Source organism: Cellulophaga fucicola (assembly GCF_900119145.1).
GTDB classification, from domain to species: Bacteria; Bacteroidota; Bacteroidia; order Flavobacteriales; family Flavobacteriaceae; genus Cellulophaga; species Cellulophaga fucicola.
Genome location: NZ_FPIY01000002.1, coordinates 1 through 57,671 on the forward strand (window position 1 = coordinate 1; position 57,671 = coordinate 57,671).

A 57,671-nucleotide genomic window follows, 5' to 3' on the forward strand; every position below is an offset into this window, starting at 1 on the left:
ACACCCTCGGCAATTTAGGACTGCAAACTTAGCTCTTTTAACTAAAGCAAAACAAGCTTTTTTTAACTTATTTCTTAACCTTTATTTTAAACCAATTTTACAACCTTTTCAATGAACTTTGCTAACTTATTAACTCTATGTTTTTCCCTTAGCGGGTGCAAATATACAGAGCTTATCTGATATAACAACTCTTTTTTAAATCTTTTTTGAAGTTATTTTAAAAACATCCTTTACAACCCTATTTATCAACCTCTTAAGTAGACCTCTTTTTCTGCTTCTTTTAAGCAAATAACAGAACATAACTATTAGCTCACTATTTATAGCCCGTTCTTTGTCTTTAACAAGGCGATTACCTAACTATATAAGGGGTAGAATACGCAGTGAAATTATTATCCTATATATAAGGAGCACTACTTGTTACAAAACAAACAACCTAATTACTCTATAGTATGAAAATATCTACATTATTATTGTTAAGGTGATGACAAGATATTATCTTTGTATTCTATATATTAATAATAGGTATGATTAAAATTACTTTACCAGACGGTACTTTAAAAGAATTTTCCGAGGGGAGCACTCCTATGGACGTTGCTAAAAGCATTAGCGAAGGATTTGCTAGAAATGTTATTTCTGCTAAATTTAATGATACCACGGTAGAAACCGTTACCCCGCTAACCGAAGATGGCTCTTTAGTTTTATACACTTGGAATGATACTGAAGGCAAACAGGCTTTTTGGCACTCTTCTTCGCACATAGTTGCACAGGCAATTGAACAACTATATCCTGGGGTTAAGTTAACTATTGGTCCTTCTATAGAGAATGGTTTTTATTATGATATTGATTTAGGTGACAGATCTATATCTGACAAGGACTTCCCTACTATAGAAAAGAAGGCTATTGAAATTGCAAGAGGTAAGCACGATTTTAAAATGCGAGCTGTTACTAAAGCTGAAGCTTTATCTCTATACAAGGAACAAGGTAATGAATACAAGGTTGAGTTAATTGAAAACCTAGAGGATGGTACTATTACTTTTTGCGACCATGATACGTTTACGGATTTATGTAGAGGCGGGCACATACCAAATACCGGTATTGTAAAAGCTATAAAAATACTAAGTGTTGCTGGTGCATACTGGAGAGGTGACGAAAACAAAACACAACTAACACGTTTGTACGGTATCTCTTTTCCTAAACAAAAGGAATTAACAGAGTACTTAGAGTTATTAGAACAAGCAAAACAAAGAGACCACAGAAAATTAGGCAAAGAACTTGAGTTGTTTACTTTTTCTCAAAAAGTTGGTGCAGGTTTACCTTTGTGGTTACCAAAAGGCGCTGCTTTAAGAGAGCGTCTGGAGAACTTTTTGAAAAAGGCTCAGAAAAAGGCTGGTTATGAAATGGTTGTTACACCACATATAGGACAAAAGGAACTTTATGTTACCTCTGGACATTATGCTAAATATGGAGAAGACAGTTTTCAGCCAATTAAAACTCCTAAAATGGATGAGGAGTTTTTGTTAAAGCCTATGAACTGCCCGCACCATTGTGAAGTTTATAACTTTAAGCCACACTCTTATAAAGATTTACCAAAGCGTTTTGCCGAATTTGGTACCGTATACAGATACGAACAAAGTGGAGAATTACACGGTTTAACACGTGTTAGAGGTTTTACACAAGATGATGCACACATTTTTTGCACACCAGACCAATTAGACGAAGAGTTTAGAAATGTAATAGACTTATCTTTATATGTATTAAATTCTTTAGGGTTTGATAATTTTAAAGCCCAAGTATCTGTAAGAGATTTAAATACTCCCGACAAATACATAGGTAGTGTTGAAAACTGGGAAAAGGCTGAAAATGCAATTATAAATGCAGCTAAAGAAAAAGGGTTAGATTACGTTATAGAAAGTGGTGAAGCTGCTTTTTACGGACCTAAACTAGATTTTATGGTTAAGGATGCTCTAGGAAGAAACTGGCAACTTGGTACTATACAAGTTGATTACAACTTACCAGAACGTTTTGACCTTACATATAAAGGTAGTGATAACGAGAGTCACAGACCAGTAATGATACACCGTGCTCCTTTTGGAAGTATGGAGCGTTTTATAGCGTTATTACTAGAACATACAGGTGGTAATTTCCCATTATGGCTAACACCAGAACAAGTAATTATACTACCAGTTAGCGAGAAATATGAGAAATATGCGAAAAAAGTTTTAAATTCATTAGAAAATAACGAAATTCGCGCCCTGCTAGACAACAGAAACGAAACAGTTGGTAAGAAAATTAGGGAAGCAGAAATGAATAAAATCCCTTTTATGATTATCATTGGCGAGAATGAAGAGGCTACAAACACTATTTCTGTACGTAAACACGGAGGTGATGATTTAGGCTCTATCTCAATAAAAGATTTTAGTGACTTGGTAACTAGCGAAATAAATAGTACCTTAAAGTCGTTTTAAAAAAATAGAAGTTTAATCTAAAAATTATCAGTTATAGCAATTAGAAAGAGATTTAGGCCACAGCCGAGAAGAGAAAATAAAAACCCGCATAATATTAACAGCGATATTAAAGTACCTAATGTACGTTTAGTTGGCGATAATATAGAGGTTGGAGTTTATACAACAAAGGTGGCTTTAGCAAAAGCAGAGGAGTTAGAATTAGATTTGGTAGAAATCTCACCAAAGGCAGACCCTCCTGTGTGTAAAATTATAGACTACAAAAAGTTTTTGTACGAACAAAAGAAGCGTGAAAAGGTGATGAAAGCCAAAGCGTCTAAAGTAGTGGTTAAAGAAATTCGTTTTGGACCACAAACAGATGATCACGATTATGAGTTTAAGAAGAAACATGCGGAGAAATTTTTAAAAGAAGGTGCTAAATTAAAAGCATATGTATTTTTTAAAGGTAGATCTATTGTCTATAAAGATCAAGGAGAAATATTGTTGTTACGTCTTGCCCAAGAACTGGAAGAACTAGGCAAGGTAGAACAGATGCCTAAATTAGAAGGTAAAAGAATGACAATGTTTTTAGCTCCTAAAACAAAGAAGTAACAATACTTATTAATTAAGTATTTGTAAAATAAATCAGGTCTAGACCTGATTCACTAAGCGAGAGATACCGTAAGTTTTTTACGGTATTTAATTTATTAAATAGGAACAAATGCCTAAAATGAAAACAAAATCCAGTGCTAAGAAGCGTTTTAAGCTTACAGGTTCTGGTAAAATAAAAAGAAAGCACGCTTTTAAGAGTCACATTTTGACAAAAAAATCTAAAAAGCGTAAGCTAGCATTGACTCACAGTACATTAGTACACCAAGCCGATGTGAATAGTATAAAAGAACAATTACGTTTAAAGTAATAGATTCTTTTCGGTAATTATTATTAACCATGGAGTTAGGCTTAAAAACAAAGTGTCTTAATTTAGACCGCCTACTACAAAAAAAATTAAATTTATGCCAAGATCAGTAAATTCAGTTGCTTCACGAGCTAGAAGAAAAAAAGTGATGAAGCAAGCCAAAGGGTACTTTGGAAGACGTAAAAACGTTTGGACAGTAGCCAAAAATGCGGTTGAAAAAGCAATGCAATATGCTTATAGAGACCGTAGAGTTAAGAAAAGAAATTTCCGTGCTTTATGGATCACTCGTATTAATGCAGGTGCTAGATTACATGGATTATCTTATTCTCAATTTATGGGTAAAGTAAAAGCTAACAACATTGAGCTTAACCGTAAGGTTTTAGCAGATTTAGCTATGAACCACCCAGAAGCTTTTAAAGCTATTGTAAACAAGGTAAAATAAAAATAACTCATCTCGCTTAGATGAACAAACCTACTCTTTTTAGAGTAGGTTTTTTTTTGCATAATTTTAATAAACACTAGGCAATAACTACATAGCTTTAGGGTTATATAAATTATAAGCATCTTTTTAAGATAATAAGCAACCTTTACTGCTTTTTGCATCTCTTAAAAAGAAAAATACATTACTTAATTAAAAAAAGAACATGATAGGAGAACTTGCAGAGATGACAGAGTTTTTAATTAACCTAACCGAAAAAAAACCATATACTTTTATTACCATTTGCATACTAATAACTGTATTTTTAACGTTTTATGAATTACGTAAAACACGACCCAACAAAAGCTAATGACAAATACTGATTTACAAGAAGACTACAGTTCTATATCCTTAATGCACTATTCTCAGCTCTTAAATTTCTTAGGGCCATTTGGCTTAATTATACCTATAGTATTATGGTCTTCTAAAAAAGAAAACATAAAAGACATGGATGTTCACGGAAAAGCCGTAGTTAACTTTCAAATTAGCCTTTTAATATACTCCATTACATTCTTTGTACTTTTATTTGTCTCGTTTATATTAACTTTTTTCTTAATAGGTTTTATCTTTTTAATTCTATTGGTTGCTATAGGTATTGCTTTAGCATTACTTATGATTATTCCTCCTATAATGGGCGGTATAGCTGCATCAGAAAAAAGGCTATACAAATACCCATTAAGCATAAAATTCTTTTAACAAGGTATCTATAATACACTTACCATATTTCACAAAATGATTAACTAATCTTTATCTACTTTTAAGTAGTTAAGAATATATTTGCATCTTATAATTAGTATTACATATGGATTTATCTAAAGTTAAAATGGTTGTTACCGATATGGACGGTACTTTATTAAACTCTAAACACGAGGTTAGCCCAAAATTTCTTGAGCAATTTACACAACTAAGAAAAAAAAATATTCTTTTTGTTGCTGCTAGTGGAAGGCAATACCATAGTATTATTGACAAGCTATACACTATTAAAGATGACATTTTAGTTATTGCAGAAAACGGAGCTATTACAAAAGATAAGAACGAAGAGATATTACAAACTGGTTTAGACAGGGCTACAATTTTAGATTTATTACAATTAATATCTACAATTGATAATGTTTACCCAGTATTATGTGGCAAAAAAAAAGCCTACATTAGACCCGATTCTAAAGAATTTGCAGAGAAATTTAAGGAGTATTACGCATCATATGAACTTTTAGAAAATCTTGAAGACTATGATGATGAAATATTAAAAATAGCAATTTATCATTTTGAAAGCTCTGAAACCTATATTTATCCAAAAGTAAAACACTTAGAATCTACATTAAAAGTAAAAGTTTCAGGAGAAAATTGGTTAGACTTATCGCATGTTAATGCACATAAAGGATATGCTTTGCAAAAACTACAAGATATATTTAATATATCTGCTGCCGAAACTATGGTTTTTGGAGACTTTAATAACGACTTAGAAATGCTTGCTCTGGCAGATTTTAGCTTTGCTATGGCAAATGCACACCCCAATGTAACCAAAGCTGCAAACTATACTACAAAAAGTAATGATGAATACGGTGTTGAAACTATTTTAGATCAGCTTTTAAAAAACTAAAACTTTAGGTTTTTTTCTTTTTTTTACGAGCAGCAGGGAACAAAACATTGTTTAATATTAATCTGTAGCCCGGAGAAGTTGGGTGCAATTCTAATTCAGTTTTAGGATCCCCTACTCTATGTTGGTAATCTTCTGGATCGTGGCCTCCATAGAAAGTAAAAAAACCTTTTCCTTTTATACCATGAATGTATCTAGCCTCGCTATTAATTTTATTTTCACCTAAAACTAAAACGGTAGATTTTAATTGTTTTCTGTTAAAAGCAGTAGTCTGCCCCATAAATCCTTTTACTAAAGAAGTATGGTTTTGACAAAGCATTGTTGGAACAGGATCCCATTTAGCTGAAAAATCCATTAAAGAAAAATAATCTGACTCCTTAGACAATTGTCGTGTCCTAGTCATATCTATAGTAGAAAACTCATATACGGTTGGGTTACGTTCTAACGTAAAATCCGTAAAAGCAAATGTTTTTTTATAGTCTATTTTTGATTGATAATTTGGTTCTGATGCGTCACCATCGAACATTGGCTCACAAATATCTACTCCTTCTGCCGCCAAAGCAATATCAAAACTATCTGTAGCAGAACACATAGCAAACATAAATCCACCACCAATAACGTAATTTCTTATTTTTAAAGCTACATCTCTTTTTTCTTCAGATACTTTGCTATACCCTAGCTTGCTTGCTAATATTTCTGAATTTTCTTTACTTTCTATATACCAAGGCGCAGCTTTATAACTACCATAAAACTTACCGTATTGACCTGTAAAATCTTCATGATGTAAATGCAGCCAATCATATAAAGCTAATTTATCACTTAAAACCTCTTCATCATAAATTGTAACATAAGGAATTTCTGCATAAGTAAGTACCATTGTAACAGCATCGTCCCAAGGATGATTTCCTTTAGGAGAATACACAGCAATTTTAGGTGCTTTTTCTAAAATAACGGCATCTTGGTTTTTAGACGGACTACTTATACCCGCTAATATACTCTCTGATTGTGCCGTAGATAAAATTTCGAAAGAAACTCCTCTAATTTGACATTCTTTACGAATAGCATCGCCATCTGGGAGCAAAAAAGAACCGCCTCTGTAGTTTAGTAGCCAATGTACTTTTTGCTGCTTTGACAAAACCCAATACGTAATACCATATGCTTTTAAATGATTTTTTTGACTTTCTGCATCCATAGGAATTAGAATATTAGAAGCCATAAGACTCATTGAAAAATAGAAAAAAGAAAGAAGTAAAAAGTATTTACGCATTACAAATGATAATTATTTTAGCCTTTTAAAGGTAATTAAATCTCATTTTATATTACTACGTATATCTTAAAAAGTGAAAGAATTTTACTCTATGCTAAAAAAGCATAGAGTAAAATATAAATTTTTAATTAAAAAGGAACATCATTATCATCTTCTGGCGGTAAACCATCGTTCATAGAACTACCAAAAGCTTCATTTGCACTAGGTAGACCTTGTGTTAAAAATGGATTTTGTTCGTTTTCATTCATTTTAGATTGAAATTCAACTGGAGAATCAAAATCATCAAGGTTATCAAACTTACCTTGACTACCAATAAATTTAAGTCTAATGTTTTCTAGACCACCATTCCTGTGTTTTGCCACAATAAATTCACCCTGTCCTTGTGTTGGTGAATGCTCATCATCATCCCACTCATCAATTTTATAGTATTCTGGTCTATAAATAAATGATACAATATCGGCATCCTGCTCAATTGCACCAGATTCACGTAAATCTGATAGTATTGGTCTTTTACTACCACCACGTGTTTCTACCGCCCTTGATAACTGAGAAAGTGCAATTACTGGCACATTAAGTTCTTTTGCTAAGGCTTTTAAGTTTCTAGAAATTGTAGAAATTTCTTGTTCCCTGTTTCCTCCTTTTTGAGTACCACCCGCAGTCATTAACTGCAAATAATCAATCATAATCATTTTTATACCGTGCTGAGATGCCAATCTTCGACATTTAGCTCTAAGGTCAAAAATAGAAAGTGACGGAGTATCATCTATAAATAAGGGTGCAGATTCTAACGTTTTTACTTTAACGTTTAATTGTTCCCATTCGTGTTTCTCCAACTTACCTGTACGTAATTTTTCTGAAGACAAACCTGTTTCTGAAGAGATAAGTCTTGTAATTAATTGTACAGATGACATCTCCAGAGAAAAGAACGCAACTGGCATATTAGATTGTACCGCCATATTACGCGCCATAGATAATGTAAATGCGGTTTTACCCATACCTGGACGAGCGGCTACAATAATTAAATCACTGGGCTGCCAACCAGAAGTTAACTCATCTAATTTATGAAAACCAGATGGCACACCACTTAAACCTTCTTTACCAGATATTTCTTCAATTCTTTTCTTTGCCTGTATTACTAAGTTTTGTGCTGTTTCAGCAGAACGTTTTAAATTTCCCTGCGTAACATCATACAACTTAGATTCTGCAGCATCTAATAAATCAAATACATCTGTAGCATCTTCGTATGCTTCTTGTATAATTTCGTTAGATATTTTTATAAGACTTCTTTGAATATATTTTTGAAGTATAATTCTTGCGTGAAACTCAATATGCGCAGAAGAAGTTACTTTTTGAGTAAGTTTTATAAGGTAAAAATCTCCTCCTACAACTTCTAACTTTCCATCTTGCTTTAATTGTGTTGAAACGGTTAATAAATCTATTGGCTCTGACGATTCAAACAATTTAAAAATTGCCTCGTAGATGTGCTTATGAGATTCTTTATAAAAAACATCTGGGTGTAAAATATCGATAACCTCATCTACACCTTTCTTATCTATCATCATCGCTCCGATGACAACCTCCTCTAAATCAACAGCTTGTGGAGGTATTTTACCTCTCTCCAAACTAATGATTGTAGATTTATCTATCTTATGTCCTGCTACTGGGCTTGGCTTATCCATATCTGCTAAAGTATGCAATTAACGTTTAGTTAACTTAAAAAATAGGGGTAGTGATATTCACTATTGATTAACAATTTACCTGTTGATAAGTTACGAATTTGTGTTCATAACCAAAAAAATCCAAAGCCTAAGTCTTTGGATTTCTATTATTTTGAATAAAAATGCCTTTTAGCCGTTAAAGACTCCCATATTAGCATATTTATCCATTCTAGTTTCTACCAATTCTTTTGGTGATAACTTTTTAAGCTCTTCAAAATGAGAAATAATTTTGTTTTTTACAATAGTAAAATTCTTTTCTCTGTTTGCATGTGCTCCTCCTGCAGGTTCACGCACAATTTCATCAATAAGCTTTAATTTTTTCATATCTGTTGCTGTAAGTTTTAATGCTTCAGCAGCTTGTTCTTTATATTCCCAGCTTCTCCATAAAATTGAAGAACAAGATTCTGGAGAAATAACAGAGTACCAAGTGTTTTCTAACATTAATACTTTATCACCAACACCTATACCTAATGCACCACCAGAAGCACCTTCTCCTATTATTACAACAATAATTGGCACTTTTAGACGTGTCATTTCTAAAATGTTACGAGCAATAGCTTCTCCTTGTCCGCGTTCTTCTGCTTCTATACCTGGATAAGCACCTGGTGTATCTATAAGACATACTACAGGAACATCAAATTTTTCTGCAGATTTCATTAAACGTAATGCTTTACGGTAACCCTCTGGGTTTGCCATTCCAAAATTACGATATTGTCTTGTTTTTGTATTGTATCCTTTTTGCTGACCAATAAACATAAAACTTTGGTCACCTATTTTACCAAGGCCACCAATCATTGCTTTATCATCTTTTACAGTACGGTCTCCATGCAACTCTAAAAAAGTCTCACCACAGATTGCATTAATGTAATCTAATGTATAAGGTCTATTAGGGTGTCTAGATAATTGTACCCTTTGCCAAGGTGTAAGATTTTTATATATATCTTTTCTAGTCTCTGTTAGTTTTTTCTCTATCTGCTTGCAAGTTTCAGATACATCTACATCACTCTCTTTGCCAATAATCTGACACTTATCTAACTGCTCTTCTAGTTCTTTGATAGGGAGTTCAAAGTCTAAATATTCCATATTTTCAAATAGGTTTGATTTATATCAATAAACAAATATAGAACATTAAAGTAATTCACCTATTAGACTAGTATAAAAATCCTGAAAATATAAGAAAAAAACAATTTTAAATTGCCCAAAATTACTCTGTAAATAACAGCTCTCTATATTTAGTCAATGGCCATAACTCATTATCTATCAACTGTTCTAACTTATCACTATTGTATCTAATTTCTTCAAAATACGGCTTAACATTATCGCAGTATGCAAATGCTTTTTTAGTTAAATCTTTTAAATTATTTGCATCTCTACGTGCTTGCGTCATTTCATCTACCTTAGATTTTACAGTATTTACATACGTGGCAATTTCTTCAATTATTGTTAATTGTGCTGCCGCCATTGTCTTGTAAGAATCGCCATAAATGTCTTTTAAACCCATTACAGTTTTTAATAATTTATTTTGATATGCCAATGCCGCTGGTACTATATGCCCATAAACTAACTCGTTAAAAACTCTACCTTCTATTTGCAAGTGCATAATATAAGATTCTAGTTCTATTTCTTGTCTTGCAGTAACCTCTACCTCACTCATTACCTTCATAGACTTAAAAAGATCTAAACTATCTTTAGAGGTTAATACTTTTAAAGCTTCTGGTGTAGTTTTGTTATTGCTTAACTTACGTTTTTTAGCTTCCTTCTCCCATTCTTTGCTATAACCATCACCATCAAACCTAATTCGTTTAGATGTTTTAATATACTCACGTAAAACATTAAAAACAGCTTCATCTTTTTTAAGGTTCTTTTTATCTATGAGCTTATCTACTTCTTTTTTAAACTCTATTAACTGCTTGGCAACTACAGTATTTAAAACAGTCATTGGTTTAGAACAGTTTGTTTTAGAACCAACACCACGCATCTCAAACTTATTACCTGTAAAAGCAAAAGGAGATGTTCTATTTCTGTCTGTATTATCTAATAGTATTTCTGGTATTTTACCTACTACATTTAATTTAAGCTCCGTTTTTTCTTCTGGTGATAATTTACCTTTAGAAACGCCCTCTAGCTCATCTAAAACACTGCTTAATTGTGTCCCTATAAAGATTGAAAATATTGCTGGCGGTGCTTCATTTGCTCCTAATCTATGATCGTTACTTGCAGATGCTATTGATGATCTTAACAACTCCTCGTATGTATCTACTGCTTTTATAGTATTAATAAAGAACGTTAAAAACTGAAGATTCTTCATTGGTGTAGAACCAGGACTTAATAAGTTGGTACCCGTATCTGTAGCTAAAGACCAGTTGTTATGTTTACCTGAACCATTTACGTGTGCAAACGGTTTTTCATGAAACAACACCTTTAAATTATGCTTGTCTGCTATTTTATCCATAACATCCATTAATAATAGGTTATGGTCTACAGCTAAATTTGCTTCTTCAAAAACAGGAGCAAGCTCAAACTGATTAGGAGCAACCTCGTTATGTCTAGTTTTAACGGGTATACCCAATTTAATACACTCTATTTCTAACTCTTTCATAAAGTTAAGAACTCTGGCAGGTATAACGCCAAAATAGTGATCGTCTAACTGTTGCCCTTTTGCAGCATGGTGCCCAACTAAAGTTCTACCTGTTAATAATATGTCTGGTCTAGAATATGCTAAAGCTTTATCTATTAAAAAGTATTCTTGCTCCCAACCTAAGGTTGCATTTACTTTAGTTACGTTTTTATCAAAATACTTTGCTACCGCCGTTGCAGCCTCATCTACCGCAGATAATGCACGTAAAAGCGGAGCCTTATTGTCCAAAGCTTCACCAGTGTACGATACAAATATGGTTGGTATACATAAGGTTTTATCATATATAAATGCAGCCGAAGTAGGATCCCAAGCTGTGTAACCTCTTGCTTCAAACGTGTTTCTTATTCCGCCACTAGGAAAACTAGATGCATCTGGTTCTTGCTGCACTAATTGTCCGCCTCCAAATTTCTCTAATGCTCTACCATCAGATAAAATATCAAAAAAAGCATCGTGTTTTTCAGCCGTACTACCTGTTAGTGGCTGAAACCAATGTGTGTAATGTGTAGCTCCTAAAGATATAGCCCATGACTTTATACCTTCTGCTACTTGGTCTGCAATTTTTCTATCAATCTTAGCTCCAGAAAAAATAGCAGCTTTTACGGTTGCCAATGCATCTTTGGTTAAAAATTGCAACATTCGCTCTTCATTAAAAACCTGGTTACCAAACTTTTTAGATCTGATTCCTTTTTCATTTATAACAAAATTTGGTCTAGAAAGACTTTCTTTAACAGCATTGAACCTTACTACAGACATATGTATATATTTAAAAGTAATATGAATTGCAAAATTAGTAATTAAACTGATTAAAAATGTAAAATTTCTATTTTACCCCTAAAAAAACAAGGGTATCAAGAATTACAACTAATATTTTAGCAATTACCCCTATAAAAATTATGGATATACAATGAAAAAAATTATTTTTGCTTCATCTTTAATGAAATATCAACAACAACATTATGAGTAAATCTAAATTAGAGTATATCTGGCTTGATGGTTACAAGCCAACTCAAAACATGAGAAGTAAAACTAAAGTAGTAGAAGACTTTAGCGGAAAACTAGAAGATTGTGAAATCTGGTCTTTTGATGGTTCTTCTACAAGACAAGCTTCTGGTGGATCTTCTGACTGTTTATTAAAACCTGTTGCAATTTATCCAGATCCTGCACGTAAGGATGGATTTTTAGTAATGACTGAAGTTTTAAATGCAGATGGCACTCCTCACGAATCTAACGGAAGAGCTACAATCGATGATAATGACAATGATTTCTGGTTCGGTTTTGAGCAAGAATATTTTATTATGGATACGCAAACACAATTACCTTTAGGTTTCCCTATTGGTGGTTATCCTGCTCCACAAGGTATGTACTACTGTTCTGTTGGTGGTAAACACACTCACGGTAGAGATTTAGTTGAACAGCATGCAGATCTTTGTATTGCTGCTGGATTAAATTTTGAAGGTATTAACCAAGAGGTTGCTTCTGGTCAGTGGGAGTATCAATTGTTTGCAAAAGGTGCTAAAAAAGCTGGTGATGAGATCTGGGTATCTCGTTACCTATTAGATAGATTAACAGAACAATATGGTTACTATATAGAATACCACCCAAAACCATTAGGTAAAGATATGGATTGGAATGGTTCTGGTATGCACGCTAACTTCTCTAACACTATTTTAAGAACTTGTGGTTCTCAAGAAGTTTACGAGAAAATATGTGAAGCATTTAGACCTGTAGTAAAAGAGCACATTGCTGTTTACGGTGAGTTTAACGACCAACGTTTAACTGGTGAGCATGAAACTGCATCTATTCACGATTTTAGCTATGGTATTTCAGATAGAGGTGCTTCTATTCGTATTCCTATTATTACAGTAGAAAAAGGCTGGAAAGGTTGGTTAGAAGACAGAAGACCTGCATCTAACGGAGATCCTTACAAGATTGCTGGTAGAATTATAAAAACAGTAAAATCTGCTAAGATTTAAACTTATAATTAAATTGATATAAAAAACGCCTAAGATAACATCTTAGGCGTTTTTGTTTTATATAAAATGTTGTACTTTTTAAATTGTAAAATAAACAAAGGTTGCATAGCCTCCTAAAAGTATAATACCATCTCGCCAACCTAAACGCAATCCTCTAGGTATAAATACCAGAGGCAATAGTATAAATGCAAAGCCTAGCATCCATAAAATATCATTACTTAACAATGTATTATCTACAACTCTTAATGGTGTTATCATTGCTGTTATACCTAAGACTGCAAAAATATTGAAAATATTAGAGCCTATTAAGTTACCTAAAGATATTGCTTTCTCCTTTTTAATTACGGCTATTACAGATGCTGCTAATTCTGGTATACTTGTACCTATAGATACAACTGTTACCCCTATTACTCTTTCGCTAACATTATAAAATCTAGCCAAACCAGTTGCTCCACTTACCAATAACTCTGAGCCACCCCATAAGCCTAAGCCTCCTAAAACTAAAAATAGTATCATTTTAAAGGTTGGTAAAGGTTTGTCATCTTCTGGAGCCTCATCTTCTACCGCTGTTTTTTGAAACTTTATTAAGTATACTATATATACAATTAATAAAGCAACCATTATAAGACCTTCATAAAATTCTATAACACCATCAAAATAGATAAATACAAAAAAGATTAAAGAAGCAACTATTAAAATAGGCCAGTCTGTTGTATAAAAACTTTTACGTACATCTATAGAACCCAACATTACAATTACACCTAAAACCAAACCTAAATTGGCAATATTAGAACCTACAACGTTACCCAAGGCTAAATCCGGAGAGCCATCTAAGGCTGCTTTAATACTTACAATTAATTCTGGTGCAGACGTTGCAAAAGAGACAACCGTCATCCCCACTACAATTTTTGGTATTTGTAATCTTAAAGAAAGTGCTACTGAGGATTTTAATAACCAGTTACCACCCATTATTAAAAAAACCAAACCAATAACTATGTACACTATATTTAGCATCTACTATTTTTTTAAGCAAATATAAGAATTAGAATGTGACAATTATTTCTCGAATTTCAATATTTTTTTATAAAATAAGAAGGCTAAAAACAGAAATAAACTACAGTAACTTTTTATGAAACAAGCTAAAATGATGTTTTAAATAATGAAAACCTCCTTGCTTATATATTTTACATCAAAAATATCCCTACAATAATTACAGATAACAACAATAATTACATTTTGATATTACAAATTAAAACAATATTAAAGATTAATATAAAAATATTAAAACAAATAAGATTTAAACACTTTCAATAGTGTATTCAACTGCATTAATAATGATCTACTTATTTGGATGTGAACATTTTTTCTGATTATATTGATTTAACAATCGATTGCTTACAACTAATTATTAACCTTAAAAACCACACAACTATGATTATTCTATCAGAAATTTTATTTAGTTACATCATTTTACTTGTTATACTACTATTCTAAGAATAATTATATAGGCCTATATAAATATAAAGGTTGCTTATAGCAACCTTTATTCTTTTTAGTAATATCATATATTTGCAGAAATAACTTTTATGAAGAAATCTATATTTAAGTTTTTAGCAAAAATTAATAGAACTCTATTACCTTCTTATAGCAAAAAACAGCTAGACCTATCTAAAGCCACAAAGTTACAAATGGCTATTATTGGTTGGCGCTATTTTGTAACTACTAATGCAATAGACTAATAATGTAATAAAGAAGCAACAGTATAGTTTGCAATTTTATCTTTACCATTTAAAAAATCTAACTCTATTAAAAAATTACATTGCACTACCTCACCTCCTAATTCTTCAATTAACTCACAAACTGCCTTTGCAGTGCCACCTGTAGCCAACACATCGTCGTGTATTAGTACTCTATCTCCCTTTTTAATAGCATCTGTGTGTATTTCTAAAGCATCTTCACCATATTCTAAAGAATAAGGTTTAGACAACACGTTAAAAGGCAATTTTCCTTTTTTACGCACGGGCACAAAACCTGCATTTAATTTGGTTGCTAAAAGTGTTGCAAAGAAGAAACCTCGACTTTCCATACCCACAACTTTGTCTATTTTTTGGTCTTTCACCAAATTTAGGAGCGCATTTGCTGTTTTCTCTAAAATTTCTGCATTATTTAACAAAGGTGTAATATCCTTAAAAACAATACCTTGCTTAGGAAAATCTTTTATATCTCTAATGTATTCTTTAAAATTCATATATTTCTCTTCAGTAATTTTGTTGTAAAAGTAAAAAGAAATATATTTGCAGCCCTGTTAAAGGGAAACTAATTAAAACGGCCTCGTGGCGCAACTGAATAGCGCACTTGATTACGGCTCAAGAGGTTACTGGTTTGAATCCAGTCGAGGTCACTAAAAGCTTGCAAAATCATAGATTTTGCAAGCTTTTTTATTTTTACAATAATATGAGTTATTAGCTCTAAAATTTACTGAAAATTACGCAATCTGCACAACCTTACAATTTTTACCAACTACGTTGTCTTTAAGAAATGGCGTAATTTTATTTAATAAATATTCATACTCTCTTTCTCCATAAAAATATAATGCAATCTGGTTTTTATTTTCACTATGACTAGGTGTTAACGCTCCGTTGTTTCCAAGAATATTAATAAGAGAGTTGTATAACTCTATAACAGTATCTACTTCTATTTGTTCATCCTCTAAAGCTTGTGTATCTATATACACTCCCAAACCAACCAACTTACCAATTGGGTATTCCACATTAAATTCTGGATTAACATCTTTGTCTTTAGCATAGTATTTTAACCTAGAACCGTTTGCTACTTCTAGGTTTTTAGCCATAAAGATTAGGTTATTCTTCATTTCCTCTGAGTACGATACTAAGTCAATATCAATATCACAAGATGTAGGCTCTCCATTTTCTCCAATTGATGTACCACCACCACTAACGCAACCCCACTTTTTTAAACGAAGCATATAATCTAAAGAATCTTCTATATGAGCACGATACTTTGGTTGAAGCCTCATATTTAGATTTATTTGTGCATAAGCTTCTGGCACAAACGTAAACTCTTCTTCATTAGTTTCATTACTCTCTGAGTCATCACTTAAAAAAGATTTAGCTTCTAATAATAATTCATACGTAGAAGGGTAATCATCACCTAACTCAATAGCTTTCTCAAAATAAGGTATAGCCTCTATTTCCCTACCATCCATATAAAACAATGAATATCCTACACGAAATTGCCAATCTCTATCTTCTTTACCTTGCTCACTAACACTTTGTAACAAGCCTAGCGCTTCTTCATAAAGATTAAGGTTATTTAATGCTCTAGCTAAAAGATTGGTTAATAAATAAGAGTTACTTGTTTCTGGCAAAGACTTTAATTCTAATACTACTTTTAGGTGATTGCCTGTATTATGCCATTCATTTAATTTACTTATAAGCTCTTGTGAGATGTTTTCTTTTGTTTTCATTTGTATTACTCTTTAATATCTTATTTCTAATAATTATTGCAAACCTTTTAAGTAAACGCATAAATATGCTTAGCCTATACATTAAAAGTTTTTTTTAAAATACTAGATCTATTTTTATATAAAAATATTGGAATAGTCCTAAAAGTCTAATCTTAAATATATAAATGTAGAAGTTGAGTTTATATTTGATACTATGTAACCAAATTTCGACTGAAAAGTGTCATTATGATTGTTTAATGATAAAGGTTTATATCTATTTTTATTTGAACAAAAAAATAAATCTCGTTATTAACCTACATAATAAAATCTGCTTAAATTAATTATAATCAGAAGTGACGTTAGCAAACTCTACAGAAAAATTATCTTTAATTATAAACTCAAAATCAACAACCTCATTAACCTCCCAACGTTCATACTCATCTTCTACCAACTTATTATCTTTAATACGTATTGTTAGCGTTTTTTTTGTGTAATTAAAGAAAATAATTAGTTCATCTGTATCTTCAGTTTTCATACCTCCCGTATCATCAGACATCCAAAGTCCCTCTACATCTGCAGGCACGGAAAAAGTAAGCTTATTAGATTTTGTAACATCATTAACTTTTATGCTCTTAATGAATTTCTTTAGTATTGGATAATATTTTTTATATTCATTAGAAAAATTAAGATTGTTTTGGTACTTCTTTTTTAAATTAGTTATAGCACCAACAGCCATATCAATACGTTGTTGTTCATACATTTTTATAAGGCGTACATTTTCTTCTTCTATATCGTTTAAAACAATCTCTATACCTTCTTGTGGTTGATACCAACCTTGATCTTTAAAATAATCTTTTATATCTCCATTGATAAAAGCAAAGCCTTTTCTTGCAAAAATCTCATTGCGCAATAATGAAAGCACCCATCTACTCTTAGTTTTTAAATACGACTCGGGAATTACTTTAGTATCTAGTTTATTGTGTATAAGAAGTTCATTTTTACTGGGACTGTATCCATTATTAGAAAACCACAAGTCTCTATCTGTTTTAGATCTAATAAACTGATCACTTAACGCATTATAATTAACCAGTTTTTTATTTCCTGTTATTTCTAAAAATTTTTCAATATATACTAAATTCTCTAACCCTTTTAATGATTTTAGTTCGCTATTATCGTGAAGATCTAATTCTTCATTAACTCTCTCTAAACTACTAAATCCTGTTAAATCTTCTAATGAATAGTTCTTTCTTAAGTATATTTTATTTGAACTCTTTAAGTTACTAAAACCACTTAAATCTGCTAACTTCTTATTTTCATCTACCCATAGGTCGTTTATAAATTCTAAACTTTTAAATCCTCTAATACTTACCAGAACAGGATTGTCTTCTATAGAAAATCTTTCATTTATTGTTTTTAAACTATTAAAACCATCTACACCAGTAAGTGTAATATTGTCTTCTATTTTTATACCTCCTCTTATTGTTTTAAGACCATTAAAACCCTGCAAAGAAATTAACTTTTCATTTCCTGTAACAACAATATTTTCTATATCTACTAGCGCATTAGGACCACTAAAGTATTCCAATGTCTTTGTGCTACGTATGTAAAAATTATTATTTATATGTGTAAGCTTTTTAAAAGAGTTTGTTAAATCTACCACAGTCATCTTTGTGCCAATTCCCATATTTTTACCAACCTTCACAAGGTTGTTAAACATATTCATTTCTTTAACTTGATTTAAGTTTATGCTAAAATTTCCTCCTATATACTTAATATTATTAAACCCTGTTCCTTTCTGTAAAACATCTACAGAAACCGACACATCTTCTTTTACTACTGTAATATTATTTAAACCTGTAAGCTCTGTTAAAGATTCATTTCTATAAATTGCAATTCTAGTTATTGAATCTTTTACTGTGTTAACGCCATTAATATTAGTTAGTAAAGGATTTTCTGATATGCTTAAATCTCCTTTTATTGTTATTAACTTTTTTAAACCAGTTAAACTATTTAGCGATTTATTTCCTGTAATAGAAAAGTCCTCTCCTACACTTTTTAAAGATATTAAACCCTCTAAGTTTTTTAGTTTATCATTATTTTTTATGTGGAGAAAATTTTTAATCTCTGTAAGTTTTTCTAAGCCTTTAAACTCTTCTAACTCGGGGTTTAGTCGTAATTGAACTTCGCCATCTACCTTACTTAAACTACGTAACCCTTTTAAATCTTTAAGGTAATTGTTACTAACAATTTGTAAATGACCATTTATTGTAGCCTTAATATTATGTAGCCCTTCTAAACTTTGAAGTGATAAATTAGAAGTAATTGCTATATATTCTCCTACGCTAGTAATACCAGACAATTGAGAAATATCTTGCAATCTTTTATTTTTACTAATCGCCAATCCATTTGGTATACTTCCTGAAACGCTATTTAACCCTTCTAAACTTGTAAGTACTGGGTTATATGAAACATTTAATTTATCAACCTTTTTTAACTTTTTTAAGGCTGTTATATCGATTAGTAATTTATTGTCATTAATTTCCAATTCGCCAGAAATTTCTTTTAAGTTATTTAGCCCATTTAAAGACGTAATGTACTTGTTCCCTTCCTCTAACTTACTTTTATAATCATCAATACCAATATATACATTTCCTTTTACAGACTTTAAAGACTTAAGCTGTGCTAGGTCAGTAATTTTTGAGTCGTATACTCGTAAATCTCCATTTAAAGAAGTGTATGCTCCAGATTTAAACTTATCAAAATCTTTAGGAAATAAATCTCCTTCCCAAACACCAGACTCTTGAGCTTTTAAACTAAATACGCATACTAAAGATGTAATTAAACAAATAATAATATTTTTCATAATCTAAGATTTTAACAAGAAAAACAGAAGTCTTCAAACTTTACTGCTGAACATTTTCTATTTTGCAAACTCATAATAGATGGGTTATAACCATTATCTTGGGTTTCCATTTTTTCAATAATACCTTTGCTAATCTTTACTCCTTTTATTCCTGTTGAAATAAGTTCTTTTTGAAGAGCGCAATAACTATATAATTCAGGGTTATTTGTTATTAAGAAGCTACCTCCTACTTCTTTTAAATTCTCCAACCCTTTTAAAGATTCTAACTTTTTATTATCACTTATACTAACATTACCAGAACACTTTTCTAGCATTGTAAACACAGTTAAATCTGCACCTTCATACTCTTCAACAATAATATTACCTTCAACTTCTGTATACGCTCCTGAAGCAAAATCTTGTAAGTTATCAGTTAACAAATCTCCCTGCCATTTTTTTTGAGCTTGAGTCTTAACAATGCCCATAGTAATTGTTATTACTAATAATAAAATGAGTTTATCTAATTGCATTTTTGATTGATCTGAGTGTTTATTATTGAAAATTTAAAAAGCCTAATTTATGTTCTATGCTATTTAGTTTAACTTAAAATAAAAATTACAACAGTTACTACTAAGCACCAACTACTACTCCAAGTTAGCTATTTTACCCTCTTTTATTACCAAATAAAAACTACTACCAATAGTAACATTTTGGTCTATTCTTTTAGAGTAAGCAGGTATCATTTTAGGCAAGCCAATAATAGTTTGTAACGCTATTCTCTGTAGTTGCTTGTTATTAGATTTTATATCTCTTTCAAAAGGAGTTATACCACCATCTATCTCTACCCTAAACCCCAATTTTAAAGTAGCATTTTTAATTACTACATCTTCAACCTCTAACTCTTTAAGTATTCTTTTTCTAACACTATTACGCAAACAAATTCCTTTGTCAACACTGTTTTCGCAACCAGGATAAATGGGGTCTTTACCACTTACAATAGGGTGCTCTATATTTGGTATTTCTTTTCTTTCTCTTTTTATCAACTGTTTACCTGTATGGGCAGGCCTATCTATTATATTTGTTGCTCTCATACTCACAACAACCTTATGCGTAGGAAACTCGCCTTTTTCTTTATTGTAGTTGTTAGACATTGTAATACTTAATTTTACCAATATGTTGTCTAAATTCCAAACTGTACTTTTATAATAAGCATTGCTCTCTGTAATTTCTAAAGGCATACTCCCTTCTACCTTACCATCACCCATAGAAGCTACCATTGCGTTTTCTCCTCTTAAGTAAAAACTAAGCATATTTTTTCTAAACTCTAAGTCCTTTTTATTGTTTAATTTTTTGTTGTGATTGGCTACATCCCACTCATTAATTAATTCTAGAATAAGACTATCTTTTTTATAGTAAACATACCTTGCAATTATGTCTACATCTGCAATGTCATTATCTTTTCTTATAAATGAAAGCAACCCCAAATCATCTGAAACGGTATAGTAATCTGAATTTAATATTTGACCTCCAGGAAAATTATTTTCTGCTTCTAAGTGTGTTGAAAGAGGAAATTGGTTTAAATCTAGATTTGGTGCCTGACAAAAACCTGCAGTAACAACAAACAAAACAAGCAGTGTAGTTAGTTTTTTCATTTAAGTATATTTAATATTATAAATTATAGCTCTAGTTTTAGGTAAAAACTATTCTATTTTTCTCATCTTAATTGTACTCTTTAAAACTAAATTAATAGATTCTTCAACCTCACTTACATTAAAAATTTCGTCTTCTAAATCTAGAATTTCAAACGTAGTTTTATTTTTTATAACACCGCGTTTTTCATCTTTCCACCCATAAGAAAAAACAATTTCATCATCAACATAAGACCAATTTTGAATAGCTGTTTTGTCTGGATCATTAAATTTAACTTCACACGTTCCGTCTTCATAAAAAATAATCCAACTATTGTTTGGGTCTAGCTTAAAGGCTTTCTCTGCTAATTCGGGGTTAGATTCTACAACATCTGGATTAACTTCTAAATAATCTGGTTTGTAATAATACATTCCCCACTTAATATTACAAAAAAGCTTTATTTTTTGTTTTTTAAGAGCCTCTTCTTCCTTTTGTTTCTGCTCTTCAAGATTACTTTTTCGTTTTGCCAAAGTATCATTCCACCTTTCTTTACCGTTAGCCAGCATCTCTTGGTATCTTTTACTAGACAAATCTTCTTTATTAGACTTTAAAAAAGAAAGTTGCCACTTAAGCACCTTGTAATCATAAACCTTTATTTCTTTTCTTATTGCTAGTAAATCTTCAGTTTCACTAGCTTTTTTATACTTTTTTTCAATTGCCTTAGAACAGCCTATAAAAATTAACAAAAGCGGAATTACTATGATTTTCTTCATCTATATTTTCTATTATTTTACAATAGCAATAGTAGTGCTACTACCCCATTAAAGAAAGTAGTAATTTATATCTGTAAGCGTATAATACATATTTGTACCATTGTACAAAACAATAAAATTTAAAACGTAATGTTTTCCGTTCTATTCGCCGTCATAACGCTGCGGTACTTGAGGATCGTAAAGCGGACAGTTATACGCAACCATCACTTCAATTATTTGGTTCATATCTTCACCTTCCATACCGTAACAATCAAACCTAACAAATTGTTTTGTAGTAGATATCCCAAAAGCTCCATTACCATCTGGATTTTCAAAATCGATATTACTTCCTTCCATTTTCCAATTGGCAAATTTTTGTTGAATAGCTTTAATAATAGCCTCAATTGGTAAATCTTCTAGTCCGTCTACAAGCTCTTCTTCAGAACACTTTATATATGTATCTTGATTATCTAAATGAACATCTTTTTTATATTTCCAGAAATTTAAATCGTATCCCATTTATTTATATTCTTAAATATTTATAAGTGAGTTAAAATAGCTATTTCTACTATTTAACCACGTTCCTCTTTAACAGTTGCTGCATTTAAAATTGAAAGTACGTTGATATTTGCAGTAGTAATTAGAGATCCTATTTCTTTTTCTGAGTTAGATAAATATATAATAGCAGATTTTACTTTACCTAAATTATACTTTGTTGCATTTATCTTTAGCTCTAAAAACTTACGTTCTATGGCTTCTAAATTGTAGTTTTTACTATGTACTAATTTTAAATAAAACTGCTCTAGGTCTTTACTCATATTACAAATAACGTCTATGTTCTAATTAAGCAAGGAATAAGCTTAACCGTTACTATCCATAGTTTTTAGGTATAGTTCTTCAAAAATAGGATTTTCTACTACTTTGTACATCTTAAGATTAAGCTCTTTAATTTTAGTTATCTTTTTCTTTACCTGAGATAAAAGTACGCCTCTTGTTCTTATTAAATCGTAAATAAAGCCTACTCTACGGCCGCCAACAAACCATAAAAAGCTTCTTTCTTTTCTCTGTTTAGATATAAATAATTCAATTTCTGGAGCTCTTAACTTAGGATAATCATCAACGCATTTTTTTATAAAGATAGATTGCCTCTCTAAACCTAAATCTGAAAGCATTTTAATGTTTCTGTTATGAATTTCTAAAAATTCGCTAGAAGAGTTAACCATTTCTACTCGCTCATAAAAATCTATTATAACATTAAGTGACTTTTTTAAAATTTGTATCTCTGACTCTCTCATTCTTTCTCTTATAAATAATACACATAAACTAAGGCAATAATAGATATAGTAACCTTATAAAAATAAGAGTAATCTATATTTGCTAGTACACAATGTATATTTGTAACAGACTTTACAAACAAGCATATTATATTGTTACAAGGCCAGTTACCCCTTTTTTGTAATATATTGATATATATATTATTTATAAGCTATCATTTTCCAGGTGTGCAAAGCCCATTCTAAGTCTTTTTCATTATCAAAATAAAAAAAAGTCTGTAGCACTTGATTGTCTACTATACAAAAGCCACAAATTAAATTATAAGATATATCCTTTTGTGAGTTGTACTCTTTTATATGATAACCAACTTTTATGCTATTACCTTGATCAAGTTCATACTTTTTAAGAATGTCATTCTCCAAATTTCTTTCGCTTATTTCCTTCTTCTTTTCCTTTAGAATTTCTTCTTTAGTCTTTCCTCTATAGTTCCAAATATTTAGACGTATTGTCTTGTCATTGGTCGTATACATAAGTCCGTCTTCTTCTTTTATTCTATTAAAAAGATTATTGATTGGTAAAGTCCAATTCTCTGTTAATTTATGCTCTACCATAAAATCATCTTCCAAAGGATAGTCAAAAACCTCTTCCCAATCTGTATTAGGTTTTCTTTCCCAAACCGTGCCAATACCTTTATAAAGAAGTAAACTAGAAATAGAATTATCTATTTCTAAAATAGTTTTTGGATTGTAAATACCAAAATTATCAGCATTTTCAGAGTATTCATCACTTTCTAGTCCAGAGAATAACCGCCAGCCGCTGTCATTGTTGTTTGATGGCTTCTCTCTGAATATAAACATAGGCTTGTAGTTTTCATCAGCAATCATTTTAGAGCACATTACAGCTCCTATACTCGGAAAATTTTCTACACTAAACTCTCTCATTAATTCTTGATTTTTTAATTAACAACAACCTTTTACATATAATTTGGCAGATCGTTTATGTTTTAAGCACAAGTATGACACTAACGATAGTTAATTATCTTATTTAAAACAAATTACATTAAGAAAATTAAAAGTTCCATTTTTTAAGCATTTATAAAGGTTTCCTTTTTTTGTTCCCGCCCAATGCACTTTGTTTTCTCCTATGACACCTATCTTTTCACCATCTACATAAAAAGATAAATCTGCTGTCATTACGGCTGAAGACCTTGAAATTACCCAAACTATTTTTTCTATTTTCATTATCACTTGTAGTACTGATTTCGTTGGTAATCCAAGTTTCTGCTTAAACTCTATTTCAGCATTGGTAATCTTATTTAATTCTATAATAGAATTTTTAAAAGTGTTTTTATAATTCGGATAAGGAGAATCTCCTATCGTTTCTTTGCCAAAATATTCAATTTTAGCAAAATTACTGTCTTCATCAAAAATAAAATGTATGGTTTTATTACATCTAATTTTTGATGCTTCTTTGTTAATTCTTTTATGTGATGAACAAGCTGACAATAAAATAACAATTCCTATGCATACTATTTTATTAAGGCTTGGCCTATTTATTTTTTTCTTCACTATTTCTAACAATAACAAAATAAATAACATAAAGCCAGCCAAGAACTCCGTGTAAAATTGCGTAGAGAATAGATTTGTTTCTATCCCACGAAACCACAATTGCAATTGCGCTTCCAATTCCAATTCCGTTTTTAAAAACAGTTTCTTTTATTCCTGTAGATCCAACTTGCTGACTGAAACAATCCAAAGAAAATAGTAACACTAAAATTAGTATCGGTTTTATTTTATTCATATACTTTCTATTCTATTCTAATGTATCCTAAATATTCTATTGAAGGTGAATCTTCACCATCACAAGGATCTGAATCTCCTCCTAATTTTAGGGTGTTTTTAGACACTTCAAACAAAGTGACTTTAGTTGGGCTTGTAGCTTCTATTTCTTTAATATAAAGTTCATTATCAACAAACTCCCAAGTACCATTAGTTTGCCCATCAATAATACAATCGTTGTTGTATTGAACATAAGGAATATCTATATACGTACCATCTGCATTAAACGTAATAGACCCATTTTGTTTACAAGCAGAATATTCTTCAGAAGTTTCTGAACCAGAAGAGCAAACTACACCAATTCTAACTTTTTTCCATTTTCCAACTAACAACTCTTGCTTACTAGTTTCTTCTGTTTTATTGTCATCATCAGATGAGCAAGACAATATTGTAAATCCAAATATTAGTATTCCAATTAATAAGTTTAATTTTTTCATTCTTTTTTTGTAGGTTTTAAGCTAACTAAAGCTTTATATTTTATTTATTTTCTTACAATATAAAACTACTTTTTGTAGTACAAATAGGTTTTTAAATAATTGTATAGATATTAAATAATAACGTAAATAAAAGCCAAAGTATTTCAAATTCTCTTTTGGATACTAAAATAAATTTGGCGAATTGTATTGTCTCCTAAATAGTATTTTAATTAGGAAATTTTATTTAACGAAGCATAAAATAGTTCAAAAGTGTCGTAAAGTGTAGCAAAAATATCTTGACCATCAAAAATAACAACAGGGTAGTCTTTTTTAGTTTTATCTACAAACAAAACAAACTCTGCATAAGAATCAAAATGAAAGTCTGGATTTACCTCTAAGGCATAATCTAGATCTAAAGCCCCCAATGATTCATAATTTGGATATCGCTCTAATAGCTCAGAGTCAAAATCTTCCATATCATTTTCTTCTAACCAATCATATAAGTCATAATCATCTAGTCTGTAGGTTAAATCTCCAAACTCTAGCGGGTAACCTTGTAGAATATCACAAGCAAGTCCAACTGGTTTTTCTTTAAGCTCCTTAAAATCTGTATATTTCATATTTTATTTTTATACTATACAAACGTGTTTATGTATAGTTTGTTGTGAGCTTAAAACTAAGACACTAATAAGTCGCTAGCGATTAATTTCATTAAAAGTTACCTTTAGTTTTTGTTTATTGGTTTTATTATAAATATTCCAGTGTTTTCAATTTGAGGCTCTAAGTAATTCGTTCTTGGATCTACTGCAATTCCCGTATAATTTTTGACATCTAAAAAAGCTACTTTCGTTTTATCCCTCATATCTTTTGGCAATTCAAATAAGTAAAAGTCTTTATTAGTTATTTCATTTGCTAATTCATTATATATAATTGTATTTCCCTTAAAAAACAGCTGTTCTTTGTTATAGTTTAACTCAAAGTAAGCGAGCTTAAAAAAGGTATGGTTCATCCAATCGGGTAAACCATAATAACTTTTATTCTTTAAAGCAACCATTTTTAATTCATTTGTTGTTTTATAGTCTAGTTTTAACTCCTTTAAAACTATAGTAGAATAGTTATTTAAATTACGATCTTTTTCTTTTGCTGAGTATAAACCTCTTTGATTATCTTTTAAAGCAATTAATTTTTTATTTGAAAACTTTGAGGAAAATTTACTGTAATCAATTTGTACTGTAGTGTTAGCATTTTTTTTAAACGTTTCAGGATATCTAAATTGATTATAATCTCCTTTTTTAGATAGTAACAAAATCCATTTATTATCAACTCTAAAAAAGATTCTAAACTGGGCTGTTTCATCTTCTATTTCATTACCATAAATAACTAAGTCAGCACTATTATAATTTTTTTCAAAAATAGATTTGAAGTTGCTATTACTTAATTCATTTTTGATATTTAATTTTTTCTCAAAAGGCATAAAAACAAGCTCTTCACCCGAAAAGTCGTAAACTCCTTTAGATGTAAATACAAAGGGAATAAAATTATTATAATCTAAAGTACTTATGTATGATTTTTCATTTGATAGATCATCAAAAAACATTACATTTCCTTGGTTATCTAATTTAGTTAAACCCTTCTCATTTTTTAAATAAAATTGATTTTTTATACTGTCGTATAGAATAGGAAGGCTACCTTTTATTGGTGTAATTTCATATTTTTTTGAATGTACACGCTCTAAAGGACTAGTTAAGCTTTTAAAATTCTCCAATTTTTTTAAAGCAATTTGCTCAGTTATAACACTAATACTAACAAACAGTACTATGGTTATAAAAATTATTTTACTAAGAAAAAAGTATTTATTAGAACTGTCCATTTTTAAAATTATAGGTAACCACAGGTGTATAAAACATAGCGTGTAAATAGATACTAGTTTTTCAGATTAACACATAGCTGAATTTTTATATTTTGTTTTAATTTTTTCATTTTAAAGCCAAATCAAAAGATTTGGCGTTGTTCGTTAATAGCACTCATCTTATATAAACTACAGAACGCCCTATTTGCTATATATAGTGTTATATGCTGGCTTTATTCAAATTTCTTGATTAAGCGCTCTTCCATTCGGAATATGAGATTGAAAACAAAATCAAAATAAGGTTTAGCATTTTCTTTGGCAAAACTTTCCATTTGTAATGCTTGAAAAGTTGGTGTTATTTTTTGATTAACACTTACTTCTTTTAAATCCTCATTAGGGTTTGTAAAACTACCTTGAAACATTTTCGTTTCGTCAGGCAAATCAGATAATATTTTGCTTGAGTCAGCGTGTGAAAATCCATTTCTCATTAATTCACGAATCGTATCAAACAAGAAAGTCTTTTCCTCAGCCGTTATTAGTTCTAATTTTTTACATTTTTCAATTGAATTACCTAATGGAATAGAGCCATATTTTTCATTTGGTCCGCTAAATACATCATTCCACTTTTCAAATGGTAAAGGTCCAATCCCAGTTTCATTGTTAATCAGTGCAAGTTTTAAAAGACGTTCCAATAAATTATTAGTTAATGTTATGCTTGCTCTATCTAGCTCAAGAATTAGGCATTTGTTAATCTCAAATATTAACGTATTAAACTCACAAAAAACCTTGAGATTAAAATCAAAGTATTTAGCAAATACAGGAAAATTATTATTCAGTTTATCTATAAAACTATTCTCAAAAATTTCTTTCTCCATTTAGTTTGTTCTTACTTGCATATAATGTCTCGGCTATGAGTAGTTGCGAGAACAAGCAATCAACTATTATGGTATTAGCATTAGTTTTTTATCCTTTCTACAAAATTATTGCTTATCCAGCCTCTTAATTTTTGATCTTTAAAGTCATAGTCTATTGGATTATTACATTGAGTATTGTTTAAACTATTGCTGTCAATTTCAACAAACAGCCAAATCCGTTCTTCTTTAATCACTTCTGCTAAAACCTTTGTATAACAGTCTTTTTTTAATTTTCCTATAATATTAGTATTTGTTTCGCACGTAAACATAGATTCATCTTCATTATATTTTCTAATATTTGGTGAAAATCTAATGTTATAATTGTTATTAAGAACTTTTACTTTATAAGTAGATGATAAATAAGAATTAGGTTCTAAAAGCTCGTAACTATCATTAAAAATTACATAATTCTCTTTAATAATTGTTTTATCCAAATTAAAATTAAAAACTCTATTAGAAGTAAAAGGGCTTTCTCCACAGCAATGATTTTGTTTTATTACTAAATTCTTGTTTTTCTCATTATATAAATAGTAATTATAGCAGAACTCTGATATTACTTTTTCTAATTTTTGATTAACATTTAAATAAACTTCTATGCATTTCGGTTCAGCACATTGATACAGATATATATAGTCTAAATCATTATCGTTATCCAAATCTGTTTCAAGTTTCTGAAAATCAGACATACTATTTAATTTAATATTCTTTTCTATTTTTTCTATTTGTGTTCTCAATTCATTCTGTGAAAAGCTAAAAGAAATAATGAAAAATAAAAGAATTGTTATGGTTTGTCTCATTCTTGGTTCAAATTAATGGTAACGGCTAGTATATGGTTTGTTGCGTGATCAAGTTACTAAGTTAGTAAATAAAAACCGAATAGAAAGTCCGAGAGGACTTTCGTAAGCAGGCAAGAACCTAGCAATAAAATATATACATTATTGCCACACGTTTTTTAATTTAGGAATTATTATTTAATCTTATATATAATTTATTGTATAGTAAAGAACTAGATAGTATCAAACTCCGGTAATACAACCTCCTCAATTTTAGCAATAGCCTCACTAACCGGAGTTTCAGATTTTCTAAGGTTGATAGCCATATGATTGACGCCCACATTTTCATAGGACTTTAAATAGGCGGTAAGATGGTTGATGCCTACTGTACCACCAAAACGCTGTGGTTTAAAAGTAGCATTGTCGTCTTTTGATAGGTTTAAATGAATCGCCGAAATATAAGGTTTTGCTGCTTGGTCTTCATCATACAACGCATTACACCAGTATTTTCTGTTCTCCAAAGTTTCGGCAACAGGTCTTGGATAATTAAACCAAGCTTGCGCGTTTTTGGCAATCCAATTAATACTTTGTCCGGAATGACCAGCAACTACAAGTGGAATCTCATCTTTCGGCTTAGGGTACACTTCTATTCCACTGGTTAAAAAATCATATTTAGATTTTAAATTGCTATTTGTTTTCCAAGCTTCTTTAATAATATCAAGATTTTGTCTAAAGATTTCAGGTCTTTTTTTATAGTCGATATTATACATTGGGAACTCCACAGGTCTGTCGCCCAAACCCAAGCCTAACAAAAGTCTGCCATCACTTAAATTTTCTATGGTAGCAGCGGCTTTCGCTAATTTTATAGGTTGTTGTAATGGCAATACTATGGCAGCTGTACCCAACAAAATGTTTTTGGTAGCTGCAGATAAATACCCCAAGTACGGTAAGGTGTCAAACAATTGTGCACCATCACCAAAATTAGGATCGTACACAGGAACATCTCGCATCCATAAGGCTGCGAATCCTGCTTCGTCAATTTGTTGTGCCAATGCTAAATGGTTTGAAATGTCTGGAACTCCAAAAGGTCTGTTGTCTTCCAAACGTTTACGGTTACCTTCTGAAGACCAATCGTTATCTAAAGGAAACTCTATACCCAATGTCATTTTACCTGGTCTATATAGTTTATCAAATGGATTCATAGTGTGTTTTTTATTAAATTCATCAGGTATCCGCTAAGACACCTGATGAATAATATGATTAAGCATTCCAGATACTATCTGCAGTGTAGGGTCCGTTTTCGACTTCCCAAAATTTGCCGTCAATAAAGCGATGTGCTTTGTCTAAATCCTTCAACAACGCCATATCTTCTCCTGTAAGTGTATGGTTTAACGTCTCTAGGTTCTGAAGTAATCGTGCTTCATTAATAGATTTAGGAATTACTGCAATGCCTCGTTGTATGGTATACGCCAATGCGACTTGTGCAGGCGACATACGTCTTGCTTTGGCAATGTTTTTTATCGTATCATTTTCCAACAAACGTAGCGTGCTATTTTCATCTACAAGCGAACCTAAAGGTGCGTATGCCGTTAGCAGCATATCGTTTTTTACGCAGAATGATTGTAATGCTTCTTGCTGTAAAAACGGATGCATTTCTACCTGATTCATCTCTGGTTGATGCACTGCAGTCGCTAGTATTTCTTTCAACTGATTTTCATTGCAATTGCTCACGCCAATATGTTTTGCAAGTCCTTGCTCTAAAGCAGCTTCCATCCCTTTCCAAGTATTGGTTAAAGGCACTTCTGATAATGGAATAAAATCTGATGCTTTTTCTGGCATTTCCGTTCCTTTTTTAAGAGCTACAGGCCAGTGGATAAGATACAGGTCTAGGTACTCTAGTTGTAAATCTTCTAAAGTTTGTTTCAACGCAGGAATCACATTCTCTTTACCGTGAGAAGCATTCCATAATTTGGAAGTCACCCATAAATCGTTACGCGTAACCAAACCTTGTTTAATTGCTTCAGCAATGGCATTACCTACTTCTTTTTCGTTTCCGTAAGCCGCAGCACAATCTATATGTCTGTATCCTATTTTAATAGCCGAAAGTACAGCATTGTACACTTCATTTGGTTCAGAACGGAACGTTCCTAAACCTAAAATTGGCATTTCGTCGTTGTTTCTAAATTTTAATGTAGTCATTATTTATATTTTTTCTTTTTTGAATAAAACTAAGGTTAACAAGAATCCCACAATCACTAGAATACCACCTACCCAAGGAGTCGCTTCAATACCTAAACTCGATTCTACAACCATTCCGCCTACATAAGCACCAATAGCAATACCAACGTTAAAAGCTGCAATGTTCAAGGCTGATGCTACATCTTCGGTTCCTGGCAAGTATTTTTCAGCCATTTTCACCACGTATAATTGCAATGCGGGTACGTTTGAAAAGGCTAATATTCCCATAAAAAACAAGGTTATTATGGCAAAAATCTGACTAGAAGCGGTGAAGTATAACACAAACAATACAATGGCTTGTAAAGCAAACATTACCAATAAGGCTTTACCTGGTTTGTTATTAGATACTTTACCACCAATAATATTACCAATGGCGATGGCAATACCATAAATTAAAAGGAATACACTGGTCATATTTGAAGAGAAACCGGTTACTTCTTCCAATAGCGGTGTTAAATAGGTAAAAGTGACAAACGTACCACCATAACCAAATGCAGTAATGGCTAATACCAATAAAATAGATGGATTCTTGATCACCTTTAATTGGTCTATAAGACGTAATGGAGCCGATTGTTTGATGTTTTTAGGAACCAAAGCTAAACTAGCTACTGCACCTACTAATCCTAATAAAGCAACACCGATAAAAGTGGCTCTCCATCCAAAATTCTGACCAATGTATGTTCCTAAAGGCACACCAGTTACAATGGCTACCGTTAGACCTGCAAACATTATAGAAATGGCAGTTGCTCTTTTATCTTTTGGCACCAAACTAGCTGCAATGGTAGACCCAATAGAAAAGAATACACCGTGTGCAAAACCTGTTACAACTCTAGATAATAGCAACAATTCAAAACTTGGTGAGATAGCTGCTAAACCGTTACCAATTATAAATAGTAACATAATACCCATTAGTAATTGTTTTCTTGGAATTTTACCAGTTAAGGCTGTTAAAATAGGTGCTCCAATGGCAACACCAATGGCGTACAGACTTACTAATAATCCTGCTGATGTTAATGAGGTGCCTAGGTCATTTGCAACGGTAGATAATAAACCTACAATTACAAATTCCGTTGTTCCTATAGCAAATGCACTTATGGTTAATGCCCATAATGCTGCTGGTAGACTCTTCTTTTGGGCTACCGTAGTATCTCTATGTATTGTTGATGTTTCCATAATTTCTAATTGTTTTTTGTTATTGTTATTTAATGGCAACGGGGTTTATTTGTACTTGCGTAGAGCCTTCATATAAAGGGTGACCTAATACAAAAAGGAATTCCCAGGCTTTATCCTCAACCAACTCATCTACAAGAATATTTTCCAATACTTGTACACCGTATTCAGTTGCCATCATTTGATTTACAGGGAAAGACAGTGCGCTATTTTCGTGTGGTACAGCTTCAAAAGACCAGTTGTCTGCACCTGCTGCAACAATTCCTTTTTTACCTAAATAATGTGCAGCTTCAGTACCAATTCCAGGTCCTCCTGCTAGGTAACGCTTGTCATCTTTACCCATTAATTTGGTCCATCCTGTGTAAAACAGAACCACATCTCCTTTACGAATTTCAATGCCTTGTTTTTTAGATACTTTTTCAATGTCTTCAACTGTAAAAACAGTGCCTTCTTTTACAATATCTTGATTGTAATAAGAGCGCATATCCAAAACAACACCTCTAGTTACAATTGGAGGTAATTTTTCTAGACCTAATTTTTTCACACCAGATACGGTTAAAAAATCTTCTACTTTATGACCGTTATAATGCACATTGTCTCTACCATAATGTGCCAATCCGTTTATTTGAGACCCAACTCCTGTCCAACCAATTAATTGATCATCTACGTAGGTGAATTTATTAGAACCTGCAGCAGCAGTTTCTGGTTGTAACGTTTCAATATGAAAATATCTGTGACGGAAAGCTGCGGTTTCTGCATTAACCACCATTCCTAAGCGGTATACTTTTCCTTTTTTAACCAATTTTACCGCATCTAAAACCGTTTCTTCATTTAAAAGATTAAGCGCACCAATTTCATCATCTGCACCATAAGGTGACGTTGGTACTTGTTGTGCGTTTGTAGTTAAAGCAGTAAAAAGTGTAGCTGCTAACGCCATTGTTTTTAATGTATTTACTATTGTTTTCATTTTTATATGTTTTTAAATTTCTGATACAAATTTCCGATTAAAGCAAGGGGTGTGCGAGGATGTACATCACCATTTTAAAGTGATGTATGTCACATTTAATACTGCTCATACATCACTTTACTTTTAATTTAATTAATCACGAAGCTTCATTTTTAGCAACAAGTAAGGTGGTTTACTAGCATCTTTTCCTTCATTTAACAAAGGCAGATTATGAAGCTGATTTGCTACGATGTACAAGTAGTTTCCTTGTATGGCAACACCATCGGGCCAAGACAGGTCTTTTTTAGACTGTGCAATGGTTTTCATTCCAGCTGGCGTACTTTCTACAATGGCTGAATTTTCAACATCGGTTACATACACTTTTCCGTTTGCACCCACTTTAAATCCGTCAGATTTTGGTTTGTTGGCATAAAACTCGATGTACTTATTGAGGTAGCTATCTTGCTTACTTTCATCAGCTAATAAAGCAGACGGTATACGGTAAATCTTGGTATTTCCCATCGCACCATAGTAGATGTACTTGTTTTCGTCATCTATAGAAATTGGGTTTAACGGATATCTTGGCTGAATGGTAGTACCATCTTTTCTTTTGTGGGATACTAATCTGCCGTGAATTTTCACTGGTTCATCAGCCGACAAAAATGAAGGGTTTCCTTCCAAAACACGTCTTATATAACCCGTTTCTAAGTTAATCACGACAAAAGCTGGCGCAATTGGCGGATTTAAAGCATCGGTCATATCTGCTATTACAGCAGTCTTGTTTTTAACATCAATCACAAAATCCTGTAAAAAAGGTTTTGTTGATAATACCGTATTTGGAATAGGAAAAACCTTTGTGACGTTACCGGTAACCAAATCAAATCCAACCAATTTTGGTGCCTGATTTTGTTTTATGTTACCCATATCTAATACCCAAAGGATTCCGTTAGCATCTGCTTGAATTCCGATGGTTGAATTGATTCCTTTTAAACTTCCGTTTTCTGGTTTTACAATCCATTCTTTATCTCCAAACGGAACGGCTTCTCCATTAGGCAAAATTTCTTTCACCATATATTTTGATGCGCTTAAAGCACTCATTGTTACAAAAATCCTTCCGTCGTTAGACACCGTTATATTCCCTGGTCTAGATTCTGGAAATGTTGCTATAGTTTCTAATTGTGCTTGTGCAAATAGTGTAAAGTTCATTACAAATGCAAACAAGACTGTTTTTATAATTGTTACTGTTTTCATCGTTATTGTTTTTAAAATTGAATTGATTTAATTAGTTGCCTAAAAATTTCTTTTGCGTTGATGGGTCTACCCAGATAACATCGCTTGGGTCTCTGGCTATGGCATCAAAAACGAGAACGTCTAACGGACCTTCTAAAATTTTTCCGTTACCGTGTGCTGTGCCTTTTCCCCAAAACAATAAGTCGCCTTTTCCTGCAACAACAGGACCTTTATCGGCTACATAAAATTCTGCTTTGCCATTTAAAATGTAGAGGTAGGCATCAGATTTTGCGTGGTAGTGCATAGGCACTTCATCATATAACCGAAAGATTCTAACGCCTGCGTGTTCACGGTCTATTAATCTGATGTCTTTGATGATACCGTTGTGACTTTTAGGAAGTAGCGTAACGTATTCATCAATATTGATAATACCGTAGGAGTTACCCATTAACGGTCTTTTGTCTTCTTGCGCATAGGTGTTAAAACCTATGGCAATTACTGTAAATAAAAGAAAAAGTGTTCTTGTAGTTTTCATAGTACATTGTATTTAATTGTTCGATACAAAATTCTATGAAAACAAAGGGGTGTGCGAGGACATACATCACGGATTTAATGTGATGTATGTCAATATGGAAAAGTGATTTAGGTCACTTTTAGCTGTTAAAACGACTTAAAGTTTCTCTGGATACGCCTAAATAGGAAGCGATTAGTTTTTTAGGAACGCGTTGTATTAATTTCGGAAGTTTATTTAATAGGTACTCATACCTACTTTCTGCGGTCATTGTAAGTAAAGACAAGATTCTTTGTTGCAGATTGATATAACCGTGATTCGATTTAATTCTGAAAAAGTTGGCAACGGCAGGGACTTCAAAACAAATTTTTTCCCTATTCTCTAAAGACAAACAAAAAAACTCAGAATCTTCAAGACAATCTACAAAAATAGTACCTGGTTCTTGATTTTGAAAAGCACAATGGTCGCTCACCCAATAGTTTTCCATAGCAAATTGAAGAATATGTTCTTTGCCTTTTTCGTCTATGGAATACGCTTTTACTAAGCCTTTGATAATCCAATATTCAAAGTCTACAGGTTGCCCTACCTGTATTAAAAATTGGTGTTTTTTAAGACTTTTAAATTCAAAGTGCGATTTAACAAAATTCCACTCCTCATCAGTTAAAGAAACGATTTCTTCAAAATGTTGTCTTAGTAACTGTAATTTGTCTTCCATAAAGCAAATTTATTTTTTATTTCTGTTTCTGGAAAGTTTACTAGTATTTAAATCTGTTAAATAGTGTTGCTTGTCAAATGTGTGGCAACGTTCAGTATAAGAAACGTAGGTCAGGTGATAAGCGCTTTCGTTTCGGTTTATTACTTAGCTAAATATAAATATTTTGCTTTTATCTTTTCTACTATAAATGCCTCCCGAAGCGTCGGGATAAAATTTGGCGGACTTTGTTAATACACACAAACCTTTTGGTTTTAAACTAAAGTCCTCATTACGTTTAGGTTGTGTTAATTCTAATTATTCTATTGTAGGCGAAACGTTATTGGAAGCGTATAGTATACTTTTATCCTCTGTCCCTCTTTTTCATAAGCTTCTAGTTCTTTAAGGGTATTCATAATTCTGAAACATTCTGTATCCAAGGATAAATATGATTTTTCAAGAATTCTCAAGTTATTAACTTTTCCGTTCTCATCTATAACTAATTGAATCTTGACTTTTCCTTGAATTCCATTTGCTTGAGCTATTTCTGGGTACCTAAACCTATCCCGAATATGACGTTGAATTTTTTCCGTGTTTTTATCCAGTCTTTGTTCAATCCCTAATGATTCAAGTGTAACAGCACCTTCTGGTATATATTCTCCATATTTCAGGACGAAATCATAATTTCTTTCAGATTCAACATTTCCTTTTTTGTCGTACCACTTCCAAATTCCATATGGTTGTTCACCTAGATATGATTTAGTCCAAATTATTTGATTGTTTTTTGTTTTTGAGAAAACTTCTGAAAGCACACTATCATTTACTCTGGTTAATTCTTTTTTATAGTTCCCTTTAGCTACTTCTTTGTATCCATATTTGTCTGAGTAATATTTAACTCCTGGTTCTATTTGACCATTTGTAAATAGTGCAGAAAGTATAAAAATTGTAACGAGTATTTTTTTCATTTTGGTATTTAATTTATAATTATGGTTAACGGTTTTGGGTATAAAACATAGCGTGTAAAAAGACACTAACTTATCGGTTTATTACTTAGCTAAATATAAATATTTTGCTTTTATCTTTTTTGATTTAAATGCCAAATTTTATATTTAGCGGACTTTATTAATATTCACAGACCTTTCGGTTAAGCTACAAATGCCCTATGTTTTTTATACCTTGTTAGCAAATGTTTTATTTTTTTTCGGGGGGAAAACTATTATGTGAGAATCGTAATCATAGTAATCAATAAATTTAGTTTTCAAGAATAAAGGTTGATTACCTTCTGTGTCATATTTTTTAGCAGGTGCTCCAAGCCAATTACATTCTTTCAAATAATCAAATCTAGTTATCCAAGTATGCCATCCTTGATTACTAAAACCCCAACCAAACTCATTAAGCTTTAATAAACTATTAATTTTATCTTTATCATCATCAAAATCGAAAATTTTCTCAATAGGAATATTTGGCTGTTTCCAAACATGATATTTTTTATCTTTTTTGTAATTTCTGACACAAATATCATATTCGTCAGAATATTTTGAAATAAAAAGATATGCTTTCCAATTATAATGCTTTGTTAATATATAAGCCAAACTCCAACCTGCATATTCACGATCAGACCAAATATCGATATGATGTTTTTTAATTATTTCAAATTCTTTTCCAAATCCAGATTCTAAACCTTTTACAGCAAAAATAGTACAGTGCATACTATCTAATTTCATGTTATTTTTTTCTATAGAATATCTGTCGAAAATAGTTATAGAGTCAGATAATTCCATGCTTAATCCTACATAATCATACCATTTGGTTCCATAATATTTACTTGAATTTAATCGATAGTCATTAAAATATTCATTTTCGATTTCGGCTATTCGGTTTATTGCATTTGGAGAATTGAAATTGACATATTCATTTGTCAGTTTACTTGGTTGCGTATATGTTTTAACGCTATCTATAATTTCATTGTTTTTAGTAATAATTTTATTGTTTTTTTGTCTACATGAATAACATGTAGATATGATTATTAATAAAAAATAAATTACTCTTCTCATAATGTTTGCTAACTAGTTAGTAAACGCAAATCATTGCGTTTATTCACCCTTATTGGGGAAATAAACGCACATTTCTAGTTTTAGCGCTTAATTTTTTCATAATATAAAAACATTTTTTGTAGTACAATTATGTTTTTGTGTAATTGTATCAGAATTAATTATAAATGGCAGCTATAGTAACCTAAAATGCAAAACACTATTAACTTTTGAATATAAAAAAACCATACCCATTAAAAATGAATATGGTTTGTTGGTTGTGTCTAGTATAACCCTAATGTTTATTTTTTAATTTCTCTTTGCAGCAACTCTATGTATTTTTTTAGCTCTAAATCTTTATCAGATTGTTTTATGTTTTTATGTTCAGCCTTGCTATGGAATATATTAGCTACTTCTTCCTGTGTATTGTCATCTGGATTATTAATTGCGCCAACAGCTATTATTGCTCCCAAACCAAGAGCAAGAGGTCCGCTTGGTTTATCAGGATAGCATATAGGACATATGTAGATTTTACTAGCATCGTTTTCTTTAATCCACTCTGCTAAAACTTTATTTGCATACTCTTCTTCTAATTTTTTTGCTTGTACATATAACGGGCTTTCCTTTAATTTAGATTCTTCTAATTTTACACTAGCCTTCGTGCTTCTTTCTCCAATTCGTTTTTCTTGTGCCGTAGCAAAAATAGTTACAAAGGTAAATACGGTAAATAGTAGTTTTTTCATTATAAAGGTTTTTATGGTTTTAATTATTTATTTAACTTTAATATCACGATCCAATTTCTATATTTTACAACACATTTTAATTTAAGCTTTTACAATTACAATTTAGAACTATTTTAAGCTCAAAAACTTTTAATTGTATAATTATACCGTATTAAAGTGTAAATGGTAGCTATAGCTACTTAAAATGTAAAATACTTTTAACTTTTTGGCATAAAAAAACCATACTTTACTACAAGTATGGTTTTATGGTTTGTGTTTAGTATAACCCTAAAATGGGATAAATTATTTATTCTTCAGCTTTTTAATTACTGTTATGGTTTGCTTTACGGTAGCCTCTAAGCCTTTATAATCTTTATTAGCTATAACATCTTTACTAATTAATTTAGAGCCTATACCTACACAAGTAACACCTGCATTAAACCAAGCGGCTAAATTGTCTTCTTCTGTGGTTACACCGCCTGTTGGCATAACGGCTGTCCACGGTTGTGGGCCTTTTATGGCTTTTACAAAATCTGCTCCGTAGGTTGCACCAGGGAATAGTTTTACAACCTCGCAACCTAATTCTTCTGCGTTATTTATTTCTTTTAAAGAACCACAGCCAGGAGACCATAATACTTTACGTCTGTTACATACTTTGGCTATATCTTCTCTTAAAGCTGGTGTTACTATAAAATTAGCACCCATTTGCATATACATAGAAGCGGCAGCAGCATCTGTTACAGAACCTACACCTAATGCCATACCTGGCAATTCTTTTATAGCGTATTTGTTTAACTCAGAAAATACCTCAAAAGCAAAGTCGCCACGAGCGGTAAACTCCATTAATGTTGCACCACCGTTATGGCACGCTTTTAAAATATTCTTTGCTATTTCTATATCAGAATGATAAAACAATGGTACTAATCCTGTTTCATTCATCTTATTAAAAACCTCTATTCTAGTATATTGTGCCATAATATGTATGCTCTATATTTTATTTATTTACTAATTTACAAGTTATCTTGCTACTTTACCAGAAGCATCTCCTTGCATTAATTTTTCTACTTCTTCTATAGTTACCAAGTTAATATCACCAGATACTGTATGCTTTAAACAACAGGCTGCTACTGCAAAATCTACTGCTTGTTGTGGTGTATACTCTTTATTTAACAAGCCATAAATTAAGCCTCCCATAAAAGCATCTCCACTACCAACCCTATCTACAACTGGTGTAACGTCTTTTACAACGGCACTAAATAACTCTTTACCATCATATAAAATACCACCTATTTGTTGGTGAGACGCACTTATAGAATAACGCAATGTTGTTGCTACTTTCTCTAACTTAGGATACAATGTAAACAACTTATTATACAACTCTGGTAAGGTTTCTTTTTTCTGATAATCTGGTTCTACAGTAGGCTCACCCGACATAAAAAAAGCGGTATCTAAATCTCCTAATATTACATTACTGTAAGATAGCAATTCTGGCATAATATCTTTTGGCTCTTTACCGTATTGCCACAACTTAGATCTATAATTTAAGTCAGATGTTATAAATACACCCATTTTACTTGCAACTTTAACAGCTTCTAAACAAACATCTGCTGCGTCTTGAGATACTGCTGGCGTAACACCACTCCAATGAAAAACTGCTGTATCTTTAAATACTTTTTCCCAATCTATTGTGCCTGGTTGTATTGTTGCCATTGCACTATCTGCCCTGTCATACACTACTTTACTACCTCTTGTACCTGCACCTGTTTCTAAAAAGTACACCCCTAACCTATCGCCTCCAATGGCAACATTATTTGCTTGTACGTTTCTCTTTTTAATTTCCATTAAGGCTGTTCTACCTAAATCGTTGTCTGGTAAACGTGTTACAAACTCGGCCTCTAAGCCATAGTTTGCTAAAGAAACTGCAACGTTAAATTCTCCTCCTCCATAAGTAGCTGTAAAATTATTGGCTTGCGAAAAGCGTAAATGTCTATCTGTAGATAAACGCAACATTATTTCTCCAAAGGTTACTACTTTCTTCATTTTTAATACATTTTAATTAAAACAGGCAATGGTTAATCGATTAAGCATTGCTTTAAAATAAAATCAAAACACCGTTATAAATAACAATCGTTTTGATTATAAAAAGGATTTCAATACATTTGGTTAATCGATTAAGCAAATATATTAAAAATTGTCAAATAAAAAAACCACCCTTAAAGATATTGCCGGTAAACTAAACATTTCTACGGCGGCAGTTTCTAAAGCTTTACGTAACGATTCTAGAATTAGCACCAAAACAAAAGAGGCGGTAAAAAAGGTGGCAAAAGACTTAGACTACCAACCAAATAACCTTGCTAGTGCCTTACGTAGTGGTAAAAGCTTTTTAGTTGGCGTTATGGTTCCTAGTACAAATAGCTACTATTTTTCATCTGTATTACAAAATATAGAAGAGGTTTTAAACAGTAAAGGTTACAATGTAATTGTAACCCAATCTAACGAGTCTTACACCAAAGAATGTAATAATATAGACACCTTACTTTTTACACAAGTAGATGGTATTATAGCTTCTATGGCTAATGAAACTGTTGATTTAGATTATTTTGAAAAAATTAAATCTAAAGGCATTCCTTTAATTTTGTTTGATAGAGGTGAGAACGATTTAAATGTAGATTATATTGGGATTAACGATTACGATAGTAGCCATATGATTGTTGAACATTTAGCACAACAAGGCCGTAAAAATATTGCTCATATAGGCGGATTTAAACATACTCGTATTTTTAACAATAGAATTAGAGGTTATGTTGATGCACTAAAAAAGCACAATCTTACTTTGGTTGATGATTATGTTAGCGAAAGCAACCTTACCATTGAAGATGGTAGAACACAAATGAAGCATTTATTAGGCCTTAAAATACCACCAGATGCAGTTTACGCAGCTAGTGACTATGCTGCTCTTGGTGCTTTGCAAGTTTTAAAAGAGCACCATATAAAAGCACCTACGACAATTGCTCTTGTTGGTTTTGGTAACGAACCTTTTACTACAATGGTTACCCCCACCATTACCACTATAGACCAACACAGTGCAGAAATAGGAAAATTGGCTGCACAAACTTTTTTAGAACACGCAGACAAAAAAACTACTACACAGCACTTAAATAAAAAAATACTTGAAGCTAAACTTATAGTTAGGGAATCTTCTAAAGAGTAAATTTATATATTTTGTAAACTAAAAAACCACGCCATAAAAGCGTGGTTTTTTAATACTATAAATTGTAATTTAGTTAAACGGAAACAATTCTGAATCTGTATGAGAATCTTTCATTAGTTGTTTCATTTCTTTAACTATAGCTACATTTTTATCAGCTACGTTGTTTTCTTCCTTTGGGTCTGTTGCTAAATTATACAGTTCAAAACTCTCTTAATTTCATCGCTTACATCTGTATATCCTTTATTCTTTTCAATTTTACCAGAAACAGTTATTTCCTTTTCTTAAGCCTTAACACCATTAAGAAAAAGAAACAAGAGTAACGTATAAAGTATATTTAGTTTCATAAATTATGATATTGATTTTAGCGCAATTGCCAATTATCTATAGCGTTAGAAATAACTTTAGGTTCTTCTTGTATACTTATAATTAATGATTGCGGTAAATGCGTTTTCATTTCATATCTTGAATTTACAAATTTCAAATCTGTTCCAAAAAAACAAGTATTTCGTATTTTTAGTAAGTCGAATATAAGTAACGAAAACTTATCATTTAGAGACGGTTTATTAAAACATATACCGCTTATACCATCTTCTAAATTACCTATAAAAGTTGCTTCTTCAAACATTTCGCCAACATTAGAAACAAATTCTAATTCTGAATATCCCTTTTCAATTATTCCATAACTAGATAATATTTTTTCTAGTTCATCAAACGGTATATTATCTGGATCTCCGTTTTTAAATTTTTGTAGGTAAACAGTATAACTCATTTTGATTAAATTTTTACATCTAAAAGACTATAGAATCCACTGATAATAATTTGGCGGTCTTAAGAAATATATACTAAACATTGAGTTTAGCATAGTCATATTACCACCGCAAGGGCGCTCTTGTTCTTTTAAGTATAGAGATATTTTAGTATTTCCGTTTAATGTTCCTTTTTTATATAAAATGTTCTTGTTTAAAGACAAAGCACTGTTAAGACTACTATTTTCTGTATGTACTTCTATTTTGGAATTTATAATTGAATTTTCTTTAGCCCCAAAACTTAAAAATAATATTGAAATTAATATAATTAGTTTGTTCATTTTTGATTCGTATTACATGTGATTTATTAGGTGTTGTTACACGTTTTTCATTAGTTTAGTTTCTTGTTATTTAATTTAGAGCAAAAATTACAAAGTGCTTATTTTTTTCGTAAGCTCCGTATATGGTCCCATTGGCATAAGATAATGGTTCTGTTATAGCACCTTCAAGATACCCACTAAAAAACTTTTCTCCGGTAGTTTTGTCCAATATGTATACAGTGCCAGTAGAATCGCCAAAGTATAAATAATCTCCTATCATAATTAACTCGGTTATGTATTTACCATCTACATTATAACTCCATATTTTCTCACCAGAACTTAAGTTAAATGCTTTTACATAAGAGCCATAATTTACACCCATATGAGTATGGTAACCATCTGCTGTTAGGTAATGTGTACCATTATCTACAATGTCATATTTTTTTTCAGAATCTGAAAAAGCCATTATGCCTAACTGCTTTCCTGTTTTTTTATCTATTTTATTTAAATGGCTATAACTAGAAACATATAAGGTGTCTTCATATACAAAAGGTTTTCCTTCGTTTAAATCATATAATTTAGACTTCCATTTTAAATCCCCATTTTTTTTACTGTGTGCGTATAAGTTACGGTAGCCATCATTAACGTATATAACATTCTCCGTTATTAAAGGAGGGATATCACTTCCTATATTTGCATTAAAAAAATACTGTGTCCCCCCTGTTTTAATATCTAATGCCACCATATGTTTTTGTAACGTAATAAAAACGTTATCCCCTTTAAGTAATGGTGCCGTTTCATTTGTTCCTTTTTTAATAATGGTATACGCGGCAGTGTCTGTTACAATTGCGTTTCCAAACATATCTTTCTTATCAGATATATAACTTTTATATTCGTATGAAAAGTCTCGTTTCCAAATCACTTTACCATTTTGAGCATTAATACCATACACAAATGTTGAATCTGGAGCCGCAACCAAAATATGATTAGAAACTAATAGGCTATGTTTAATTTTACTATCAAGTTTAATTTTCCATTTTAAATTACCAATACTGTCAATTGCATAAATATCTTTTGACTCAGTACCAAAAAAAGTTGTTCCATTATCTACAACGAGCGGTGTTGGTTTGCCTCCTTCATATTTAAATTCCCACGTAATTTTTGGCTTTCTCTTTGGTCTAAATTTACTTTTAACCTTTCCGTCCATAGCAGGCCCCATATATTGCGGCCAGCTTTTGTTTTTATAATTCTTGGTATGTATAGCTGTTTCTGAAGTTTTAGAATGTTCTTCTTTTTTTTGAGACGTACACTGGCTAGAAATAAGTAATAATGAGATACAAAATAATAAATGAGATTTCATAAATAAATATTGTCTTGTTTTTATAAATACCACAAAGCTCAAAATATAAAGTTTATGCTTTATTTTGTTGGTACGGTATTCTTTATTTAAAAGTAGATTCTAGCACTGCTTTTTCTATTTTTTGTTTATCAAATTCATTATCATAAATTGCAGTTATAGAAAACTCTTTACCTTCAATTTCTGCAACATAATAGTCAGACGTATAGGAATATTTTTCTACTGTATAGTTTGTGGTTTTTCTAATTAGGTAAAATTTCATTTTATCAATAACCAATTCACGCACTAGTACATTTACGGTATTTTTGGGACTATTATCTTTTGGGTGAATTTCTAAATATTCTCCTAATATTTCTGCATACCCTTTAAGCGTGTATTGCTCAATACTTTCATTATTTTTATAACTAGCTAAAACAATATTCATTTGTACAGAATCTGTTTTTGCCAATGAAAAGAGGACTGTATCATCTGTAGATAGTGTAACACCATCATTTTTTTGTTTTTTAATATATGTTTCTCCGGCTTTTACTATTTTTTCAAAATTATCTACTCTAGCACTGTATGCAGCTGGTGGTGTAATACTCCAAATACACTTTTTAATACGGTAGTTTTTTTGCCCAAAAGATTGAAGACTTATTGCTAAAAGTAAAATCAGTAAAAAAATTTTCATAAAATGTTTTCTTCAAATGTGAGGTAACATATATATCGTTTGTTACGTGATTAAGCACTAAAATTAGCACTTGATTTTAATCTTCAAAACTAGTCAGAAATCCAATCCTAGTGTCCATTTCTTTAATTTTGTTATAGTACTCTTTTTTTGTAAAAAATAAATATACAGAACTCAATTTTTCAGACTCTATTTTAGCTATCTCTTCCTTTTCTTTTTCTGTTAATATTACATTTTTAAAGTCTACTATAACATCAGACACCATAGAAATTATAACATCACCGGCATTCCATTTTCTAACACTAGATCTAGTAAAACCTACAGAAGATTCTGAAAGTTTAAAAGCACCATATTTATTGTTTAACCCCTTAATTATATTTTTAATATCTGTTTTTTCAGCCTCCTCTGCGTACGCACAAACCAATATTGCATTATTATTTAAATCTGTTACAGCATTGAGCTCGTCAAATTTTAAAGAACTGTATGTAGCTAAACAATAATCTTTCTCCCAAGTATTACCTCCTGCTCTAGCACTCTGCATGTATGTTACTGCATAAGGCGTATCTATTCTAAAAGAGTTTCCTCCGCCATCAATTGTATCTGTATCTGTTTGAAAAAAATAGATAGGACTAACATTATTTTTTCTTTTTTTATGATAATCAGACCACTCAGCTTTTAAAGATTTAGAGTAGAATTCTTTTGCGTTAAATGAACTAAGATTTATCTTTTCTAAATTAAAATTTCCGTCTTCTAAATATACCTGACTTGAACAAGAAGTTAAAAAAAGGAATAAAAGTATGTTTAGTGTTATTTTCATTTGTTTCTGGTTAGTGTTGTGTAACGTTTTTATCTATAATTAATGGCATATTTAAAAGTCCTAATTTTAGATACGTAAACTACTTGCTTTAATTTTAAAATTAAGTTTTTTGTAATTAGTTAAGTTTAAACGTTAAAGGTATACTAAAAGGTACTCTTACAGGCTTCCCTTTTACTTTACCAGGAGTCATAAGAGGAAGTTTTGCAAAAATTCTTCGCCCTTCCAATTCAAATAAAGGGTGTGGCCCTCTAGTTTTTATGTTTTTTACAGATCCATCTTTATCAATAACAAACATTATGTTTACTCTACCTTGCATTCCTAATTCCTCAGCTTCTTCTGGGTATCTAAAATTTTTAACAATGTGTTTGCCTATTTTATTTTGAAAACAAGATCTCCAACTGCTTTTGTCCATATCCTCACATCCAGGAAATATAGGTACATCCTCTACTACCTGAAAGCTAAAATCACCTTCTTTTGCTTTTTTTTCTTCTTCTTTTAAATTTTCTTTACTTACTTTAATATCTATAACTTTTAAACGAATAGGTTCTCCCGGATTAAATTTTGCGTACAACACATAACCAGTACTAACTGCCGTATCTTCTAATTCAACCACTTTTAGTGTAGGTATTTTTTTTAGAACCAGATCTATTTTTTCTTCAATAAATTTAGTTTCTGGCCTACTATAAATTTCCGTAGACTCTAGTTTTCCTTTAGTGTCTGTAAAAAAGTTAAAATATACTTTTCCATTAAAATTTTGAGAAATAGAATCTTTAGGCATTTCTAAATTCTTATTAAAAAACTCTTGTAGCTTACCTGTAAAACAAGCTTTTTTTTCTGCTGCGGTGTTTGCTGTACATTCGCTAAAATTGGCATAATCGGTAACTTCTTCAAACGGTCTGTAAGAAGTTATTTCCATACCATCACCATTGGTCTGGTGGTATTGTGCACTTAACGTGAATGTAAAAAACAAAGTGGCAAAAAACGTATTGTAAGCTAATTTAAATTTCATAATGGTTTATTGTATAGTTAACAATCCAAATATTAAAAACTTTTAGGACTAATGTAACCACCAACATATATTTGTTAGCTATTAATTAATATTCGATATTAAAAATTTATTGGGGAGATGAATAAGAATACCCTTTTATGCTGTTTTTATATTGGTTGTGTTTTGGGTAGTTTTTAATTCCACATACCATTAGATTCTGTTAAAATTATTGGTGTGTTATCTGTAATTAGTATTGTTTGCTCGTGCTGTGTTACATATCCTCCTTTGTTACCAACTAAAGTCCAACCATCATTAAGTTCTACTGCAACAGTAGATTTTGTAGAAATAAAAGTCTCTATTGCAACTGTAGTATTTTTTTTAAACCGTTCTCTATTTGTTCTAACTCTGTAATTTAAAATATTTTCTGGTTCTTCATGTAGACTTCTACCTACTCCGTGACCTGCTAAATTTTTAATTACTTTAAATCCAGATTTCTTAGCTTCAGACTCAATTAAGTGCCCAATGTCTGCTATTTTTACTCCTCCTTTGATATTGGTAATTGCTTTGTGTAAAATATTTTTAGAAGCATCTACAAGTGGTTGATGATTATGAATATCCTCACCAAGAACAAAAGAACCGCCATTGTCTGACCAAAATCCATTTAACTCAGCAGAAACATCAATATTTATTAAATCTCCTTCTTTAAGTATTTTATTTTTAGATGGTATACCGTGAGCAGCTTCTTTATTTACACTTATACAAGCGTAACCAGGAAAGCCATAGGTTTCATAAGGAGCAGACTTAGCTCCGTAACTCTTTAATATTTCTCCACCATATGCATCTAATTCTTTGGTAGACATACCAATTTTAGCATACTCTTTCATTAATTTTAGTGTAGTACCAACAACTTCACTAACTTTTTTCATTCCTAGTAATTCTAATTCTGTTGTTATAGACATTTTTATTATTTTTAATGAGTTAGAAGAGTTTGCTTATAGTCGTTATTCTACAGTGTTATTGGTGTTATTCACTCCAACCGTTTGAGTTTGAACAAGACTCCATTGAGTGACTAGAATATCTATCAAATTCTTCATTAAATAATTCTTCATATACTTGATATGCTGAAAATCCAAACCCTTCAGCTTCTAAGTCAAATTTTGCTTTAGAAGGATTCTTATCAATTGAGTTATAATAATCCTTACCCATTCCTAAAATAAAACACCTACAGTATAAAAATCCATCATCAGAACCATCTGTATAGGTATGTATTTCTTTCCTATCTATATGGTAAATTCTTTCTTCTAAAAAATGAATAAATTCAGTTAATTCTTCTTTGCCAAGTTTAGATAACCTTTTTATATAGTTTTCTGTTATATCTTCTTCTAATTTATAACTTAATTGTTCTAAGGACTCTTCATTATCTTTAGCCTCATCTCGTTGTTTTTTTATTTGCGGAGAGTCTTCCCAAGATTGCTCTATTATTTTCCAAAATTGTTCTTCTTTCATTTTCATTTTTTATGTTACACAACTCTAAATATTATGTGGAGTTGAATAAAAAACAAGCGATTAATTTTAGATTAAGCGCTACTAGATATGTTTTATTCTGTTTTAACTTTTCAGTTTTAAAGCCAAATTTATTTTGTATTTCCCTAGCGGCTAATCTAAAAGATTTAGCGGACTTCATTAACATTCACAAAATTTTCAGTTTAATACAAATGCCCTATGTTTTTTATACCCTGTTGGCAAACGTTATTTAGGGTATTCTTTAAAGTTCATATTTATTTTTTCAATGTTCTGAAACCAATTAAATAATTTTAAATCTTCAATTACTTCAGCTTCCTTTTCTTTTGGAAATGGTTCAACGTTTTCTATAAATCCAAATTTAAAATGAGTCAGTTTATTCGAAGTAGAAATTATAATTATTTTATTGGCTTTATATTTATCCCAAACGCAATAACCTTCGGCTGCTAATTGCATAGAAATCATTACGTGTTCGTGCTCCATTTTTTCTCCGTGTAGCACCATTGCTACTACTATATCGTTAATAACTCCATATCTTCTAGCAACATAATATCCATTTTCATTTTTGTAGCGATTATGAAATTCAAAAAAGGTCTTACCAAAAATTCGTCTTTCAAAGCGACTTAAAGACATAAGTTCAGTAGCAATTTTAATGTTATTTAGGTCATTTTTGTAAAGGACTTCTCTTTTGACAAATTCGTCAACAAAGTAACTAACTCTATCATCCTCTTTCTTTTTTTGAACCTCTTTTCGCTTTAGATATTCTTGCCATTTACCATCTAATTGAATACTTGCTCCATTATATTCGTCTGAATAAAAGTTTTCATTGAATTTTCTGTCATTAAAAAGGTAATCGGCTAATAAATCTAATTCGTTACCAGAAAATAAGATAAATCGTTTTTGGTCGTTCAATAATTCTGTATTGTAAAGAAAAAAGGATTTGTTGGTTTCTTTATCCCAATCGTTTTCTTCTCCGAGCATCATCACAAGTTCTGTTTCCTTGAAGGCAATCTCCCTTTCTTTAAGATACTCAATGAAATCAGGTATTGTATTCAATTCCGTAACTACTCCTAAAAAAGAACTCCAATTAAAGATATGAGCGAATTCATTGTTTTTTGTAATTAGTCCGCCAGGATGAAATAGGGGGACAGTATTTAAGTTTATTATAAGTCTATGAACACTATCATAATTTTCAGGCGAAAAGTCAAAAGCACCTGTTTCTGGATGATTAAAACTGATGGTCTTATTCTTATTAAGTAATTTCCTTTCAGCACCGTGAATTTGTGCGATTGCTTTTTTTAGAGTTGAGCGAAAGTATCTTTCATAATTACCATTGAAAGAATAATTTTTAATAGAGATAATTATTAAGTGATTTTGAAAGATGATTAGTAGATCGCAAATTTCTTTTTTATCACCTAGTTCATCTTTCGGATTAGGAAAGCACCAATATTTTAAATAAGTGTCAAATGCAATTCTATTGACAGCTTCTTCTCCTTCAATTCCAATTTCGTTACTGTCCATTCTCTAATGTTTGCCAACTAGTTAGTAAACGTAAATCATTGCGTTTATTCCCCCATATTGGTGTAATAAACGCACATTTCTATTTTAGCGCTTAATTTTCTTACAATATAAAAACATTTTTTGTTGTGCAATTACGGATATGTGTAATTGTATTAAAATAGTTTATAAATGGTAGTAATTGGGTGATAGTTTACATTTCACTGTTAAAAAAAATCTCCTTTTATACTAGTTTGTAGACGCTAATTGGCACCATACCAAACGGCATTTCTGGCAAATAAATGCACCCATTTATAAGCACCTACAACAATTGCTCTTGTTGGTTTTGGTAACGAACCTTTTACAAATATGGTTACCCAACCATTACCACTATAGAACAACACAGTGCAGAAATAGGAAAATTGATCACACAATTTTTTTTAGAACACCCAGACAAAAAACTACTACGCAGCACTTAAACAAAAAAATACTTAAAGCTAAACTTATAGTTAGGGAGTCTTCTTAAACCCATTTGTTTTTATATTTTTACTAAAAAATTAATACCATTATTTAGCTGTAAAATGAACAGAACAGAAATTGATTTAAACGAATGGGAACGCAAAGAACATTACAGTTTTTTTTCCACTTTTACAGAGCCTTTCTTTGGTATTACCATACAAATAGATTGCACTTCTGCGCTTGTAAAAACTAAAGAAAAAGGAGCTTCATTTTTTTTATACTATTTATACAGAGCAATAAAAGCCGCAAACCAAGTAAAAAATTTTAGATACAGAATTATAAATAATAAGGTCTATTTGTATGATGTTATAAATGCATCACCAACAATAGGAAGGGCTAATAATACATTTGGCTTTTCTTCTATGCCTTTTAATGAGGATGAAAGCATCTTTATTAAAAATGCAAAGGAAGAAATTGAAAGGGTACAAAATGGTACTACGCTATTTCCTGCTCCAAAAGATAATGATGATTTTGACGCAGTAATACATTGTTCTGCTTTACCGTGGTTAAATTTTACAAGTATGTCTCATGCAAGGAATTACAATCTACCAGATAGTTGCCCTAAAATATCTTTTGGAAAAGTAGTAACTATAGACAACAAAAAACAAATGTCTGTTTCTATACACTTACATCACGGACTTGCAGACGGTTATCACGTATCTATTTTTGCAGACAAGTTTCAGGAATTTATGAATTCTTAAATTAAATCTCTTAGTCTAGTTGCTGCTTGTTCTGCCGTAATATCTCTTTGTGGAGATCCAAACATCTCGTACCCAACCATAAATTTTTTAACCGTAGCACTACGTAATAATGGCGGGTAAAAACTCATATGCCAATGCCAATGACTATTATCTTCTCCGTTTGTTGGCGCTTGGTGTATACCACTAGAATAAGGAAAAGAAGTACTAAACAACTTGTCATACGCCTTAGTTATTGCAGAAATAGCGTCTGCAAAAGCTAAAGATTCTGTTACTGATATTTGACTAATATCATTGTATTGCTTTCTTGGAACTATCATAGCCTCAAAAGGCCAAATTGCCCAAAAAGGTGTTAGCACAACAAAATCATTATTACTATAAATAATTCTTTCATTTGCCTCTAATTCTTGCGCTAAATAATCTCCTAAAAGACTTCTCTTATTTATAGCGTAATACTCTTTCTGTTCTTTTTCCTTTTTTATAATCTCGTTAGGCAACGTAGACTGGCTCCATATTTGTCCGTGAGGATGTGGATTACTACAACCCATTACAGCTCCCTTGTTTTCAAAAATCTGAACGTAATTAATAGTATCATTACTACCCAACTCTGTATATTCTTTTTGCCAAGTACTAACTACTTTATTTATGTCTTTTACAGCCATATCTGCCAAACTTTTAGAATGGTCTGGGCTAAAGCAGATTACTTTGCAAATACCTTGTTCACTCTCTGCTTTAAACAAGCCATTATCTACAGAAAATGTTTTAGAGTCTGTTTGCAAAGCAGCAAAATCGTTAGTAAAAACAAAAACATCTTTATAATCTGGATTTATTTCTCCGTTAATTCTAGTGTTACCCGCACATAAATAACAATTAGGATCGTGTGCTGGCCTTACTTCATTAGAAACAGCTTCGTTTTGTCCTTGCCACGGTCTCTTTGCTCTATGCGGAGAAACCAATACCCACTCACCTGTTAGTATATTAAAACGTTTATGCGAAAAATCTTGTAAATCTGTATTCATTGTATAGTAGAATTCTGGTTGTGTTATTTTATTTTTTGTGTTCCGTCTGATAATTTTACGTTGTAAATAGAGCAATCTTTACCAAACTCTTTTTTAAATAGCGTAGATATTTCTTTTTTAAACGATTTAACTTCAGACTTTAAAATTAGATTAATGGTACAGCCTCCAAAGCCACCGCCCATCATCCTTGCTCCTAAAATATTTGGGTTGTTTTTTGTGTGGTCAACTAAAAAATCTAACTCTTTACAACTTACTTTAAATTGCGTGCTTAAACCGTTATGAGATTTGTACAATAATTCTCCTAGTTGCTTTATATCATCTGCCTTTATAGCTTTAGAAAACTCTTTAACACGTAAGTTTTCTTCAATTATATACAATGCTTTTTGGTAATCTTCATCTGTAATATCTGTCTTAATTATATCTAAATCTGATATTGTAGCATCTCTCAAAGCTTTTATGTTAAGCTTAGCCGATACTTTTTCACAAACCTCTCTTCTATCATTGTAAGCACTTTCAGATAGGTCATGCTTTACATTTGTGTTAATTAAAAGCAGCTTATAATCTCCAAAATTAATTTTATATAACTTAGATTTTATAGTTCTACAGTCTAACAATAATGCACTTTTTTTAACGCCAAACATACTAGCGTATTGGTCCATAATTCCGCATTTAACACCTGCATAATTATGTTCTGCTTGCTGAGATATTAAGATCATTTCTTTTCTAGAAATACCTAATTTAAACAACTTATTTAAACCAAAAACCACACTGTTTTCTAGTGCCGCAGAAGAAGACATACCTGCACCTCCTGGTATATTACCCGCAAAAACCAATTCAAAATTACCAAGGCTAATGCCTCGTTTTTTTATCTCTGCAACTACACCTAAAATATAATTACGCCAGCCACCGTTTTCTAGAGGAGCAACAGTATCTATACCAAATTGGTAGGTTTCTTCTTTATTTAAGGCATAAACAGTAGATACCTCTTTTTTAGATTTTTGAATAGCTAAAGCAATACCTTTATTTATTGCTGCAGGAAAAACAAAACCTTCATTATAATCTGTATGCTCCCCTATTAGATTAATTCTACCTGGAGAAAAAACCATAAGTGGCTTAGTTTTAAATCGTTCTTTAAAACTCTTTTTAACCTCTTTTATTAATTTCTTATTCATCTTATAATGAGTTTCTTACTATTAACCTATTAGGGTTCTCTATTTGTTTATTTTCATTAGCTACTATCATTTCTGCCAAACGCTCTCCCATTGTATAAAAGTTAGTAGATATTGCTGTTATACCACCTTCTACAACTTCTTTTAAGAGACTGTCGTTATAGCAAATAATACCTATATCCTTGCCTAGAACCAATTGCTGTTGTTGTATTTTTTTTATCAAAATAATTAAACTTCTATCATCTAAAATAAAATATAATTCCCCTTTTGCAGGTGTACGTTCTTGTATACTAGAAACTAGTTCTTGTGCAATAGCATTGTTTTTACAAAAGGCATTAAAGCCATCTAAAATACCTTGTGGTTGCTTCTCTTTTGAGAACAACAAAACCATTTTTTTATATTTTTTAATTGATGAAGAGCACTCTTGTAACCCTTCAAAAACATTCTTTTTAAAGTTCTGATAAATTGCAGGGTATTCTGCTAACTCCTCGTTGGTCTGATCCAATATATAAACTTTGTCTTTTGGTAGTTTTTCTACAACGTGCTTTATATTTTGTAAGTTGGCAGGCATAAGTACATAATACTTATAGTCACCAATATTATCATATATCAATTTTGAGAAAATAGCTGGGTTAAAATGATGAAAATAGATATCTACCTGCACATTATCTCCTAACTTTTCTAAAAAAGAATTATACAAATCTTCTTTAAATGAGTTTAGCTCATCAAACAATAAAAAAACCTTTTGTACTACATTAACATCTTCACTAATTAAGTAATAACCTTTACCTGCTATAGACTGTACAATACCACGTGTTTTTAACTCATTAAAGGCCATTAAAACGGTGTCTCTAGACAGCTTATGTTGATCTCTAATACTATTTATAGATGGTAACTTATCTCCTTTTTTTAATGCCCCAAGTTCTATAGCCTCTTCTACAGAAGCTATAATTTGTTTATACTTTGGCATACCAGAGTTGCCTTTTATAGAAACTATACCCATATGACAAATATAAAATAAAAACGCAAAAAAACAAACTAGTAGGTACTAGTATGGTTTTTAATTTTTTTTTCTTAATATAGCTACTTCAAATTAACACAACTAAATAATTAGATGATGAAAAATAAGATAATTGTAACTGGAGGCTGTGGTTATATAGGGTCTCATACAGTTATAGAACTGTTAGAAAGTAATTTTGAAGTTGTTATTTTTGATGATTTATCTAACTCTACAGAAAAAACAATAGATAGAATATCACAAATTACTGGAAAAACACCACAGTTTGTAAAGGTCGATTTAAAAAACGAAACGGAAACAGACAGGGTTTTTACAGCTCATAAAGATGCTTTAGCAGTTATACATTTTGCTGCTCATAAAGCAGTAGGAGAATCTGTAAAAGAGCCATTAAAATATTATCAAAATAATTTTTACTCGCTTATAAACTCTCTTAACTCGCAACTAAAAAATAACATTACTAATTTTATATTTTCATCTTCTGCAACTGTTTATGGTTTACCTAAAACCTTACCTATTACAGAGAAAAACAAAACCAAACGCCCTTTTTCTCCTTATGGAAACACAAAAAAGGTTTCCGAAGAAATTTTAGAAGACTTAACAAAATCTAATCCAGATTTTACTGCAATATCTTTAAGATATTTTAACCCTATTGGAGCACACGAGTCGGGTTTAATTGGTGAATTACCAACAGGAATACCTAATAACCTTATGCCATACGTAACACAAACAGCTGCCGGAATTAGAGAAAAACTAATGATATACGGTAATGACTACCCTACTAAAGATGGTACACCTATTAGAGATTACATTCATGTAGTAGACTTAGCAAAAGCGCACGTTTTATCTGTAAAAAGGTTAGTAAACAAAGAACAAGAGAAGTCTTTTGAATACTTTAATCTAGGTACTGGCATTGGTTACTCTGTACTAGATATTATAAAAACCTTTGAAAAGGTTACCAACTCTAAACTTAATTATGAAATTACAAGCAGAAGAGAAGGCGATGTTCCTAAATTATATGCTGCTACCAAATTAGCAACAAAAAAATTAGGTTGGACACCTAAAAGGGAATTAAATGAAATGATAAGCTCTTCTTGGAAATGGGAACAAAACGTAAGAAAAGAGCAAAAATAATGATACAAACAAGGCCAACATTATCACAAATGTCAAAAGCATTAGATTTGTCTATATCTACAGTATCTAAATCGCTATCAGACAGTCCAGAAATTAGTATAAGTACTAAAAACAAAGTACGAGAATTTGCTCGTAAATGCAACTACAGACCAAACAGTTTTGCTGCTAGTTTAAGAAGGGGTTACACCAAAAATATAGGATTAATAATACCTAGTGTCTTAAACCCTTTTTATGCAAAAGTATTAGTTGGAGTAGAAAAATATTTAGACGAAAACGGATACAAATTAATAACAAGTATTAGTAACGAGTCTGCAGAGAAAGAAGCAAAATATCTTAGTGTTTTAGGTAGTGGATATGTAGATGGTGTTATTATATGTGTATCTAAAGAAACTGAAATTACAAACAAGTACAAACATATAGATACGCTTATAGGTCAAGGTACACCACTTGTTTTGTTTGATAGAATTAGTGATTTAAAAAGATGCGATAGCGTTAGAATTGACGACTACAAAGCATCTTTTGAGGCTACAGAGTATTTAATAGTAAATAAAGATTGCAAAAAACCAATTATGGTATCCTTAATTAACCAACTGCAACACGGTAAATTAAGAGCCAAAGGATTTACAGATGCGTTAAAGAAATATAATATTTCTACAGAAAATAGCATTATAGATGCTACAACTATAGAAGAGTTAATTTCTAAAGTTAAGCCTGTATTACAAGAAAATAATATAGACGGTATTTTTGGCGCAAATGATTTAGCGTTAGCACAAACTATGGATATAGAAAGAAACTTAAATACAATAAAAATTGCATATACTGGCTTTTGTAATAATTCTAAAATAGCGTGGAATCCTGCACTTAGAATTATAAATCAGAATGCAAAAAAAATGGGAGAAGAAGCTGCTAAACTAGTAATACAGCGTATAAAAATCACCAACACTACAGAGTTTTACACTCGCACAATTAGAACCGAATTTGTTTAAAATTTTGCTATACTAAATCAATTTTAACAAGAGTACAGAAGAGATTAGTACTCTTGTTAAAATACCATTATTATATCATTTGTCCGCCAGACACCTCAATACGTTGCGCATTAATCCACTCTGCATCATCTGTACATAAAAAAGCCACTACACTACCTATATCACCAGGAACACCTACTCTACCTAAAGCTGTTTGCGAACCAATAAAATTATTTAAATCTTTATTATCTCTTACTACTCCGCCACCAAAATCTGTTTCTATAGCACCTGGAGCTACAGTATTTACTCTTATTTTTTTATCTCCTAGTTCTTTTGCCAAATATCTTGACAATACCTCTACAGCTCCCTTTGCAGCTGCATAAGCTGCATATCCAGGCAAAGAAAATCTGGTTAAACCCGTAGAGATATTTACCACACCTCCATTAGTATTTAAAAAAGGCAATGCTTTTTGTGTTATAAAAAACGGAGCTTTAAAATGAATGTTAACTAGATTATTAAATTGATCTTCTGTTGTGTTTTCGATAGTTTCATAGGTGCCAACACCTGCATTATTCACTAAAAAATCAAACTTTTCTACATTTAAAAACTCTAATAAATTCTTTTTAAGATTGATAAAAAACAAATCGAAATTAGCAATATCATCTACATTTAACTGTATTGCAAATGCCTTATTACCAATTTCCTCTATTTCTTTTACCACAGCTAATGCGCCATCTTTATTACTCTTATAAGTTACAATAACATCTAGCCCTTTTTTTGCTAAACTAATTGCCATATTTTTTCCTAAACCACGGCTACCTCCTGTTACTAATACTATTTTATTTTGTACCATATTATTTTATTTAAATTATAGTACAAATCTCTAAAACAGAAACTCTAGTCGTTTACAAAAAACAAAGAGATAGTTGTAAATTTCAAAGAACAATTTTAATTTCTAAACTTATTAGGCGAAAAAGAGGTTTGCTTTTTAAAAAAGTTTGAAAAATGAGAAACTTCATCAAAACCTAAAGAGAATGAAATTTCTGACACAGACCAATTTGTTTGTTTTAATAAATACTTTGCTTCTTGTGTTACTCTGGTTGTAATAAAATAGGTTGTTGTATTGCCTGTAGTTTCTTTTAGCGTTGTGTTTAAATGGTTAACATGCACTGCTAGTCTATTAGCATAATCTTTAGCTGATTTTAGTTTTAATTGCTGTTGCGTACTTTCTATAGGAAATTGTCTTTCTAACAACTCTAAAAATAAAGACGTTATTCTTTTTGAAGCTGTTTGCGTAGAATACAAAGCCGTATTTGGTTGTAACTTTTGTCCAAAATGAATAATTTCTAGAATATAATTTCTAATTAAATCGTACTTATAAGCGTAAGAAGAATCTATCTCTGTATGCATTTTAGAGAATAATACGGCTAATTCTTTATATTCATTTTTAGACAATTGAAAAACAGGATAACCACCTGAATTAAAAATTGGCAAATCGTCTAATACAACTCCACTTTTAGATTTTATTAAGAACTCATTTGTAAAAACACAAAATTTACCTTTTTGTTTACTGTCTAAAGATTCGTATTTATAAGGGACTTTAGGTGATCCAAAAAGCAGTGCATATTTATCAATATCAATAATTTTATCTGCATACTCCGCCCTATTTCTACCATTAATAAGACTAATTTTATAATACATTCGCCTA

At 31.2% G+C, this 57,671-nt stretch carries 61 protein-coding genes and 1 tRNA gene (1 of these 62 running past the window's edge); 13 read left to right on the forward strand and 49 right to left on the reverse strand.

Annotation, left to right across the window (positions count from 1 at the left end; genetic code table 11):
- Window positions 1-524 precede the first annotated feature (524 nt).
- From thrS to BT107_RS06195, 6 genes are all read left to right on the forward strand, one after another.
- A complete protein-coding gene (gene thrS / locus BT107_RS06170; protein WP_072302930.1) occupies window positions 525-2,465 on the forward strand; it encodes a threonine--tRNA ligase in 1,941 nt (646 codons plus the stop codon).
- A gap of 39 nt (window positions 2,466-2,504) precedes the next feature.
- Window positions 2,505-3,053 (forward strand): translation initiation factor IF-3, encoded by a 549-nt coding sequence (gene infC / locus BT107_RS06175; protein WP_072302931.1) that lies wholly within the window; start codon window positions 2,505-2,507, stop codon window positions 3,051-3,053.
- 109 nt (window positions 3,054-3,162) lie between these two features.
- Window positions 3,163-3,360, forward strand: coding sequence for a 50S ribosomal protein L35 (gene rpmI / locus BT107_RS06180; RefSeq protein ID WP_072302932.1), 198 nt, complete (start codon window positions 3,163-3,165; stop codon window positions 3,358-3,360).
- 94 nt (window positions 3,361-3,454) lie between these two features.
- On the forward strand, window positions 3,455-3,799 hold the full coding sequence (rplT, locus tag BT107_RS06185) for a 50S ribosomal protein L20 (protein ID WP_072302933.1): 345 nt from the start codon (window positions 3,455-3,457) through the stop codon (window positions 3,797-3,799).
- Window positions 3,800-4,144: 345 nt separating this feature from the next.
- The gene (locus tag BT107_RS06190; protein ID WP_072302934.1) at window positions 4,145-4,531 is read left to right on the forward strand and encodes a DUF4870 domain-containing protein; all 387 of its coding nucleotides are present in this window, start codon (window positions 4,145-4,147) and stop codon (window positions 4,529-4,531) included.
- Window positions 4,532-4,637: 106 nt separating this feature from the next.
- On the forward strand, window positions 4,638-5,435 hold the full coding sequence (locus tag BT107_RS06195) for an HAD family hydrolase (RefSeq protein ID WP_072302935.1): 798 nt from the start codon (window positions 4,638-4,640) through the stop codon (window positions 5,433-5,435).
- A gap of 4 nt (window positions 5,436-5,439) precedes the next feature.
- On the opposite strand, the gene BT107_RS06200 is transcribed toward BT107_RS06195, so the two are convergent.
- The 4 genes from BT107_RS06200 to BT107_RS06215 form a co-directional block, all read right to left on the reverse strand.
- Window positions 5,440-6,699, reverse strand: coding sequence for an asparagine synthetase B (locus BT107_RS06200; RefSeq protein WP_072302936.1), 1,260 nt, complete (start codon window positions 6,697-6,699; stop codon window positions 5,440-5,442).
- A 128-nt stretch (window positions 6,700-6,827) separates the two neighbouring features.
- Window positions 6,828-8,378 carry a replicative DNA helicase gene (dnaB, locus tag BT107_RS06205; protein ID WP_072302937.1) on the reverse strand — a complete coding sequence of 517 codons (1,551 nt, stop codon included), beginning with the start codon at window positions 8,376-8,378 and terminating at the stop codon, window positions 6,828-6,830.
- 168 nt (window positions 8,379-8,546) lie between these two features.
- Window positions 8,547-9,500 carry an acetyl-CoA carboxylase carboxyltransferase subunit alpha gene (locus tag BT107_RS06210; RefSeq protein ID WP_072302938.1) on the reverse strand — a complete coding sequence of 318 codons (954 nt, stop codon included), beginning with the start codon at window positions 9,498-9,500 and terminating at the stop codon, window positions 8,547-8,549.
- Between the two features lie 121 nt (window positions 9,501-9,621).
- Window positions 9,622-11,808, reverse strand: a complete 2,187-nt coding sequence (locus BT107_RS06215) for a glutamine synthetase III family protein (protein ID WP_072302939.1) — start codon at window positions 11,806-11,808, stop codon at window positions 9,622-9,624.
- Window positions 11,809-12,011: 203 nt separating this feature from the next.
- On the opposite strand from BT107_RS06215, the gene BT107_RS06220 reads away from it, so the two are divergent.
- A complete protein-coding gene (locus tag BT107_RS06220) occupies window positions 12,012-13,028 on the forward strand; it encodes a glutamine synthetase beta-grasp domain-containing protein (RefSeq protein WP_072302940.1) in 1,017 nt (338 codons plus the stop codon).
- Window positions 13,029-13,106: 78 nt separating this feature from the next.
- Here BT107_RS06220 and BT107_RS06225 read toward each other — a convergent pair whose 3' ends face one another.
- Complete coding sequence (locus BT107_RS06225) at window positions 13,107-14,042, reverse strand: calcium/sodium antiporter (protein ID WP_072302941.1); 936 nt, start codon at window positions 14,040-14,042, stop codon at window positions 13,107-13,109.
- 572 nt (window positions 14,043-14,614) lie between these two features.
- On the opposite strand from BT107_RS06225, the gene BT107_RS06230 reads away from it, so the two are divergent.
- Window positions 14,615-14,767, forward strand: a complete 153-nt coding sequence (locus BT107_RS06230) for an SsrA-binding protein (protein ID WP_072302942.1) — start codon at window positions 14,615-14,617, stop codon at window positions 14,765-14,767.
- Here the strand turns inward: BT107_RS06230 and BT107_RS06235 are convergent.
- Complete coding sequence (locus BT107_RS06235) at window positions 14,764-15,276, reverse strand: adenine phosphoribosyltransferase (RefSeq protein ID WP_072302943.1); 513 nt, start codon at window positions 15,274-15,276, stop codon at window positions 14,764-14,766. The genes BT107_RS06230 and BT107_RS06235 overlap by 4 nt on opposite strands.
- A 79-nt stretch (window positions 15,277-15,355) precedes the next feature.
- On the opposite strand from BT107_RS06235, the gene BT107_RS06240 reads away from it, so the two are divergent.
- Window positions 15,356-15,429 (forward strand) — tRNA-Arg (locus BT107_RS06240).
- Between the two features lie 84 nt (window positions 15,430-15,513).
- Here BT107_RS06240 and BT107_RS06245 read toward each other — a convergent pair.
- The 28 genes from BT107_RS06245 to BT107_RS06380 all read right to left on the reverse strand — a co-directional run bounded on the left by BT107_RS06245 (window position 15,514) and on the right by BT107_RS06380 (window position 40,360).
- Complete coding sequence (locus BT107_RS06245; RefSeq protein ID WP_072302944.1) at window positions 15,514-16,515, reverse strand: tetratricopeptide repeat protein; 1,002 nt, start codon at window positions 16,513-16,515, stop codon at window positions 15,514-15,516.
- A 316-nt stretch (window positions 16,516-16,831) separates the two neighbouring features.
- The gene (locus tag BT107_RS06250; RefSeq protein WP_072302945.1) at window positions 16,832-19,357 is read right to left on the reverse strand and encodes a YARHG domain-containing protein; all 2,526 of its coding nucleotides are present in this window, start codon (window positions 19,355-19,357) and stop codon (window positions 16,832-16,834) included.
- Window positions 19,358-19,368: 11 nt separating this feature from the next.
- Entirely contained in the window at window positions 19,369-19,821 is a 453-nt protein-coding gene (locus tag BT107_RS06255) for a hypothetical protein (protein ID WP_072302946.1), read from the reverse strand.
- A 159-nt stretch (window positions 19,822-19,980) separates the two neighbouring features.
- Window positions 19,981-20,988, reverse strand: coding sequence for a hypothetical protein (locus BT107_RS06260; protein WP_072302947.1), 1,008 nt, complete (start codon window positions 20,986-20,988; stop codon window positions 19,981-19,983).
- A 48-nt stretch (window positions 20,989-21,036) separates the two neighbouring features.
- Window positions 21,037-21,738 (reverse strand): hypothetical protein, encoded by a 702-nt coding sequence (locus BT107_RS06265; protein WP_072302948.1) that lies wholly within the window; start codon window positions 21,736-21,738, stop codon window positions 21,037-21,039.
- Window positions 21,739-21,879: 141 nt separating this feature from the next.
- The gene (locus BT107_RS06270; RefSeq protein ID WP_072302949.1) at window positions 21,880-22,236 is read right to left on the reverse strand and encodes a hypothetical protein; all 357 of its coding nucleotides are present in this window, start codon (window positions 22,234-22,236) and stop codon (window positions 21,880-21,882) included.
- A 53-nt stretch (window positions 22,237-22,289) separates the two neighbouring features.
- Complete coding sequence (locus BT107_RS06275) at window positions 22,290-22,535, reverse strand: hypothetical protein (protein WP_072302950.1); 246 nt, start codon at window positions 22,533-22,535, stop codon at window positions 22,290-22,292.
- Window positions 22,536-22,577: 42 nt separating this feature from the next.
- The gene (locus BT107_RS06280) at window positions 22,578-23,012 is read right to left on the reverse strand and encodes a hypothetical protein (RefSeq protein ID WP_072302951.1); all 435 of its coding nucleotides are present in this window, start codon (window positions 23,010-23,012) and stop codon (window positions 22,578-22,580) included.
- Window positions 23,013-23,192: 180 nt separating this feature from the next.
- Entirely contained in the window at window positions 23,193-23,933 is a 741-nt protein-coding gene (locus BT107_RS06285; RefSeq protein ID WP_072302952.1) for a DUF2185 domain-containing protein, read from the reverse strand.
- Window positions 23,934-24,032: 99 nt separating this feature from the next.
- A complete protein-coding gene (locus tag BT107_RS06290; protein ID WP_139254288.1) occupies window positions 24,033-24,560 on the reverse strand; it encodes a hypothetical protein in 528 nt (175 codons plus the stop codon).
- Window positions 24,541-24,792 carry a hypothetical protein gene (locus BT107_RS06295; protein ID WP_072302954.1) on the reverse strand — a complete coding sequence of 84 codons (252 nt, stop codon included), beginning with the start codon at window positions 24,790-24,792 and terminating at the stop codon, window positions 24,541-24,543. Before BT107_RS06295 ends, BT107_RS06290 begins: the two co-directional genes overlap by 20 nt.
- Before the next feature lie 7 nt (window positions 24,793-24,799).
- Window positions 24,800-25,267, reverse strand: a complete 468-nt coding sequence (locus tag BT107_RS06300) for a lipocalin-like domain-containing protein (RefSeq protein ID WP_072302955.1) — start codon at window positions 25,265-25,267, stop codon at window positions 24,800-24,802.
- 209 nt (window positions 25,268-25,476) lie between these two features.
- Window positions 25,477-25,866 (reverse strand): hypothetical protein, encoded by a 390-nt coding sequence (locus BT107_RS06305; protein WP_072302956.1) that lies wholly within the window; start codon window positions 25,864-25,866, stop codon window positions 25,477-25,479.
- Between the two features lie 104 nt (window positions 25,867-25,970).
- Window positions 25,971-27,011, reverse strand: coding sequence for a hypothetical protein (locus BT107_RS06310; protein WP_139254289.1), 1,041 nt, complete (start codon window positions 27,009-27,011; stop codon window positions 25,971-25,973).
- A gap of 317 nt (window positions 27,012-27,328) precedes the next feature.
- Window positions 27,329-27,970, reverse strand: coding sequence for a hypothetical protein (locus BT107_RS06315; protein ID WP_072302958.1), 642 nt, complete (start codon window positions 27,968-27,970; stop codon window positions 27,329-27,331).
- Window positions 27,971-28,050: 80 nt separating this feature from the next.
- On the reverse strand, window positions 28,051-28,806 hold the full coding sequence (locus BT107_RS06320) for a hypothetical protein (RefSeq protein WP_139254290.1): 756 nt from the start codon (window positions 28,804-28,806) through the stop codon (window positions 28,051-28,053).
- Between the two features lie 209 nt (window positions 28,807-29,015).
- Complete coding sequence (locus tag BT107_RS06325; RefSeq protein WP_072302960.1) at window positions 29,016-29,984, reverse strand: TIGR03571 family LLM class oxidoreductase; 969 nt, start codon at window positions 29,982-29,984, stop codon at window positions 29,016-29,018.
- A gap of 58 nt (window positions 29,985-30,042) precedes the next feature.
- Window positions 30,043-30,981: an aldo/keto reductase gene (locus BT107_RS06330; RefSeq protein WP_072302961.1), complete on the reverse strand. Its 939-nt coding sequence runs from the start codon at window positions 30,979-30,981 to the stop codon at window positions 30,043-30,045.
- Between the two features lie 3 nt (window positions 30,982-30,984).
- Window positions 30,985-32,193, reverse strand: coding sequence for an MFS transporter (locus BT107_RS06335; protein ID WP_072303769.1), 1,209 nt, complete (start codon window positions 32,191-32,193; stop codon window positions 30,985-30,987).
- Window positions 32,194-32,218: 25 nt separating this feature from the next.
- On the reverse strand, window positions 32,219-33,157 hold the full coding sequence (locus BT107_RS06340) for a cyclase family protein (RefSeq protein ID WP_072302962.1): 939 nt from the start codon (window positions 33,155-33,157) through the stop codon (window positions 32,219-32,221).
- Window positions 33,158-33,289: 132 nt separating this feature from the next.
- Window positions 33,290-34,387 (reverse strand): L-dopachrome tautomerase-related protein, encoded by a 1,098-nt coding sequence (locus BT107_RS06345; RefSeq protein WP_084639163.1) that lies wholly within the window; start codon window positions 34,385-34,387, stop codon window positions 33,290-33,292.
- Window positions 34,388-34,418: 31 nt separating this feature from the next.
- The gene (locus BT107_RS06350) at window positions 34,419-34,901 is read right to left on the reverse strand and encodes a cupin domain-containing protein (protein ID WP_084639165.1); all 483 of its coding nucleotides are present in this window, start codon (window positions 34,899-34,901) and stop codon (window positions 34,419-34,421) included.
- A 118-nt stretch (window positions 34,902-35,019) separates the two neighbouring features.
- Window positions 35,020-35,592 (reverse strand): Crp/Fnr family transcriptional regulator, encoded by a 573-nt coding sequence (locus tag BT107_RS06355; RefSeq protein WP_072302963.1) that lies wholly within the window; start codon window positions 35,590-35,592, stop codon window positions 35,020-35,022.
- Window positions 35,593-35,891: 299 nt separating this feature from the next.
- Window positions 35,892-36,533 carry an energy transducer TonB gene (locus BT107_RS06360; RefSeq protein WP_072302964.1) on the reverse strand — a complete coding sequence of 214 codons (642 nt, stop codon included), beginning with the start codon at window positions 36,531-36,533 and terminating at the stop codon, window positions 35,892-35,894.
- A gap of 204 nt (window positions 36,534-36,737) precedes the next feature.
- Window positions 36,738-37,622, reverse strand: coding sequence for a hypothetical protein (locus BT107_RS06365; protein ID WP_072302965.1), 885 nt, complete (start codon window positions 37,620-37,622; stop codon window positions 36,738-36,740).
- Window positions 37,623-37,900: 278 nt separating this feature from the next.
- The gene (locus tag BT107_RS06370) at window positions 37,901-38,341 is read right to left on the reverse strand and encodes a hypothetical protein (protein ID WP_072302966.1); all 441 of its coding nucleotides are present in this window, start codon (window positions 38,339-38,341) and stop codon (window positions 37,901-37,903) included.
- 282 nt (window positions 38,342-38,623) lie between these two features.
- Window positions 38,624-39,295, reverse strand: coding sequence for a bifunctional 4-hydroxy-2-oxoglutarate aldolase/2-dehydro-3-deoxy-phosphogluconate aldolase (locus BT107_RS06375; RefSeq protein ID WP_072302967.1), 672 nt, complete (start codon window positions 39,293-39,295; stop codon window positions 38,624-38,626).
- A gap of 42 nt (window positions 39,296-39,337) precedes the next feature.
- Entirely contained in the window at window positions 39,338-40,360 is a 1,023-nt protein-coding gene (locus tag BT107_RS06380; protein ID WP_072302968.1) for a sugar kinase, read from the reverse strand.
- A 151-nt stretch (window positions 40,361-40,511) separates the two neighbouring features.
- Between BT107_RS06380 and BT107_RS06385 the strand changes: the two genes are divergently transcribed.
- Window positions 40,512-41,531: a LacI family DNA-binding transcriptional regulator gene (locus tag BT107_RS06385; RefSeq protein WP_072302969.1), complete on the forward strand. Its 1,020-nt coding sequence runs from the start codon at window positions 40,512-40,514 to the stop codon at window positions 41,529-41,531.
- A gap of 361 nt (window positions 41,532-41,892) precedes the next feature.
- Here BT107_RS06385 and BT107_RS06390 read toward each other — a convergent pair whose 3' ends face one another.
- From BT107_RS06390 to BT107_RS17505, 10 genes are all read right to left on the reverse strand, one after another.
- On the reverse strand, window positions 41,893-42,300 hold the full coding sequence (locus tag BT107_RS06390; RefSeq protein WP_072302970.1) for a hypothetical protein: 408 nt from the start codon (window positions 42,298-42,300) through the stop codon (window positions 41,893-41,895).
- A 27-nt stretch (window positions 42,301-42,327) separates the two neighbouring features.
- Window positions 42,328-42,618, reverse strand: coding sequence for a hypothetical protein (locus BT107_RS06395; RefSeq protein WP_072302971.1), 291 nt, complete (start codon window positions 42,616-42,618; stop codon window positions 42,328-42,330).
- A 70-nt stretch (window positions 42,619-42,688) separates the two neighbouring features.
- Window positions 42,689-43,957, reverse strand: a complete 1,269-nt coding sequence (locus BT107_RS06400) for an outer membrane protein assembly factor BamB family protein (RefSeq protein ID WP_072302972.1) — start codon at window positions 43,955-43,957, stop codon at window positions 42,689-42,691.
- 82 nt (window positions 43,958-44,039) lie between these two features.
- Window positions 44,040-44,624 carry a hypothetical protein gene (locus tag BT107_RS06405; RefSeq protein ID WP_072302973.1) on the reverse strand — a complete coding sequence of 195 codons (585 nt, stop codon included), beginning with the start codon at window positions 44,622-44,624 and terminating at the stop codon, window positions 44,040-44,042.
- A gap of 76 nt (window positions 44,625-44,700) precedes the next feature.
- Window positions 44,701-45,438 (reverse strand): hypothetical protein, encoded by a 738-nt coding sequence (locus tag BT107_RS06410; RefSeq protein WP_072302974.1) that lies wholly within the window; start codon window positions 45,436-45,438, stop codon window positions 44,701-44,703.
- 115 nt (window positions 45,439-45,553) lie between these two features.
- Complete coding sequence (locus BT107_RS06415; protein ID WP_072302975.1) at window positions 45,554-46,447, reverse strand: energy transducer TonB; 894 nt, start codon at window positions 46,445-46,447, stop codon at window positions 45,554-45,556.
- Window positions 46,448-46,620: 173 nt separating this feature from the next.
- Window positions 46,621-47,385: a type I methionyl aminopeptidase gene (gene map / locus BT107_RS06420; RefSeq protein ID WP_072302976.1), complete on the reverse strand. Its 765-nt coding sequence runs from the start codon at window positions 47,383-47,385 to the stop codon at window positions 46,621-46,623.
- Window positions 47,386-47,449: 64 nt separating this feature from the next.
- On the reverse strand, window positions 47,450-47,938 hold the full coding sequence (locus BT107_RS06425) for a DUF4240 domain-containing protein (protein ID WP_084639167.1): 489 nt from the start codon (window positions 47,936-47,938) through the stop codon (window positions 47,450-47,452).
- Between the two features lie 237 nt (window positions 47,939-48,175).
- Window positions 48,176-49,468 carry a hypothetical protein gene (locus tag BT107_RS06430; RefSeq protein ID WP_072302978.1) on the reverse strand — a complete coding sequence of 431 codons (1,293 nt, stop codon included), beginning with the start codon at window positions 49,466-49,468 and terminating at the stop codon, window positions 48,176-48,178.
- Between the two features lie 239 nt (window positions 49,469-49,707).
- Window positions 49,708-49,878 carry a hypothetical protein gene (locus BT107_RS17505; RefSeq protein WP_170854710.1) on the reverse strand — a complete coding sequence of 57 codons (171 nt, stop codon included), beginning with the start codon at window positions 49,876-49,878 and terminating at the stop codon, window positions 49,708-49,710.
- Between the two features lie 147 nt (window positions 49,879-50,025).
- Here BT107_RS17505 and BT107_RS06435 point away from each other — a divergent pair, with 147 nt between their 5' ends.
- Window positions 50,026-50,664, forward strand: coding sequence for a chloramphenicol acetyltransferase (locus tag BT107_RS06435; protein ID WP_072302979.1), 639 nt, complete (start codon window positions 50,026-50,028; stop codon window positions 50,662-50,664).
- Here the strand turns inward: BT107_RS06435 and BT107_RS06440 are convergent.
- The 3 genes from BT107_RS06440 to BT107_RS06450 are packed head-to-tail and all read right to left on the reverse strand — an operon-like array spanning window position 50,661 to window position 53,852.
- Window positions 50,661-51,680, reverse strand: coding sequence for a UDP-glucose--hexose-1-phosphate uridylyltransferase (locus BT107_RS06440; protein ID WP_072303771.1), 1,020 nt, complete (start codon window positions 51,678-51,680; stop codon window positions 50,661-50,663). The genes BT107_RS06435 and BT107_RS06440 overlap by 4 nt on opposite strands.
- Window positions 51,681-51,703: 23 nt before the next feature.
- Entirely contained in the window at window positions 51,704-52,852 is a 1,149-nt protein-coding gene (gene galK / locus BT107_RS06445) for a galactokinase (RefSeq protein WP_072302980.1), read from the reverse strand.
- A 1-nt stretch (window position 52,853) separates the two neighbouring features.
- Complete coding sequence (locus tag BT107_RS06450) at window positions 52,854-53,852, reverse strand: GntR family transcriptional regulator (protein ID WP_072302981.1); 999 nt, start codon at window positions 53,850-53,852, stop codon at window positions 52,854-52,856.
- Window positions 53,853-53,966: 114 nt separating this feature from the next.
- On the opposite strand from BT107_RS06450, the gene galE reads away from it, so the two are divergent.
- Together galE and BT107_RS06460 are read left to right on the forward strand one after the other, a co-directional pair.
- Window positions 53,967-54,998, forward strand: a complete 1,032-nt coding sequence (galE, locus tag BT107_RS06455; protein WP_072302982.1) for a UDP-glucose 4-epimerase GalE — start codon at window positions 53,967-53,969, stop codon at window positions 54,996-54,998.
- Window positions 54,998-55,984, forward strand: coding sequence for a LacI family DNA-binding transcriptional regulator (locus BT107_RS06460; RefSeq protein WP_170854711.1), 987 nt, complete (start codon window positions 54,998-55,000; stop codon window positions 55,982-55,984). The genes galE and BT107_RS06460 overlap by 1 nt, the downstream gene beginning before the upstream one ends.
- Window positions 55,985-56,054: 70 nt before the next feature.
- On the opposite strand, the gene BT107_RS06465 is transcribed toward BT107_RS06460, so the two are convergent.
- Both BT107_RS06465 and BT107_RS06470 read right to left on the reverse strand, forming a co-directional pair.
- The gene (locus tag BT107_RS06465) at window positions 56,055-56,816 is read right to left on the reverse strand and encodes an SDR family oxidoreductase (protein WP_072302983.1); all 762 of its coding nucleotides are present in this window, start codon (window positions 56,814-56,816) and stop codon (window positions 56,055-56,057) included.
- A 95-nt stretch (window positions 56,817-56,911) separates the two neighbouring features.
- Window positions 56,912-57,671, reverse strand: the 3' portion of a protein-coding gene (locus BT107_RS06470) for a helix-turn-helix domain-containing protein (protein ID WP_072302984.1). 146 nt of this gene lie beyond the right edge of the window; 760 of the gene's 906 nt are visible here — the last part of the coding sequence; its start codon lies beyond the right edge, outside the window — the gene reads right to left on this strand; its stop codon occupies window positions 56,912-56,914.

Bases quoted from the DNA above. Each gene is read 5' to 3' on its own strand.
- thrS (WP_072302930.1), top strand. From the start codon at position 525: ATGATTAAAATTACTTTACCAGACGGTACTTTAAAAGAATTTTCCGAG.
- rpmI (WP_072302932.1), top strand. From the start codon at position 3,163: ATGCCTAAAATGAAAACAAAATCCAGTGCTAAGAAGCGTTTTAAGCTT.
- rplT (WP_072302933.1), top strand. From the start codon at position 3,455: ATGCCAAGATCAGTAAATTCAGTTGCTTCACGAGCTAGAAGAAAAAAA.
- BT107_RS06190 (WP_072302934.1), top strand. From the start codon at position 4,145: ATGACAAATACTGATTTACAAGAAGACTACAGTTCTATATCCTTAATG.
- BT107_RS06195 (WP_072302935.1), top strand. From the start codon at position 4,638: ATGGATTTATCTAAAGTTAAAATGGTTGTTACCGATATGGACGGTACT.
- BT107_RS06200 (WP_072302936.1), bottom strand. From the start codon at position 6,699: ATGCGTAAATACTTTTTACTTCTTTCTTTTTTCTATTTTTCAATGAGT.
- dnaB (WP_072302937.1), bottom strand. From the start codon at position 8,378: ATGGATAAGCCAAGCCCAGTAGCAGGACATAAGATAGATAAATCTACA.
- BT107_RS06210 (WP_072302938.1), bottom strand. From the start codon at position 9,500: ATGGAATATTTAGACTTTGAACTCCCTATCAAAGAACTAGAAGAGCAG.
- BT107_RS06215 (WP_072302939.1), bottom strand. From the start codon at position 11,808: ATGTCTGTAGTAAGGTTCAATGCTGTTAAAGAAAGTCTTTCTAGACCA.
- BT107_RS06220 (WP_072302940.1), top strand. From the start codon at position 12,012: ATGAGTAAATCTAAATTAGAGTATATCTGGCTTGATGGTTACAAGCCA.
- BT107_RS06225 (WP_072302941.1), bottom strand. From the start codon at position 14,042: ATGCTAAATATAGTGTACATAGTTATTGGTTTGGTTTTTTTAATAATG.
- BT107_RS06230 (WP_072302942.1), top strand. From the start codon at position 14,615: ATGAAGAAATCTATATTTAAGTTTTTAGCAAAAATTAATAGAACTCTA.
- BT107_RS06235 (WP_072302943.1), bottom strand. From the start codon at position 15,276: ATGAATTTTAAAGAATACATTAGAGATATAAAAGATTTTCCTAAGCAA.
- BT107_RS06245 (WP_072302944.1), bottom strand. From the start codon at position 16,515: ATGAAAACAAAAGAAAACATCTCACAAGAGCTTATAAGTAAATTAAAT.
- BT107_RS06250 (WP_072302945.1), bottom strand. From the start codon at position 19,357: ATGAAAAATATTATTATTTGTTTAATTACATCTTTAGTATGCGTATTT.
- BT107_RS06255 (WP_072302946.1), bottom strand. From the start codon at position 19,821: ATGGGCATTGTTAAGACTCAAGCTCAAAAAAAATGGCAGGGAGATTTG.
- BT107_RS06260 (WP_072302947.1), bottom strand. From the start codon at position 20,988: ATGAAAAAACTAACTACACTGCTTGTTTTGTTTGTTGTTACTGCAGGT.
- BT107_RS06265 (WP_072302948.1), bottom strand. From the start codon at position 21,738: ATGAAGAAAATCATAGTAATTCCGCTTTTGTTAATTTTTATAGGCTGT.
- BT107_RS06270 (WP_072302949.1), bottom strand. From the start codon at position 22,236: ATGGGATACGATTTAAATTTCTGGAAATATAAAAAAGATGTTCATTTA.
- BT107_RS06275 (WP_072302950.1), bottom strand. From the start codon at position 22,535: ATGAGTAAAGACCTAGAGCAGTTTTATTTAAAATTAGTACATAGTAAA.
- BT107_RS06280 (WP_072302951.1), bottom strand. From the start codon at position 23,012: ATGAGAGAGTCAGAGATACAAATTTTAAAAAAGTCACTTAATGTTATA.
- BT107_RS06285 (WP_072302952.1), bottom strand. From the start codon at position 23,933: ATGAGAGAGTTTAGTGTAGAAAATTTTCCGAGTATAGGAGCTGTAATG.
- BT107_RS06295 (WP_072302954.1), bottom strand. From the start codon at position 24,792: ATGAATAAAATAAAACCGATACTAATTTTAGTGTTACTATTTTCTTTG.
- BT107_RS06300 (WP_072302955.1), bottom strand. From the start codon at position 25,267: ATGAAAAAATTAAACTTATTAATTGGAATACTAATATTTGGATTTACA.
- BT107_RS06305 (WP_072302956.1), bottom strand. From the start codon at position 25,866: ATGAAATATACAGATTTTAAGGAGCTTAAAGAAAAACCAGTTGGACTT.
- BT107_RS06315 (WP_072302958.1), bottom strand. From the start codon at position 27,970: ATGGAGAAAGAAATTTTTGAGAATAGTTTTATAGATAAACTGAATAAT.
- BT107_RS06320 (WP_139254290.1), bottom strand. From the start codon at position 28,806: ATGAGACAAACCATAACAATTCTTTTATTTTTCATTATTTCTTTTAGC.
- BT107_RS06325 (WP_072302960.1), bottom strand. From the start codon at position 29,984: ATGAATCCATTTGATAAACTATATAGACCAGGTAAAATGACATTGGGT.
- BT107_RS06330 (WP_072302961.1), bottom strand. From the start codon at position 30,981: ATGACTACATTAAAATTTAGAAACAACGACGAAATGCCAATTTTAGGT.
- BT107_RS06335 (WP_072303769.1), bottom strand. From the start codon at position 32,193: ATGGAAACATCAACAATACATAGAGATACTACGGTAGCCCAAAAGAAG.
- BT107_RS06340 (WP_072302962.1), bottom strand. From the start codon at position 33,157: ATGAAAACAATAGTAAATACATTAAAAACAATGGCGTTAGCAGCTACA.
- BT107_RS06345 (WP_084639163.1), bottom strand. From the start codon at position 34,387: ATGAAAACAGTAACAATTATAAAAACAGTCTTGTTTGCATTTGTAATG.
- BT107_RS06350 (WP_084639165.1), bottom strand. From the start codon at position 34,901: ATGAAAACTACAAGAACACTTTTTCTTTTATTTACAGTAATTGCCATA.
- BT107_RS06355 (WP_072302963.1), bottom strand. From the start codon at position 35,592: ATGGAAGACAAATTACAGTTACTAAGACAACATTTTGAAGAAATCGTT.
- BT107_RS06360 (WP_072302964.1), bottom strand. From the start codon at position 36,533: ATGAAAAAAATACTCGTTACAATTTTTATACTTTCTGCACTATTTACA.
- BT107_RS06365 (WP_072302965.1), bottom strand. From the start codon at position 37,622: ATGAGAAGAGTAATTTATTTTTTATTAATAATCATATCTACATGTTAT.
- BT107_RS06370 (WP_072302966.1), bottom strand. From the start codon at position 38,341: ATGAAAAAACTACTATTTACCGTATTTACCTTTGTAACTATTTTTGCT.
- BT107_RS06375 (WP_072302967.1), bottom strand. From the start codon at position 39,295: ATGGCACAATATACTAGAATAGAGGTTTTTAATAAGATGAATGAAACA.
- BT107_RS06380 (WP_072302968.1), bottom strand. From the start codon at position 40,360: ATGAAGAAAGTAGTAACCTTTGGAGAAATAATGTTGCGTTTATCTACA.
- BT107_RS06390 (WP_072302970.1), bottom strand. From the start codon at position 42,300: ATGAGTTATACTGTTTACCTACAAAAATTTAAAAACGGAGATCCAGAT.
- BT107_RS06395 (WP_072302971.1), bottom strand. From the start codon at position 42,618: ATGAACAAACTAATTATATTAATTTCAATATTATTTTTAAGTTTTGGG.
- BT107_RS06400 (WP_072302972.1), bottom strand. From the start codon at position 43,957: ATGAAATCTCATTTATTATTTTGTATCTCATTATTACTTATTTCTAGC.
- BT107_RS06405 (WP_072302973.1), bottom strand. From the start codon at position 44,624: ATGAAAATTTTTTTACTGATTTTACTTTTAGCAATAAGTCTTCAATCT.
- BT107_RS06410 (WP_072302974.1), bottom strand. From the start codon at position 45,438: ATGAAAATAACACTAAACATACTTTTATTCCTTTTTTTAACTTCTTGT.
- BT107_RS06415 (WP_072302975.1), bottom strand. From the start codon at position 46,447: ATGAAATTTAAATTAGCTTACAATACGTTTTTTGCCACTTTGTTTTTT.
- map (WP_072302976.1), bottom strand. From the start codon at position 47,385: ATGTCTATAACAACAGAATTAGAATTACTAGGAATGAAAAAAGTTAGT.
- BT107_RS06425 (WP_084639167.1), bottom strand. From the start codon at position 47,938: ATGAAAATGAAAGAAGAACAATTTTGGAAAATAATAGAGCAATCTTGG.
- BT107_RS06430 (WP_072302978.1), bottom strand. From the start codon at position 49,468: ATGGACAGTAACGAAATTGGAATTGAAGGAGAAGAAGCTGTCAATAGA.
- BT107_RS06435 (WP_072302979.1), top strand. From the start codon at position 50,026: ATGAACAGAACAGAAATTGATTTAAACGAATGGGAACGCAAAGAACAT.
- BT107_RS06440 (WP_072303771.1), bottom strand. From the start codon at position 51,680: ATGAATACAGATTTACAAGATTTTTCGCATAAACGTTTTAATATACTA.
- galK (WP_072302980.1), bottom strand. From the start codon at position 52,852: ATGAATAAGAAATTAATAAAAGAGGTTAAAAAGAGTTTTAAAGAACGA.
- BT107_RS06450 (WP_072302981.1), bottom strand. From the start codon at position 53,852: ATGGGTATAGTTTCTATAAAAGGCAACTCTGGTATGCCAAAGTATAAA.
- galE (WP_072302982.1), top strand. From the start codon at position 53,967: ATGAAAAATAAGATAATTGTAACTGGAGGCTGTGGTTATATAGGGTCT.
- BT107_RS06460 (WP_170854711.1), top strand. From the start codon at position 54,998: ATGATACAAACAAGGCCAACATTATCACAAATGTCAAAAGCATTAGAT.
- BT107_RS06465 (WP_072302983.1), bottom strand. From the start codon at position 56,816: ATGGTACAAAATAAAATAGTATTAGTAACAGGAGGTAGCCGTGGTTTA.